Genomic DNA, 55,692 nt, shown 5'->3' with positions numbered 1-55,692 from the left:
GCGCCGCCGTGCGGGCAGATGCGCCAGGAACAGCTTGCCGCTGGCCGAACAGTGCAACGGCACGCGCGTGCCGGGCCGCAACTCGATGCGCAGCGGGAAGGCGCTTTCGACCCGATCCAGGTACACCACTTCCGCGCCGCTCAGCGCGGTGAGGTTGCAGCTCTCGCCGATGTCCGCCGCCAGCTGGCGCAGCACCGCATGGCGCACGCCCAGCTGGCTGCTGGTGGAGAGCGCCGCTTCCGCCAGGCCCAGGGTGCGCGCGGTGAGCGAATAGCGGCGCCCGTCCGGCTGGCGCGCGAGCCAGCCGCCGGCTTCCAGCTGGCCGAGCATGCGGTGCACCGTGGGCTTGGCCCAGCCCGTCGCCGCAACGGCATCGGCGAGGCTGAACGCGCGCGTCTGCTGCGCCAGGGTCTCCAGCAGTTCCAGCAAGCGCAGGCCGGGCGCGGTAGCGTCGGAAGTCATCGAAATCTCGGAAAACGAGACGGGAGCGTAGAAATTTCCGGGATTATCGGACCGCGCGGCTAAGCTGCGGCGCGGCTTTCCCACCCATGACTTCGAACCATTACGGCAACGCCATCGTCACCGGCGCCTGCGGCGGCCTCGGCCAAACGCTCGCCGCCCGGCTGATCGCGGGCGGCGCTCGCGTGGCGCTGGTGGGGCTGCAGCGGCCGGTGCTCGATCAGCTGGCGGCGCAGGCCCCTGACCGCTGCGCGGTCTACACGCCCGATGTCTCGGACGCGCAGGCGATGCGCGCCATGGCGGCCGACTGGATGGCCCGGCACGGCACGCCCGATCTGGTGCTGGCCAACGCCGGCGTGGCCGGCGGCTTCGACACCGCGCAGGCCGATGACCTGGCCGTGCTGCGCCGCATGCTGGAGATCAACCTGCTGGGCGTAGCCACCACCTTCCATCCGTTCCTGGCGCCGATGAAGGCCGCGGGCCGCGGCAGCCTGGTGGGCGTGGCCAGCATCGCCGGCTGGCGCGGCATGCCGGGCAACGGCGCCTACTGCGCCAGCAAAGGCGGCCTGATCCGCTACCTGGAAAGCCTGCGAGCGGAGCTGCGCGGCACCGGCGTGCACGTCTGCACGGTGAGCCCGGGCTACATCCGCACGCAGCTCACGGCCGCCAACCAGTTTGCGATGCCGGGCCTGCTCGATGCGCAAGAGGCGGCTCGCATGCTGCTCGCGCGTGCGGCGCGCGGCGAGGAGCATGTGGTGCTGCCGCGGCGCATCGGCTGGCTGTCGCGTACCCTCGCGCTGCTGCCCGCGCCGCTGCACGACCGCATCCTCAACCGGCAACCCCGCAAGGCGCGCCCCGGCGAGCCGGGCAGCACCGCGATCCCCGGCCTCGGCCGCGACGACTGAGAACAAGAAAGCAAGAGGAGACGAATGACGACGCAGACCCCGCGCACGATCGCCCTGATCGGCGCCGGCCCCAGCGGGCTGGCCGCTGCACGCAACCTGCAGAAGGCCGGTCTGCCCTTCCAGGGGTTCGAAGCCCACTCGGACGTGGGCGGCCTGTGGGACATCGCCAACCCGCGCAGCACGGTCTACCACTCCGCGCACCTGATCTCCAGCAAGCGCACCACGGAATTCGCCGAATTCCCGATGGGCGACGAGGTGGCGGACTACCCCAGCCACCGCGAGCTGCGCGAGTACTTCTCCGCGTTCGCCGACCGTTTCGACCTGCGACGGCACTTCCGCTTCGGCGTGCGGGTACAGAAAGCCGAACCGCTGGACGGCAGCGAATCGCCGCCCTGGCGCCTGACATGGACCGCGGCCGACGGCAACTCGCACAGCGAGGTGTTCGCCGGCCTGGTCGTCGCCAACGGCACGCTGGCCGAGCCCAGCCTGCCGCGCTTCGAAGGCCGGTTCGACGGCGAGCTGCTGCACACCGCCGCCTACAAGCACCCTTCCCTCTTCGCCGGCAAGCGCGTGCTGGTGGTGGGCGCGGGCAATTCGGGCTGCGACATCGCGGTGGATGCGGTGCACTACGCGAGCAGCGTGGACCTCTCGGTGCGCCGCGGTTACTACTTCGTGCCCAAGTACGTGTTCGGCAAGCCGGCCGACACGCTGGGCGGCAAGGTGAAGCTGCCGGCGTGGCTGAAGCAGAAGATCGATTCGACCATCCTGAAGTGGTTCACTGGCGACCCGGTGCGTTTCGGTTTCCCGAAGCCCGAGTACCGCATGTACGAGTCGCACCCGGTGGTGAACTCGCTGGTGCTGCACCACATCGGGCACGGCGACATCGCGGTGAGGCCCGACATCGCGCGCTTCGACGGGCACACCGTGCACTTCAAGGACGGCAGCGCGCGCGACTACGACCTGGTGCTGTGCGCCACCGGCTACAAGCTGCACTACCCGTTCCTGGACCCTTCGCTCCTGAACTGGGACGGCATGGCGCCGCGGCTGTACCTGAACATCTTCGCGCCGCGGTTCGACAACCTCGCCGTGGTCGGCATGATCGAAGCCAGCGGCATCGGCTGGCAGGGCCGCTACGAGCAGGGCGAGCTGGTGGCGCGCTTCTTCAAGGCGCGGGCGGAAGGCTCGCCGAAGGCGCAGGCGCTGCGCCACGCGAAAGCGGGACCGCCGCCCGACCTGAGCGGCGGGTACCGGTACCTGAAGCTGGAGCGCATGGCTTACTACGTCCACAAGGACACCTACCGCGCAGCCGTGCGGCAGGCGTCCGCGGCGCTCGCTTAGGAGGAGCACCCATGGTCCCCGTCGACGAGATCCGGCTGCACTTCGACCCCGCTTCGCTGGTGGTGCTGAACGTCGTGCTCGGCTTCCTGATGTTCGGTATCGCGCTGGACACGCGGGTCGCCGACTTCAGGCGCGTGCTGCGCATGCCGGGCGCCATGGCCGCGGGCATCGCGGCGCAGTTCCTGGTGCTGCCCGCCGTGACCTTCGTGCTGACGCTGGTGCTGCAGCCCGCGCCCAGCATCGCGCTGGGCATGCTGCTGGTGGCCTGCTGCCCGCCGGGCAACATCAGCCAGATCCTCACGCACCAGGCCAAGGGCAACGTGGCGCTGTCGGTGTCCATGACGGCGCTGTCGAACGCGCTGTCCATCGTGCTGATGCCCATCAACTTCGCGTTCTGGGGCGCGATGCACCCGACGGCGGCGCCCCTGCTGCGCCGCATCGCGCTGGACCCGGTGGACATCGGCGGCCACATCCTGGCCATCATCGCGGTGCCCTTCGTGCTGGGCATCCTTTGCGCGGAGAAGCTGCCGCGGCTCGCGCAGCGCATCCGCAAGCCCGCGCGCATCCTCAGTTTCCTGGCGTTGGTGGCCTTCATCCTGGGCGCGGTGGCGGGCAACTGGAAGTACTTCATTGACTACGTCGGCCTGGTGCTGCTGGCGGTGGCGCTGCACGACGCACTGGCCTTCGCCACCGGCTACGCGTGCGCGCGGCTCACGGGCCTGCCCGACCACGATCGCCGCGCGGTCACCATCGAAGTGGGCATCCGCAATTCCGGTCTCGGCCTGGTGCTGATCTTCAGCTTTTTCGGCGGGCTGGGCGGCATGGCGGTGGTCGCCGGCGTGTGGGGCTTCTGGGACATCATCGCGGGCCTGGCGCTGGCGCGGTGGTGGGCGCGGCGGCCGGCGCAGGGCGCCCCGGCGGTGGCGTCGAAGCCCGCATGACCGCGGCCTCCCCCGCACGGCGGGTGCTGGTCACCGGCGCCGACGGCTTCATCGGCCGCGGCCTGGTCGCCGCGTTGGTCGGCGAGCCCGGCGTCGAACGCATCGTCGCCACCGACGTGCGCGACGTGCCGCAGGAGCGCCGCCTGCCGGACGTACGCTACCTGCGCCTGGACGTGCGCGATCCTTCGCTGGCCGCCACGCTGCGCGAACACGCCATCGACGCGGTCGTGCACCTGGCCTCCATCGTCACGCCCGACCCGCGCATGGGCCGCGAGATCGCGTACCAGGTGGACGTGCTGGGCACGCGCAACGTCGTCGATGCCTGCGTCGCCGCGGGCGTGGCGCAACTGGTGGTCAGCTCCAGCGGCGCGGCGTACGGCTACCACGCCGACAACCCGGCCTGGCTGCGCGAAACCGCCCCGCTGCGCGGCAACGAGGCCTTCGCGTACTCGCACCACAAGCGGCTGGTGGAGGAGATGCTGGCGCAGGAACGCGAAAGCCATCCGCAGCTGGCGCAGACCGTGCTGCGCATCGGCACCATCCTGGGCGAACGGGTGGACAACCAGATCACGGCGCTGTTCGAGAAGCCGCGCCTGCTGGCGGTGCGCGGCAGCGACAGCCCGTTCGTCTTCGTCTGGGACGAGGACGTGGCCGGCGCCATCCTGCACGCGCTGCGCACGCGGCGCGCCGGCTGTTTCAACCTGGCGGGCGACGGCGCGCTGACGCTGCCGCAGATCGCCGCGCGGCTGGGCAAGCCGCTGCTGGCGCTGCCGGCGGGCCTGCTGCGCGCGGGGCTGGCCGCCGGCAAGGTGCTGCGGGCCACCCGCTACGGGCCGGAGCAGCTGGACTTCCTGCGCTACCGGCCCGTGCTGCTGAACACCGCCTTGAAGGAAGACTTCGGCTACGTGCCGGGGAAGACCAGCGCGCAGGCTTTCGATGCCTTCGTGGCCGCCCGGGCCGCGCAAGGCCGGCCGGTCAGCCGCCTGGAATGAAAACGGCGCCCTGTGGGCGCCGTCGTTTTCAGGCCGTGAGGCTCAGGCCGCGCTGGGTGCCGGGTTGTCCGCGCCGACCGCGCTGCCGCCGGAACCGCCGCCGCCGGTGGGCGAACGCGGCGTGAAGTCCTTGGGCGGACGCGGGTCCTTGCCGGCCATGATGTCGTCCAGCTGCTCGGCATCGATGGTTTCCCACTCGAGCAGGGCCTTGGCCATGGCGTGCATCTTGTCGCTGTGCTCCTCGATCAGCCGGCGCGCCAGGGCGTACTGGTCGTCGATGATGCGGCGCACCTCCAGGTCGACCTTCTGCATGGTCTGCTCGGAGATGTTGGTGGTCTTGGTGACCGAGCGGCCCAGGAACACCTCGCCTTCGTTCTCGGCGTACACCATCGGGCCCAGCGCGTCGGACATGCCGTAGCGCATGACCATGTCGCGGGCCAGGTGGGTGGCGCGCTCGAAGTCGTTGCTGGCGCCGGTGGTCATCTGGTTCATGAACACCTCTTCCGCGATGCGGCCGCCGAACAGCATGCTGATCTGGTTGAGCATGTACTCGCGATCGTAGCTGTAGCGGTCCTGCGAGGGCAGGCTCATGGTCACGCCCAGCGCGCGGCCGCGCGGGATGATGGTGACCTTGTGCACCGGGTCGCACTTGGGCAGCAGCTTGCCGATGAGCGCGTGGCCGGACTCGTGGTAGGCCGTGTTGCGGCGCTCTTCCTCCGGCATGACCATGCTCTTGCGCTCGGGGCCCATCAGGATCTTGTCCTTGGCCTTCTCGAAGTCCTGCATCTCGACCACGCGCGCGTTGCGGCGCGCGGCCATGAGGGCGGCTTCGTTGCACAGGTTGGCCAGGTCGGCGCCCGACATGCCGGGCGTGCCGCGGGCGATGATCTCGGCCTTCACGTCCTGGCCGATCGGCACCTTGCGCATGTGCACGTTCAGGATCTGCTCGCGGCCGCGGATGTCCGGCAGCTGCACGTAGACCTGGCGGTCGAAGCGGCCCGGGCGCAGCAGCGCGGCGTCCAGGATGTCCGGCCGGTTGGTGGCGGCGATGACGATGACGCCCAGGTTGGTCTCGAAGCCGTCCATCTCCACCAGCATCTGGTTGAGGGTTTGCTCGCGCTCGTCGTTGCCGCCGCCCAGGCCGGCGCCACGCTGGCGGCCCACCGCATCGATTTCGTCGATGAAGATGATGCAGGGCGCGTTCTTCTTGGCGTTCTCGAACATGTCGCGCACGCGGGCCGCGCCCACGCCGACGAACATCTCCACGAAGTCGGAGCCGGAGATCGAGAAGAACGGCACCTTGGCCTCGCCGGCGATGCCCTTGGCGAGCAGCGTCTTGCCGGTGCCGGGGGGGCCGACCAGCAGCAGGCCGCGCGGGATGCGCCCGCCCAGCTTCTGGAACTTCTGCGGGTCCTTGAGGAAGTCGACGACTTCCTTCACCTCTTCCTTGGCCTCGTCGCAGCCCGCAACGTCGGCGAAGGTGACCTGGTTGTTGTTCTCGTCGAGCATGCGCGCCTTGCTCTTGCCGAACGAGAACGCGCCGCCCTTGCCGCCGCCCTGCATCTGCCGCATGAAGTAGATCCACACGCCGATCAGCAGCAGCATCGGGCCCCAGCTGACCAGCAGGGTCATGAGCAGGGAGCCCTCTTCGCGCGGCTTGACGTCGAACTTGACGTTGTTGTTGATGAGGTCACCGACCAGGCCGCGGTCGAGGTAGGTGGCGGTGGTGCGCACCTTGCGGTCGTCGGTGGTGATGGCGACGATCTCCGTGCCGCCCTGGCCTTCCTGGATCACCGCGTTCTTGATGCGCTTGGCCCGCACTTCCTCCAGGAAGTCCGAGTAGCCCATGACGCTGGCGCCGGCGGCGCCGCGCGTGTCGAACTGCTTGAACACCGTGAACAGCACGAGCGCGATGACGAGCCAGACGGCGATTTTCGAGAACCACTGATTGTTCAACTCAGACTCCGGGGAAACCGGACCGCACGCAGGCGGTCACCTGATCCAATTGCGCCCCATTCTAGGGGTTTCAAGTCGTGGAATGATGCAAAAAGGCTACGGAAACCATAGGCAAAGGGTGACGACCCGTAGCCGGTGAAAAGCCCGCGGGGGCGCGGGGAAAAAGCCTGCGGCGGTGAGAGGAGAAACCCCTTCAGGCCGGCTTCTTCAGGCCGATGCCCACCAGGAAAGTTTCCGAGGAGCGGTCACGAGAGGCCTTGGGCTTGTGAGCCTTCACGACGCGAAAGGTTTCCTTGAAAAGTTTGGCCAGCTGGCTGTAGCCGCTGCCATGGAAGACCTTCACCACCAGCGCGCCGTCGGGTTTCAGGTGGGCGCGGGAGAAATCCACCGCCAGTTCGACCAGGTGGCTGATGCGGGCGGCGTCCGCCGACTCGATGCCCGACAGGTTGGGCGCCATGTCCGACACCACCGTGTCGGCCTTGCGGCCCGCCACCGCCTCCGCCAGCCGCGCCAGCACCGCGTCTTCGCGGAAATCGCCTTGCAGGAAGGTGACGCCTTCCACCGGCTCCATCGGCAGGATGTCCAGCGCCACGATGGTGCCGTCCAGCTCGCCGACGGCCGCGCCCTGCGGTGACAGCTTGCGGCGCACGTACTGGCTCCAGGCCCCCGGCGCCGACCCCAGGTCCACCACCAGCTGGCCCGGCTTGATCAGCCCGAAGGTCTCGTCGATCTCCTTGAGCTTGTAGGCGGCGCGGGCGCGAAAGCCCTCCTTCTGGGCGAGCTTCACCCACGGGTCGTTGACATGGTCGTTCAGCCATGCCTTGTTCACCTTCTTGCTCTTGGTCTTGACCTTCACGGGTTCCTTCCTGCGGGCGGGGATAATACGCGCCCCATGCCTGCCCTGATCCTCACCATCGCCGAACGAAAGGCGCATCGCGCCGAAGCCCACCACCTCGATCCGGTGGTGATGATCGGCAACGACGGCCTGACGCCGGCCATCGTCAAGGAAACCGACGCGGCGCTGAACGCGCACGGCCTGATCAAGGTACGGGTCCTGGGCGACGACCGCGAAGCGCGCCAGGCCATGTACGAGCAGCTGGCCGACCAGCTGGGCGCCGCGCCCATCCAGCACATCGGCAAGCTGCTGGTGCTGTGGCGGCCCAAGCCCAAGAAGGACAAGGCGGTCGACGAAGACCGCAAGCCCGGCCCGCGCGACTTCAAGGTGCTGAAGTACAGCAAGCGCGGCGGCCAGCGGCCGGAAGTGAAGACCCTGCGCGTGCTGGGCAACCAGCGCCTCACGCCCGGCGGGCAGGTGAAGCGGGCCAAGCCCAAGCAGAAATCGGTGAAGAAGGGCCGGCTGGACTAATCCGCCGGGCGGCCGGCGGCGCCCACCGCCTTCCACAGCGCCACCAGCGCGCAGACCCACTGCAGCCCGAACAGCGCGCTGCCCACGCCGTGCCACAGCCGAAGGTTCTCGCGCGCCACGATGCGCGGCGCGACGGCGAACTCCGACAGCAGGGCCAGCAGCATGCCGGCCAGCACGAACACCAGCGCGCCACGGGCCCAGTCCATGCGCGGCGCCTCGCCCCTCTCGCGCGAAGCCACCAGCATCACCAGCCCGCAGCCGAGGCCGATCCAGGTCAGCGCCGAAAACAGCCGGGCCGCCACCTGTCCCGCCTGTGCGGGTGTGGGCAGCGTGGCGAAAAGCAGGGGAACGGCAATGCCGCCGATGGCGGTGAGGCCGCCCCACCACAGGGCCGCCGCGAGCACCGGAAGGCGCTGTCGCCAGGCCATGGGCTTCAGAGGTAGTGGACGGCGACGATTTCGTAGCGCTTGAGGCCGCCGGGCGCCTGCACCTCGGCGGTGTCGCCCTCCTCCTTGCCGATCAGCGCGCGGGCGATCGGGCTGGAGATGTTGATCAGGCCGTCCTTCAGGTCGGCTTCGTCCTCGCCGACGATCTGGTACTTCACCTTCTCGCCGGAGTCCTCTTCCTCCAGCTCGACCGTGGCGCCGAACACCACCTTGCCGCCGGCGTCCAGCCGCGACGGGTCGATGACCTGCGCGGCCGCCAGCTTGCCTTCCAGCTCGCGGATGCGGCCTTCGATGAAGCCCTGGCGGTCCTTGGCGGCGTCGTACTCGGCGTTCTCCGAGAGGTCACCCTGCGCCCGCGCCTCGGCGATGGCATTGATCACCCAGGGCCGCTGCACGGTCTTCAGCTCGTGCAGCTCGGCCTTCAGCTTCTCGGCGCCGCGCTTGGTGATGGGGATGGTGGCCATGTCTCTGTTCGTCCTCAAAAGCAAAAGCAAAACCGCCGGACGTTGCCGACCGGCGGTGTTTCAGGGGCAATGATACCGAACTGCGCCCGGCGGCGAAGTCTCAGGCCCGCACGGGCAGTGGCGCGCCCTTCAGCGGCCGGCCGGCCAGGCGCGTGAGGATGGCGAGCGGGCTGGCGGCCGGGTCGTACTGCGCCGCCACGGGCAGGTGGAACGTCTGCTCCAGCATGTACTGGCCCGACATGGCGGCATGCAGGGTGTGGTCGGAGAAGCAGACCCAGGTGGCGCCGGCGGCGAATTGCACGGTGGCCTGCGGCGCTTCGCGCTGGTAGCGCTCGTCGGCCTTCATGCGGTCGTGCAGTTGCAGCATCAGGTGGTCGTACTCGCTGCGCAGCGATTTCGTGACCTTCAACCGGTTCAGCAGCGCCGCCTGCCACGGCCGGTACGCCGGCAGCTGCGGCAGGTAATGGCGCGCCAGGTCCTCGAACGGCTCGCCGACCCGCCACACGCGCGGCTGCCCGTCCGGGTTGATGTTGGTGAACACGCGCAGGATGCGCTCGCCGCGATTGGGACGGCTGGGGAACGCATCGACGTGCAGGCGGCGGTCGTCCGCGCGCACCGACTGCTCGCGCGTCGCCACTTCCGCCGGACGCAGGCTGGTCGGCGCCGCGCGCAGCGCGGGGTCATAGGCGGGAAAAAGGCCGCGCACGAGCGACCGCGCGTCCTGCGCGAAACGCCGCAGCATGCCCTTGACCTTCGTCTCGACTTCGGGGCCGCCGGCCGCTCCCTTGAGCTGCCCGGCCGCATCCAGGCTGATGTTGCGCACGCCCTGCGCGAGCAATTGCGGCGCCAGCAGCTGCCGCTCGCCGGCGCCGAGCTCGAACGCGAGCCGGGGGAAGTACAGCACCCGCCCGGCTTCGACCGCCGCCGCCCAGCCGGCCTCGTGCACGGCACCTGCCCATTCACACAGCTGCAGCACGAGGACGGGGTCGGTCATTGGCGTCAGGCGAGTTGTGCGTGAAGCTCCTGGACCGAATACACATCCAGGTGGTCCATGTACTTCATGCCTTCCACGGCCGCTTCGGCGCCCGCGATGGTGGTGAAGGTGGTCACGCGGGCCAGCAGTGCCGAGGTGCGGATGGCGCGCGAGTCGGCGATGGCGTTGCGGCGCTCCTCGACCGTGTTGATCACCATGCAGATCTCGTTGTTCTTGATCATGTCCACCACGTGCGGGCGGCCTTCGGCGACCTTGTTCACGGTCTGGCAGGCGATGCCCGCCGCGGCGATGGCCGCGGCCGTGCCCTTGGTGGCGACCAGCTCGAAGCCCATGCCGGCCAGCTGGCGGGCGATGTCCACCGCTCGCGGCTTGTCGCTGTTCTTCACCGTGAGGAACACCTTTTTCGAAGCGTCGCTGGGGCGCGGCAGGCGCGTGCCGGCGCCCAGCTGGCTCTTCACGAATGCCTCGCCGAAGGTCTTGCCCACGCCCATCACCTCTCCGGTGGACTTCATCTCGGGGCCGAGGATGGTGTCCACGCCGGGGAACTTCACGAACGGGAACACCGCTTCCTTCACGCTGAAGTAAGGCGGCGTCACTTCCTCGCGGATGCCCTGCGATTCCAGTGACTGGCCGACCATGCAGCGCGCGGCCACCTTGGCCAGCTGGATGCCGGTGGCCTTGCTGACGTAAGGCACGGTGCGCGACGCGCGCGGGTTCACCTCGAGCACGAAGATGACGTCCTGCCCGTCCTTTTCCTGGATGGCGAACTGCACGTTCATCAGGCCGACCACGTTCAGCGCCTTGGCCATGGCGGCCGTCTGGCGCTTGAGTTCGTCAACCGTCGCCTTGGACAGCGAGTACGGCGGCAGCGAACACGCAGAGTCGCCAGAGTGCACGCCGGCCTGCTCGATGTGCTCCATCACGCCGCCGATGAAGGTGCGCTGGCCGTCGGACAGGCAGTCGACGTCGCACTCGATGGCGTCGTTGAGGAAGCGGTCCAGCAGCACGGGCGAGTCGTTGGAGACTTTCACCGCCTCGCGCATGTAGCGCTCGAGGTCGCGCTGCTCGTGCACGATCTCCATCGCGCGGCCGCCCAGCACGTAGCTGGGACGCACCACCAGCGGATAGCCCAGCGCCTGGGCTTTCTCCAGCGCGTCGGCTTCGGTACGGGCCGTCGCGTTGGGCGGCTGGCGCAGGCCCAGTTCGTGCAGCAGCTTCTGGAAGCGCTCGCGGTCTTCCGCCGCGTCGATCATGTCGGGGCTGGTGCCGACGATGGGCACGCCTTCGCGCTCCAGGCCCAGCGCCAGCTTCAGCGGCGTCTGGCCGCCGTACTGCACGATGACGCCGGTGGGCTTTTCCTTGTCGACGATCTCCAGCACGTCTTCCAGCGTCAGCGGCTCGAAATACAGGCGGTCGGAGGTGTCGTAGTCGGTGGAGACGGTTTCCGGGTTGCAGTTGACCATGATGGTCTCGTACCCGTCCTCGCGCAACGCCAGCGCGGCGTGCACGCAGCAGTAGTCGAACTCGATGCCCTGGCCGATGCGGTTGGGCCCGCCACCCAGCACCATGATCTTCTTCTTGTTGGTCGGCTCCGCTTCGCACTCGTCCTCGTAGGTCGAGTACATGTAGGCGGTGTTGGTGGCGAACTCGGCGGCGCAGGTGTCCACGCGCTTGTAGACCGGGCGCACGCCCAGCTTCTTGCGCAGCTCGCGCACGGCCTTGTCGGTGGTCTTCAGCAGCTTGGCCAGGCGGCGGTCGGAGAAGCCCTTGCGCTTGAGCAGGCGCAGCGTGTCCTTGTCCAGAGACGCCAGTGCGCCCTCGCCCTTGCTTTCGGCGATCTTGTCCAGCTCGAGTTCGATCTTCACGATCTCCTCGATCTGCACCAGGAACCACTTGTCGATCTTCGTCAGGTCGTGAACCTCGTCCACGCTCCAGCCGGCCGCGAAGGCATCGCCCACGTACCAGATGCGTTCGGGGCCCGGCTCGCCCAGTTCCTTTTCCAGCACCTCGCGGTCCTGCGTCTTCTCGTTCATGCCGTCGACGCCGACTTCCAGCCCGCGCAGCGCCTTCTGGAACGATTCCTGGAAGGTGCGGCCCATGGCCATCACCTCGCCCACCGACTTCATCTGCGTGGTGAGGCGGCTGTCGGCGGCCGGGAACTTCTCGAACGCGAAGCGCGGGATCTTGGTGACGACGTAGTCGATGGAAGGCTCGAACGAAGCCGGCGTGGCGCCGCCGGTGATCTCGTTGCGCAGCTCGTCCAGCGTGTAGCCCACGGCCAGCTTGGCCGCGACCTTGGCGATGGGGAAGCCCGTGGCCTTGGACGCCAGCGCCGAGGACCGCGACACGCGCGGGTTCATCTCGATGACGATCATGCGGCCGTCCTTCGGGTTGACCGAGAACTGCACGTTGGAGCCGCCCGTGTCCACGCCGATCTCGCGCAGCACCGCCAGCGAGGCGTTGCGCATGATCTGGTATTCCTTGTCGGTGAGCGTCTGCGCCGGCGCGACGGTGATGGAGTCGCCGGTGTGCACGCCCATCGGATCCAGGTTCTCGATGGAGCAGACGATGATGCAGTTGTCCGCCTTGTCGCGGACCACTTCCATCTCGTACTCCTTCCAGCCGAGCAGCGATTCCTCGATCAGCAGCTCGTTGGTGGGCGAAGCTTCCAGGCCGCGCTTGCAGATGACCTCGAATTCCTCGGGGTTGTAGGCGATGCCGCCGCCGGTGCCGCCCAGCGTGAAGCTGGGGCGGATGACGGTGGGGAAGCCCACGCTCTTCTGCACCGCCCAGGCCTCGTCCATGGAATGCGCGATGCCCGAGCGGGCGGAACCGAGACCGATCTTGGTCATCGCCTCCTTGAACTTCTGGCGGTCCTCGGCCTTGTCGATGGCGTGCGGGGTGGCGCCGATCAGTTCGACCTTGTGCTTCTCCAGCACACCGTTGCGCCACAGGTCCAGCGCGCAGTTCAGCGCGGTCTGGCCGCCCATGGTGGGCAGGATGGCGTCGGGCTTTTCCTTGGCGATGATCTTCTCGACCGTCTGCCAGGTGATGGGCTCGATGTAGGTGACGTCGGCCGTGGCCGGGTCGGTCATGATCGTCGCGGGGTTGCTGTTGATCAGGATGACCTTGAAGCCCTCCTCGCGCAGCGCCTTGCAGGCCTGCACGCCGGAGTAGTCGAACTCGCACGCCTGGCCGATGATGATCGGGCCGGCGCCGATGATGAGGATGCTCTTGATGTCTTGGCGCTTGGGCATGGCTTACTTCTTCTGGTCCATCAGGCCGGTGAACTTGTCGAACAGGTAGCCGATGTCGTGCGGGCCGGGCGAAGCTTCCGGGTGGCCCTGGAAGCAGAACGCGGGCTTGTCGGTGCGCTCCAGGCCCTGCAGCGTGCCGTCGAACAGGCTGACGTGCGTGGCGCGCATGTTCGCGGGCAGCGTCTTCTCGTCCACCGCGAAGCCGTGGTTCTGGCTGGTGATCGAAACGCGGCCGTTGTCCAGGTCCTTCACCGGGTGATTGGCGCCGTGGTGGCCGAACTTCATCTTGAAGGTCTTCGCACCCGAAGCCAGCGCCATGATCTGGTGGCCCAGGCAGATGCCGAACGTCGGGTAGCCGTCCTCGATCAGTTCCTTCGTCGCCGCGATGGCGTAGTCGCAAGGCTCCGGATCGCCGGGGCCGTTGGAGAGGAACACGCCGTCGGGCTTGAGCTTCTTCACTTCGGCCGCGGGCGTCTGCGCCGGCACCACGGTGACCTTGCAGCCGCGCTCGGCCAGCATGCGCAGGATGTTCTTCTTCACGCCGTAGTCGAACGCCACGACGTGGTACTTCGGCTGGTCGAGATGGCCGTAGCCGGCGCCCAGCTGCCACTCGGTCTGGTCCCAGCCGTAGTCCTTGTCGACCGACACGACCTTGGCCAGGTCCAGCCCGTTCATCGCGGGCGCCTTGCGGGCTTCGGCGACGGCGCGCTCGATCAGCCCGGGCGCGATCTCCTCGCCGGGCTTCAGGCCGACGAGGCAGCCGCTCTGCGCGCCCTTGGTGCGCAGGATGCGCGTGAGCTTGCGCGTGTCGATGTCGGCGATGCCGACCGTGTTCTCGCGCTGCAGGTACTCGGTCAGCGTGAGGTGGCTGCGGAAGTTGGAAGCGACCAGCGGCAGGTCGCGGATGATGAGGCCGGCCGCGTAGACCTTGGCCGCCTCGACGTCCTCTTCGTTGACGCCATAGTTGCCGATGTGCGGATACGTCAGCGTGACGATCTGCTGCGCGTAGCTGGGGTCGGTGAGGATTTCCTGGTAGCCGGTGATCGCGGTGTTGAACACGACCTCGCCGGTCGTGGTGCCTGCGGCGCCGATCGAAGTGCCAGGAAAGACCGTGCCGTCTGCGAGCGCCAGGAGGGCGGGAGGGAGGGCTCGCTGCTGGGACAAAAGCACTGGGTTCTCCGGTAGGTGCGGGTACGCCCAAACCACAGCCGGACAAACTACCGTCCGGTGTTGCTTTTGTTCAGGGGAGGAGCTGGGGCTGCGCTAGGCGTACGGGTTTGCGGGAAAGCCTCTGATTATAGCCCGCCACCGAAGCGTTCCCGCCGCCGCGGGGGCAATCAGCCCGCGCGCGCGGCGGCGCTGGCGTGCAGGCAGATGGCGGCGGCGGCGGCCACGTTCAGCGACTCCTCGCCGCCGGGCTGCGCGATGCGCACCGACATCGCCGCGCGTGCCGCCACGTCCGGCGACACGCCCTGCCCTTCATGGCCCAGCAGCCACGCGCAGGGCCAGGGCAGCGCGGCGCGATGGAGCAGATCGCCGGCATGCGAGCTGGTGGCCAGCAGCGGCACCTTCAGCGAATCCAGCGCCTCGGGCAGGGCCGCGTCGTGCAGCGCCAGCGCGAAGTGCGCCCCCATGCCGGCGCGCACGACCTTGGGCGACCACAGCGAAGCCGAGCCCTTGAGCGCGACCACCTGCGTGAAACCGAAGGCGGCCGCGCTGCGCAGGATGGCGCCCACGTTGCCGGCGTCCTGCACGCGGTCCAGCACCACGGTGGGCGCATGCGCGTCGACGGCGCGCGGCTCGGGCACCGGGATGACGAACGCCATGGCGGCCGGCGACTCCAGGCCGCTGAGCGCGCGAAACAGCGGATCGGCCAGCACCAGCACGCGTGCCGGCGAGTCCAGCCTTTCGCGGCACGACTCGGCGTACACCGCCAGCAGCGGCCGCACGCCGCGCGCCAGCGCCGCGCGCGCGAGGTGGTCGCCTTCCAGCCACACGCGGCCCTGCTTGCGCCAGGCGGTGTTGTCCTGCGCCAGCAAGCGCAGCGAGCGGAACTGCGGGTTGTCGGTGGAGCGGATGACCGCGGGCGCGGCTTCCGTCACTGCACGGTGACCTGGATCGTCACGGCCGGCTGCGCGCCGGCGGGCGTGAACGTCGCCGCGACCGGCGCGAAGAACTTGCGGTGGTGCACGCAGGCACCGTGCGCGCGCAGCGCCGCCAGATGCTCGGGCGTGCTGTAGCCCTTGTGCGAGGCGAAACCGTACTGCGGGTATTCGTCGTGCAGCTTCGCCAGCAGGCGGTCGCGGTGCACCTTGGCCAGGATGGAGGCCGCGGAGATGGACTTCACCTTGGCGTCGCCGCCGACGATGGCTTCGGCGAGCACCTCGATGCGGGGGAGCGCGTTGCCGTCCACCAGCACCTTGACCGGCTTCAGGCGAAGGCCCTCCACGGCGCGCTTCATCGCCAGCATGGTGGCGTGGTAGATGTTCAGCTCGTCGATCTCGGCGACGCTGGCCTCGGCGACCGAGCAGCACAGCGCCTTGTCCATGATCTGGTCGTACAGGCGCTCGCGCGTCAGCGCCGTCAGCACCTTGGAATCGGCCAGGCCGCGGATGCGCTTGCCGTCGTCCAGGATGACGGCGGCGGCCACCACCGGCCCCGCCAGCGGGCCGCGGCCCGCCTCGTCCACGCCCGCCATCAGGCCGGCCGGGTCCCATGCCAGGCGAGCCTGCTCGCCCTTCGTCAATTTCTTAGCTCGCATTCGCGATGACTTTTCCGATCGCGTCCGTCGCCAGGGCCGCCGTGTCGCGCCGCAGCCGGTGGTGCAGCACGGTGAACCTCTCCCGGACCGCCTGCATTCTGTCAGGCGAAGCGAGCCATTCCAACAGGGAGGTGGCCAGCGCTTGCGGGGTCGCGTCGTGCTGCAGCAACTCGGGCACCACAAACTCCTCGGCCAGGATGTTGGGCAGCCCCACCCAGGGCTGCAGCTGCTTTCGCCGCGTGATGCGCCAGCTCAGTTCGTTCATGCGGTAGGCGATGACCATCGGCCGCTTGAACAGCGCCGCTTCCAGCGTGGCCGTGCCGCTGGCGATGAGCGTCAGGTCGCAGGCGGCCAGCGCCTCGTGCGAACGGCCGTCCAGCACCAGCAGCTCCTCGCCCAGCCCGGCCTGCCGTGCCGCCGCCAGGATGGCGGGCTTGAGCGCCGGCAGCGCGGGCACCACGAAGCGGATGCCGGGGCGCTGGCCGCGCAGCAGCCGCGCCGCTTCGAAAAACGGCCGCGCCAGGTGCTGGACCTCGGCGCGCCGGCTGCCCGGCAGGATGGCGACGACCTCCGCTTCCGCCGGCAAGCCGATGGCCACGCGTGCCGCCAGGCGGTCGGGCTCCAGCGGGATGACGGCGGCCAGCGGATGGCCGACGTAGGTGGCGTGCACGCCCGAGCGCGCCAGCAGTTCGGGCTCGAACGGGAAGATGCACAGCACGTGGTCGCAGGCACGGCGGATCTTGTCGATGCGCTCGGGCCGCCAGGCCCAGATGGCCGGGCAGACGAAGTGCACGGTGCGGATGCCCGCGGCGCGCAGGCCGGCTTCGAGGTCGAGGTTGAAGTCCGGCGCATCCACGCCGATGAACAGCTGCGGCCTCTCGCGCAGCAGCCTTTCCTTCAGCTTGCGGCGGATGCCGACGATCTCGGGGTAGTGCCGCAGCACCTCGACGTAGCCGCGCACCGCGAGCTTCTCGTACGGCCACCAGGCCTGGAAGCCGTGCGCGGCCATCTGCGGCCCGCCGATGCCGAAGGAAGAAAGGTCCGGCCAGCGCCGGCGCATGCCCGACAGCAGCAGCCCCGCCAACAGGTCGCCGGACGCCTCACCCGCGGCCAGCGCTACCCGGGGATCCATGGGTCAGCGGACGATGCCGCGCTGCGGCGAGACGCGGGCGAGGAACTCCGCCATCAGCTGCACATCGGGCGCGGCTTCGGGCGTTTCCGCCGCCAGCGCGTGGATGCGCTGGGTGGCTTGCTCCAGCGTCAGGCCTTCGCGGTACAGCGCCTTGTGCATGGTTTTCACCGCCGCCACGCGCGCGGCCGAGAAGCCGCGGCGGCGCAGGCCTTCGTAGTTCATCGAGCGCGCCTGCGCCGGGTTGCCTTCGCTCATGACGAAAGGCGGCTGCTCGGCCAGCAGCACCGAACCCATCGCCGTCATGCCGTGCGCGCCGATACGCACGAACTGGTGCACGCAGGTGTACGCGCCCAGGATCACGAAGTCGCCCACCTCGACGTGGCCGGCGATCTGCGCGTTGTTGGCGAAGATGGTGTTGTCGCCCACCAGGCAGTCGTGCGCCAGGTGGGTGTAGGCCATCATCCAGTTGTCGTTGCCCAGCCGCGTGACGCCGCCGCCCTGCACCGTGCCCACCTGGTAAGTGCTGTATTCGCGGATGACGTTGCGGTCGCCGATGACCAGCTCCGTCGGTTCGCCGCGGTACTTCTTGTCCTGGTTGGCCGAGCCCAGCGAGACGAACTGGAAGATGCGGTTGTCGTGGCCGATGGTGGTACGGCCTTCGATCACCGTGTGCGGGCCCACCGTGGTGCCGGCGCCGATCTTCACGTCGGGGCCGACGATGCTGAACGGGCCGATCGTGACGCCGGCGTCGATCTGCGCCTTGGGATCGACGATGGCGGCCGGGTGGATGCCCGCCATCAGGCGACGGTCCTCATCGTGCACATCAGTTCCGCTTCGCAGGCGATGTCCTCGCCCACGCGCGTGACGCCCTTGAACTTGTAGATGCCGGCCTTGGCGCGCTCGAGCTGCACGTCCATGACCAGCTGGTCGCCCGGCTCCACGGGCCGCTTGAAGCGGGCCGCGTCGATGCCGGCAAAGTAGTACACGGTCTTGTCGTCGGGCGTGACGCCCTGGGTGGCAAAGGACAGCAGCGCGGCCGACTGGGCCATGGCTTCCAGCATCAGCACGCCCGGCATCACCGGGCGGTGCGGGAAGTGGCCGGTGAAGAACGGCTCGTTGATCGTCACGTTCTTGATCGCGCGGATGCTCTTGCCCAGCTGGATGTCCAGCACGCGGTCCACCAGCAGGATGGGGTAGCGGTGCGGCAACTGCTTGAGGATCTGGTGGATGTCCATCGTCATGATTTTTTCTCGAGGGCTCTCACGCGGTCGCGCAGCGCATGCAGTTGCTTCAGCGACGCGGCGTTCTTCTCCCAGGCCGCATTCTCGTCGATGGGAAACACGCCGGTGTAATGGCCGGGCTTGAGGATGGACCGCGTGACCAGCGAGAACGACGACACGTGCACGCGGTCGGCCAGCGTCAGGTGCCCCAGGATGCCCGCGCTGCCGCCGATGGTGCAGTAGGCGCCGATGCTGGCGCTGCCCGCGATGCCCGCGCAGCCCGCGATGGCCGTGTGGCGGCCGATGCGCACGTTGTGCCCGACCTGCACCAGGTTGTCGATCTTCACGCCGTCCTCGACGAGGGTGTCGGCCAGCGCACCGCGGTCGATGCAGGTGTTGGCGCCGATCTCCACGTCGTCGCCGATGCGCACCGCGCCCAGCTGCTCGATCTTTTCCCACTCCCCCTGGCGGGGCGCGAAGCCGAAGCCGTCGGCGCCGATGACCACGCCCGGGTGCAGCAGGCAGCGGGCGCCGATGATGCAGTCCTCGGCCACGGTGACGCGCGACTTGAGCACGGTGCCGGCGCCGATGCGCGCACCGCGCTCGACGACGCACAGCGGCCCTATGGTGGCGGTGGGGTCGACGTGGGCCGCCGGGTCCACCACCGCGCTGGCATGGATGCCGCCGGCGCCTGCCGGCGCCCGGCGCGCCTTCCACAGCTGCGTGACGCGCGCGTAGTAGAGGTAAGGGTCGTCCGCCACGATGGCCGCGCCGCGGGCGAGCGCGGCTTCCTGCAGGGCCGGGGAGACGATGACGCAGCCGGCGCGCGAGGCGGCCAGCTGCTGCTGGTAGCGGGGGTTGCTCAGGAAGCTGAGCTGGGAAGGACCGGCCGATTCGAGCGGCGCCAGCCCTTCGATGGCGGCGCCGCGGTCGCCATGAAGCTGCCCACCGAGCGAGTCCACGATGTCGCCCAGGCGGAGCATGGAAGCCTCACTTGGCGGCGTTGAGCGCCTTGATCACCTTGTCGGTGATGTCGTGCTTGGGGTTGATGTAGACCGCTTCCTGGATGATGAGGTCGTACTTCTCCTGCTCGGCCACCTGCTTGACGACGCGGTTGGCGCGCTCGAGGACCTGCTGCAGTTCCTCGTTGCGGCGGGCGGTCAGGTCTTCCTGGTACTCGCGGCGCTTGCGCTGGAATTCGCGGTCCTGGTCGACCAGCTGCTTCTGGCGCTGCTGGCGCTGGCTTTCGGACAGCGTGGGGGCTTCGCGCTCGAACTTGTCGGAGGCGTTCTTGAGCGAATTGCCCATGTCGCCCAGTTCCTTTTCGCGGCGCGAGAACTCCTGCTCCAGCTTGGCCTGGGCAGACTTGGCGGAATTGGCTTCGCGGAAGATGCGGTCGGTATTGACGAACCCGACGCGGAAGGCTTCCTGCGCCAGCGCGGGCATCGACAGCGCCAGCGCGCCGACCAGGGTCCAAAGCTTGAGACGGCTCAGGTACTTCATCAGAAAGAGGTTCCGATCTGGAATTGCAGACGCTGGATTCTATCCCCGGCGAATTTCCGCACCGGCTGGGCAATGGCGAGGCGCAGGGGACCGATGGGCGAAATCCAGGACACGCCCACGCCCGTGGCGACACGCATCAGGCTGAAGTCGATCTTTTCGTTGTCGCCGTACACGTTGCCCGCGTCGACGAAGCCGAAGAGGCGCAGCGTGCGGTCGTTGCCCGCGCCGGGGAACGGCACGAACAGCTCGGCGTTCAGGGTGATCTTCTTCGTGCCGCCGATGGACGCGCCGGTGACGTCGCGCGGGCCCAGCGTGCCCTGCTCGAAGCCGCGCACCGAACCCAGGCCACCGGAGTAGAAGTTCTTGAAAACCGGGTAGAGGTGTCCGCCGATGGCCTTGCCCAACCCCAGTTCGCCGTTGATGGCCAGCGTGTACTGCTTGTTCAGCGGGATGTACTGCTGGTACTGGTACGACGCACGGCCGTAGCGCGCGTCGGCGATCAGGCCCAGTTCGCCGGACACGCGCTGCAGGCGGCCGGTGGTGGGCGCGATGGCGCTGTCGCGGTCGTCGCGCGTCCAGCCCACCGTCAGCGGCACGCCGTAGCTGGTGTAGCCGACCGATTCGGCGTAGGCCAGGTACGCCGCCGGGATGTTGGTGCCGGGCTTGAGCTGGGTGCGCTCCACGGTCGCGCCGAAGTACACCGTGTCCAGCTCGCTGAACGGCACGCCGAAGCGCAGGCCCAGGCCGGTGGTGGCCAGCTCGTAGTTGCCGCCCTGCTGCTCGTACGGCTTGGAGCTGCGGTGGTAGATGTCGATCGTGCGCGAGACCCCGTCCTGCGTGAAGTACGGGTCGACCGAGGTGAGCGCGATCGTGCGGTTGTACTTGCTGGTGTTGACCTCGGCGCTCAGGTACTGGCCGGAGCCGAACGCGTTCTCCTGCTTGATGCCGAAGCCCAGGCCGAGCTTCTCGGCGCTGGAGAAGCCGGCCGACAGCGTCAGGCTGCCGGTGGGCTTCTCGGCCACCGTGACGTTCAGGTCCACCTGGTCGGGCGCGCCGGGCACGTCCGCCGTCTCGATGTTGATGTCCTTGAAGAAGCCCAGGCGGTCGATGCGGTCGCGCGAGAGCTTGATCTTGTCGCCGTCGTACCAGCTGGATTCGAACTGGCGGAACTCGCGGCGGACCACTTCGTCGCGCGTGCGGTTGTTGCCGGCGATGTTCACGCGGCGCACGTAGGCGCGGCGCGACGGGTCGGCCACGAGCGTGAACGCCACCAGGTTGCGCGAGCGGTCGATCTCGGGGCGGGCCTCCACGTTGGCGAAGGCGTAGCCGAAGCTGCCGAAATAGTCGGTGAAGGCCTTGGTGGTCTCGGTCACCTGCTCGGCGTTGTACGACTCGCCCGGCCGGATCTTCACCAGCGTCTTGAAGTCGTCTTCCTTGCCGAGGTAGTTGCCTTCCAGCTTCACGCCGCTGACGACGAAGCGCTCGCCTTCGGTGACGTTCACCGTGATGGTGATGTCCTGCTTGTTCGGCGAGATGGCCACCTGGGTGGAATCGATGCGGAATTCCAGGTAGCCGCGGTTCAGGTAGTACGAACGCAGGCTCTCCAGGTCGGCATTGAGCTTGGAGCGCGAGTAGCGGTCGGACTTGGTGTACCAGGACAGCCAGCCGCCGGTGTCCAGGTCGAACAGGCCCTTGAGGGTGCCCTCGCTGAAGGCGTGGTTGCCCACGATACGGATGTCGCGGATGCGCGCCGGCTCGCCTTCGGTGATCGTGAAGGTGAGGTTGACGCGGTTGCGCTCCATGGGCGTGACGGTGGTGACCACCTCGGCGCCGTACAGGCTGCGGTTGATGTACTGGCGGCGCAGTTCCTGCTCGGCGCGGTCGGCCAGCGCCTGGTCGTAGGGGCGGCCCTCGGCGATGCCCGAATCGCGCAGGGCCTTGCGCAGGGTGTCCTTGTCGAACTCGCGCGCGCCGGCGAAGTCGACGTCGGCCACCGTCGGGCGTTCCTCGACGATGACCACCAGCACGTCGCCGGAGACTTCCAGCCGCACGTCCTTGAACAGGCCCAGGCCGAACAGCGCGCGGATGGCGGCGGAGCCCTTTTCGTCGTTGTACTGGTCACCGACGCGGAATGGCAGCGAGGCGAAGACCGTGCCCGGTTCCACGCGCTGCAAGCCCTCGACGCGGATGTCGCGGACGGTGAAGGGATCCACGGCCCAGGCGTTGACCGCGAAAGCGGCCGCGATCATGCCCGAGACGGTGCGCGCGCGAATGCGCTTGAATTGGTTCTTCATCGAGTCCTGGGTGCCCCGCCGTCCCGGGGCTGGCCGCTAGGGGCCTTGTTGTTCTCAACCGAAGAGACGCGTGACGTCGTTGAACAGCGCGATGGTCATCATGACCAGAAGCACCGCGACGCCGCCCCGCTGCAGCCTCTCCATCCACGCGTCCGGGACGCTTCGCCCCGTGACCGCCTCCCACAGATAATACATGAGGTGCCCGCCATCGAGCACCGGCAAAGGCAGCAGATTCAGCACGCCGAGGCTGACGCTGATCATCGCCAGGAACACCAGGTACTGCACCAGCCCCAGGCTAGCGGACTTGCCCGCGTAGTCGGCGATCGTCAGCGGCCCGCTCAGGTTCCTGAGCGACGCCTGTCCCACCACCATGCGCCCCATCATCTTCAGCGTGAGCAGCGAAACCTCGCCGGTCTTCGCCGCGCCGCGCCACAGGCCTTCCAGCGGGCCCGAACGCACTTCCACCATCTGCGGCGGCAGGCCGACGTAGGCGCCGATGCGCGCGATGCGCTTGCCGGCGTCCTGCACCACTTCCGGCGTGACGTCCAGTTGAACTTCGCGGCCGTCGCGGCGCACGGTCCATGGCGCGGCAGCCGGGGTGCCGGACGCGCCCTGGGCGCGGATCCATTCGCGCAGCTGGATGGCGTCGACCACGGCCAGGCCGCCGGCGCGCAGCACCTCGTCGCCCTGCCGCAGGCCGGCACGCTCGGCCGCGCTGCCCTTCATGATTTCGCCGATCACCGGCGCGGTGTAGGGGCCGAGCAGGCCGATGCGGCGGAACAGCTGCGCGTCAACGTCGGGCGCCTGCAGCTGGCTGAGGGGCAGCGCCACCTCGCGTTCGCCGCGGCGGCCCGGCTCCGTCACGGCCAGGCGCACGTCGCGCGCGTCGAGCGCCCCGCGCGTGAGCAGCCAGCGCACGTCCTCGAATGACCGCACCGGCGCAGCCGGTTCGCCATCGAAGCCCGCGCGCGTGACCGTCTCGCCGCCGTGCAGGCCGGCCTGCTGCGCCACCGAACCCGCCACGGGCGACGCGAGGATCGCCTGCGGTTCCATCGTGCCCCACCAGGCGACGACCGCGTAAAGAAACACGGCCAGCAGCAGGTTGGCCGCGGGACCGGCCGCGACGATCAGGGCTCGCGAGCGCAGCGGCTGCGTGTTGAACGCCAGGTGCCTTTCCCCGGGCGCGACCGGCGCTTCGCGTTCGTCCAGCATGCGCACGTAGCCGCCCAGCGGGAAGGCGCCGATGACGAATTCCGTGTCCTGATTGGGGCGCTGCTTCTTCGGCTTCCAGCGGTACAGCGTCGTGCCGAAACCGACCGAGAAGCGCAGCACCTTCACGCCGCACGCCACCGCCACGCGGTAGTGGCCCCATTCGTGAACCGCCACGAGCAGGCCCAGGGCGACGATGAAAGCGACGATGGTGAGCATGGGATGAGTCCTCGCGGGAACTCAGCCGGCGACCGCGATGGCGTCCCGCGCGGCCTGCCGCGCCCGCGCGTCCAGCGCCAGCAGGTCGGCGAGCTCCCGCGGCTTGGAGGGCGAAACGCGCTCCAAAGTTGCAAGGTTCACGCCATGGATCTGGTCGAAGCGGATGCGGCGGTCCAGGAACGCGGCCACCGCTTCCTCGTTGGCCGCGTTCAGCACGGCCGTGGTGCCTGCCGGGCCGCGCAGCGCATCCCAGGCCAGTTGCAGGCCGGGGAAACGCTCGCGGTGGCCATGGCTGTCCAGCGACTCGAACGTCATGTCCGCCAGCCGCGTGAAGTCCAGCGGCTCTGCGCCGGAGGCGATGCGCCCCGGCCAGGCCAAGCCGTACGCGATGGGCACGCGCATGTCCGGCGTGCCCAGCTGCGCCACCACCGAGTGGTCGCGGTACTGCACCATCGAGTGGATGACGCTCTGCGGGTGGATCACCACCTCCAGCCTCTCGGGCGGCAGGCCGAAGAGGTAGCGCGCCTCGATGACTTCCAGCGCCTTGTTCATCATGGTGGCCGAGTCCACCGAGATCTTGCGGCCCATCACCCAGTTGGGATGGGCGACCGCCTGGTCCGGCGTGACGTCGCGCAGCGTGGCGGGCTCGCGCCGGCGGAACGGGCCGCCCGACGCCGTGAGGATGATCTTGTCCACCCTGTCCTGCCAGGTGGCCGCGTCTTCCGGCAGCGACTGGAAGATGGCCGAATGCTCGCTGTCGATGGGCAGCAGGGTGGCGCCGCCGGCGCGCACCGCTTCCATGAACAGGTCGCCGCCGACGACGAGCGCTTCCTTGTTGGCCAGCAGCAGCCGCTTGCCCGCGCGCGCGGCGGCCAGGCACGAAGCCAGGCCGGCCGCGCCGACGATGGCGGCCATGACGGTGTCCACGTCGTCGCGCACCACCACCTTCTCAAGCGCGCCCTCGCCGCTCAGGACGGTGACGGGCAGGCGCTCGGCTTCCACGCGGCGGGCCAGTTCGCGCGCCGCGGCGGCATCGGTCATCACCGCGAACCGCGGCTTGAATTTCGCGCATTGCGCGAGCAGCGGTTCCACGCGCGTCGCGGCGCTGAGCGCCACGACCTCATAGCGATCCGGGTGGCGCTCGATGACGTCGAGCGTGTTCACGCCGATGGAGCCGGTGGCCCCCAGGATGGCGACACGTTGGCGGTTCATCGCACCGCCTGCGCGGACAGCATCATCGCCAGCGGCAGCGTGGGCAGCAGCGCGTCGACGCGATCCAGCACGCCGCCGTGGCCAGGAAGCAGCCCACTGGAATCCTTGGCGCCGGCGCTGCGCTTCATCAGCGACTCGACCAGGTCGCCGACCACGCTCATCGCGGCGAGGAACACCACGCCCAGCACCACCAGCCACCAGCCGGCCTGCGCCAGGCGGCTGTAGAAGCTGGGCACGGCGGCCTGCCAGTGCGCATCGGCGGCGATCCATCCGATGGCCAGCACCAGCACGCCCAGCATGCCGCCCCACACGCCTTCCCAGCTCTTGCCCGGGCTGATGGAAGGCGCCAGCTTGTTCTTCGTGAACTTCAGGCCGAAGGTGCGGCCGGCGAAATACGCGGCGATGTCCGCCACCCAGACCAGCACCAGGATCGACAGCAGGAAGTTGATGCCTTGCACGCGCGCCTGCGCGACCGCCAGCCATGCGAGCCAGAGCGCGCCCAGCCCGCCCGCCAGGCGCGCCAGGCGCGGGATGCCGGGCCAGCCGCGCACACCGGCGCGCAGCAGCAGCCCGCCGGCCAGCACCCATGCGGCACCGCCGGCGGTCCACAGCAGCGGCAGCGGCTTGTCCAGCCAGCCCGCGCCCCACGCAGCCACGCAAAGCGCGACGCACAACAGGCCCATGGAGACCGACGCGGCGTCGCTGCAGCCGTTCAGGCGCCCGAACTCCCAGGCGCCCGCGGCGATGAGCACCAGCGCGATGGCGGCGAACGGGATCGGGGTGGGCCAGAACAGGGCCGGCAGCAGGATGGCCAGCAGGACGATGGCCGTGATGACGCGTTGCTTGAGCATGTTCCTGGACTTGTCTTGGGGCGGGCCTGAACCGAGCCTGCCGGACGGTCAGGCCGCCTTCTTCGCCGTGGCCGGCTGCAGCTGCTCGGAGGTGCGGCCGAAGCGCCTCTCGCGGCGCGCGAAATCGGCGATGGCTTCGTCCAGCGCCGCGGCGTCGAAGTCGGGCCACAGCTTGTCGCTGAAGTAGAGCTCGCTGTAGGCCGCCTGCCAGAGCAGGAAATTGCTGATGCGCTGCTCGCCGCCGGTGCGGATGACCAGGTCGGGGTCGGGCACGTGCGACAGCGACATCGCCGCGTCCAGGCTGCGCTCGGTGATGGGTTCGCCGCGTTCGGCCAGCCGCGCCGCCGCCTGGGCGATGTCCCAGCGGCCGCCGTAGTTGAAGCAGATGTTGAACAACAGGTGCGTGTTGCCGGCGGTGGCGGCCTCGGCCTGCAGCAGGCCCGCGCGCACCTTTTCCGACAGCGCGGACCGGTCGCCCACGAAATGGATGCGCACGCCTTCGGCCTTGAGATGCGGCACCTCGCGCGACAGCGCGACGGCCAGCAGTTCCATCAGGCCGGACACCTCCTCGGGCGGGCGGCTCCAGTTTTCGGACGAGAACGCGAACACCGTGAGCACCTTCACGCCGCGCTCGCCGCATTGGCGGACGCAGGCGCGCAGGGAATCGACGCCCTTCTTGTGGCCCGCCACGCGCGGCAGGAAACGCTTGGTCGCCCAGCGGCCGTTGCCGTCCATGACGATGGCGATGTGGTGGGGAACGGTCGTCACGTTGGGCGTCGAGCGTTGAGCGGGGGGACGGCTGGATTCACGCTGGACGCAGAAACGTCCAGCGCCGAACCTCTTCAGACCGCCATGATCTCCTGCTCCTTGGCCTCGACCATCTTGTCGATCTCGGCGATGTGACGGTCGGTCACCTTCTGGATGTCGCCTTCGGCGCGCTTCTGGTCGTCTTCCGAGGCGGCCTTGTCCTTCACCAGCTTCTTGACCGCGTCGTTGGCGTCGCGGCGCAGGTTGCGCACGGCGATCTTGGCGGCCTCGCCTTCGTGGCGGACGAGCTTGGTCATCTCCTTGCGGCGCTCCTCGCTCATCGGCGGCATAGGCACGCGGATGAGTTCGCCCATGGAGGCGGGGTTCAGGCCCAGGTCGCTGTCGCGGATGGCCTTCTCGATCTTGGGACCCATGCCCTTTTCCCAGGGCTGCACGCTCAGCGTGCGGGCGTCCAGCACCGACACGTTGGCCACCTGGCCGATGGGCACCATGGAGCCGTAGTAGTCGACCTGCACGCTGTCGAGCAGGCCGGGGCTGGCGCGGCCGGTGCGGATCTTGGCGAGGTTGTTCTTGAAGGCGGCGATGGACTGGTCCATCTTGCCCTCGGTGGATTTCTTGGTCTCGGCGATGGTGGCCATCTCGCTCTCCTTCCTCTTGTCTTGTGCGTCAGGCGTAGACCAGGGTGCCCTCGTCCTCGCCCATCACCACGCGCTTGAGGGCGCCGTGCTTGAAGATGGAGAAGACCTTGATCGGCAGCTTCTGGTCACGGCACAGCGCGAACGCCGTGGCGTCCATGATCCCCAGGTTCTGCGCCATCGCGTCGTCGAACGTGATCTTGCTGTAGCGCCTGGCGGACGGGTCCTTCTTCGGGTCGGCCGAATACACGCCGTCCACCTTGGTCGCCTTGAGCACCAGCTCGGCGCCGATCTCGGCGCCGCGCAGCGCCGCGGCGGTGTCGGTGGTGAAGAAGGGGTTGCCCGTGCCGGCGGCGAAGATCACCACCTTGCCTTCTTCCAGGTACTGCAGCGCCTTGGGCCGCACGTACGGCTCCACGACCTGCTCGATGGCGATGGCGGACATCACGCGGGCGGTGAGGCCCGACTTGTCCATGGTGTCGGCCAGGGCCAGCGCGTTCATCACGGTGGCCAGCATGCCCATGTAGTCGGCCGTGGCGCGGTCCATGCCGACCGAGCCGCCGGCCACGCCGCGGAAGATGTTGCCGCCGCCGATGACCACCGCGACCTGCACGCCGCTGTTCACGACCTCGGCCACCTCCTCGACCATGCGCACGATGGTCGCGCGGTTGATGCCGAAGGCGTCGTCCCCCATCAGCGCTTCACCCGAAAGCTTCAGCAGGATGCGCTTGTGGGCGGGCGACGATGGCATGGATGGGTTCCCTTGGTGTGTTCGAGCAATGACGAATGACTTTGCGGCCTCGCCGCTCAATGACGCAATGACTGGGCCGCGCCCGCCATTTTGTCATCGATGCCGGCAGGCGAGGTCATGCGGCGCGGCCGCGTCATTCGTCATTCGGGCGTCAGGCGCCCTTGGCGGCGGCGACCTGGGCGGCGACTTCGGCGGCGAAGTCGTCCACCTTCTTCTCGATGCCCTCGCCCACCACGTACAGGGTGAAGCCCTTCACGGTGGTGTTCGCGGCCTTGAGCATCTGCTCCACGGTCTGCTTGTCGTTCTTGACGAACGGCTGGTTGAACAGGGACACCTCCTTGAGGTACTTCTGCACCGAGCCTTCGATCATCTTGGCGGCGATGTCCGCCGGCTTGCCGGATTCGGCGGCCTTGGCGGTGGCGACGCTGCGCTCCTTCTCGATGAGCTCGGCGGGCACGTCGGCCGACTGCAGCGCCACCGGCTTCATCGCGGCCACGTGCATGGCCACGTCCTTGGCGGCCGTGTCGTCGCCCGTGTACTCAACCACCACGCCGATGCGGGTGCCATGCAGGTACGAGGCCAGCTTGCTGCCGCCTTCGAAGCGCTTGAAGCGGCGGAAGTTCATGTTCTCGCCGATCTTGCCCACCAGGCCCTTGCGCACGTCTTCCAGCGTGGGGCCGAACCCGTCCTGGCTGTACGGCAGCGCCACCAGCGCCGCCACGTCGGCCGGGTTGTTCTTCACGATCAGCTGCGCGGCGGCATTGGCCATGGCCAGGAAGCTGTCGTTCTTGGTGACGAAGTCGGTCTGGCAATTGACTTCCAGCAGGGCCCCGGTGGTGCCTTCGATGCTGGCCGTCACCACGCCTTCGGCGGTGATGCGGTCCGCGGCCTTGCTGGCCTTGTTGCCGAGCTTGACGCGCAGCAGCTCCTCGGCCTTGTCCATGTTGCCTTCGGCCTCGGTGAGCGCCTTCTTGCACTCCATCATCGGGGCGTCGGTCTTGGCGCGCAGTTCGGCGACCATGCTTGCGGTGATTGCTGCCATTTGAATTTTCCTTCTGCTGTTCAGTGGTCCGGACGGTAAAAAGGGGCCCGAGAGCCCCTTCCTGGATGCGGGGGCGCGCGCTCAGGCGCCGGCGCCTTCCTCGACCTCGACGAACTCGTCGCCGCCCTCGGAGACGGCGCGAACCACGTCGTTGACGGCGCTGGAGCGGCCTTCCAGCACGGCGTCGGCGATGCCGCGGGCGTACAAGGCGACGGCCTTGGCCGAGTCATCGTTGCCGGGGATCACGTAGTCGATGCCTTCGGGCGAGTGGTTGGAGTCCACCACGCCGACCAGCGGGATGCCCAGCTTCTTGGCTTCGGACACGGCGATCTTGTGGAAGCCCACGTCGATCACGAAGATGGCGTCCGGCAGGGTGTTCATGTCCTGGATGCCGCCGATGTCCTTCTCGAGCTTTTCCATCTCGCGCTGGAACATCAGCTGTTCCTTCTTGCTCATCGACTCGAGGCCGGCTTCCTGCTGGGCCTTCATGTCCTTCAGGCGCTTGATGGAGGTCTTGACCGTCTTGAAGTTGGTCAGCATGCCGCCCAGCCAGCGCTGGTCGACGAAGGGCACGCCGGCGCGCTTGGCTTCCTGGGCCACGATCTCGCGGGCCTGGCGCTTGGTGCCCACCATCAGGATGGTGCCGCGATTGGCGGCCAGCTGCTTCACGAACTTGGAAGCTTCCTGGAACATCGGAAGCGACTTTTCCAGGTTGATGATGTGGATCTTGTTGCGGGAGCCGAAGATGAACGGGGCCATCTTCGGGTTCCAGAAGCGGGTCTGGTGGCCGAAATGGACACCGGCTTCCAGCATTTCGCGCATGGAGACTGCCATGATTGGTTTCCTAGGTTGGGTCTAGAATCCGCCCCGCAATCGAGGGGGCCGTGCGGCCCTCGCGACACCTGGTAGGAACGGATTCGGGATTTGTTCCGCCGGTCTCGCGGCGCCGCACCATGCAGCCACCACCCGGCAAAACCACAGGATTCTAACACACCCCTCCCCTCGCGCCTTCCCATGGACGACCTCATCGCCACCCGTGTGCAGCTCGGCCGCGGCCAGGGCAGCGCCGCGGAGGCTTTCTCCGCCGCGCTGGCCATGACCCAGTCGCCCGCCTGCCGCCACGCCTTCCTGCGCACCCTGCCCGAAGAGGCGCAGGCCGCTTCCCGGGACCAGGCACGCCAACTGCCGCTGGCCGGCCTGCCCGTGTCCATCAAGGACCTGTTCGACATCGAAGGCCAGCCCACCGCGGCCGGCTCCACCGTGCTGGCCGACGCGCCGCCGGCTCGCGCCGACAGCGCAGCCGTGGCGCGCCTGCGCGCGGCGGGCGCCAGCCTGGTCGGCCGCACCAACATGACCGAGTTCGCCTTCTCGGGCGTGGGCGTCAACCCGCACCACGGTACGCCGGCCAATCCCGCCGACACCGCCGTGCCGCGCATCCCGGGCGGCTCGTCGTCCGGCGCGGCCGTGTCGGTCGCCACCGGCGCGGCCTTCATCGGCCTGGGCTCGGACACCGGCGGCTCCATCCGCATCCCGGCCGCGCTGTGCGGCATCGTCGGCTTCAAGAACACCGCCCGTCTCACGCCCCTGGAAGGCGCGCTGCCGCTGTCCACCACGCTGGACACCGTGTGCGCGATGACGCGTTCGGTGCGCGACGCGGTGCTGGCGCATGAAGTCCTCGCCAACCGCCGCGTGGTGCTCGAGAACAAGCCGCTGGCGCAGCGCCGCTTCGCCGTCGTGCGCACGCAGCTGCTCGACGGCATGGACTCGGCGGTGGCGCAAGCCTTCGAAGCGGCCCTTCGCACCTTGCGCGGCGCCGGCGCGAGCATCGAAGAGATCGAGCTCGAAGCCATCCGCGACCTGGGCACCCTCCAGTCCATGGGCGGCTTCACCGCGGCCGAAAGCTACGCGTGGCACCGCCAGCTGCTGGCCCGCGCCGGCGAAGGCTACGACCCGCGCGTGCGCGCACGCATCGAGCGCGGCGTGGCGATGAAAGCCTGGGAATACGTGGACCTGGTGCGGGCACGCGCCGGCTGGATCGCCAAAGTCGAAGGCGCCCTGCGCGGTTACGACGCCGTGCTGACACCCACCGTGCCCATCACCGCCCCGGCCATCGCCGACGTGGCGCCGGGCGCGGAACGCGACGAAGCCTTCTTCCGCGTGAACGCCCTGCTCCTGCGCAACACCAGCGTGGTGAACATGCTCGACGGCTGCGCGCTGTCGCTGCCCTGCCACGCGCCCGGCAGCCTGCCGGTGGGCCTGTCGCTGTGGCACGGCGCGATGCACGACGACACGGTGCTGGACGCCGGCCTGGCGGTGGAAGCCGCCCTGCAGCCGCGGCACTGAAGGGACCGAAGTACCCGTGAAAGTCGCCGTCATCGGCGCCGGCATCATCGGCGTCACCACTGCGTACGAACTCGCGGCCGATGGCCACGACGTCACCGTCTTCGAACGCCGCGGCGCGGTCGCGGAAGAAACCAGCTTCGCCAATGCCGGCATGGTCGCGCCCGGCTATGTCACACCCTGGGCCGCGCCCGGCATGCCGGGCAAGGTGCTGCGCTACCTGTTCAGCCGGCACGCGCCGGTGAAGCTGGTGCCGCCGGTGTCGGCCGCCGAGCTGGGCTGGATGTGGCAGTGGTGGCGCCACTGCAAGCTGGACACCTACCTGGCCAACCGCGCGCGCATGCAGCGCCTGGCCTTCTTCAGCCGCGAGCGGCTGCACTGGCTGACCGATTCGCTGCAGCTGGAATACGACCACAGTCCCGGCTACATGGTGATGCTGCGGTCCGAGAAGGACCAGCGCCTGGTGCAGCCCAGCCTGCAGGTGCTGCGCGACGCGGGCGTCGCCTTCCACGAGATCGACGCGGCCACCGCGCGCGCCGTGGAACCCGCGCTCAACCCCGACACCGAATTCCTCGGCGCCGTGCACCTGCCCGACGACGAGGCGGGCAACTGCCGCCAGTTCGCGCTGCTGCTCAAGGACGTCGCGCGCGGGCTGGGCGTGAAGTTCGAGTTCAACACCGCGGTGCAGCCGCTGGACCGCGCTTCGCCCACCACGCTGGTGGTGCAGGCGGACGGGCAGGCGCCGCGCCAGCAGACTTTCAATGCCGTCGTGGTGTGCGGTGGGTTGTCTTCCGCCGCGCTGCTGCGCCCCGTCGGCCTGCGCATCCCGCTGGCAGCGGTGTACGGCTACTCCGTCAGCGCGCCCATCCGCGAGCCGCTCAACGCGCCGCGCGGCGCGGTGATGGACGAGCGCTACAAGGTCGCCATCACGCGCCTGGGCCAGCGCGTGCGCGTGGCGGGCAGCGCGGAGATCGGCGGCGGTCCCACGCACAAGCGGCCGCAGGCGCTGCAGACGCTCTACAAGGTGCTGCACGACTGGTTCCCAGGCGCGGCGCAGCTGTCGAACACCGGCGCCGCGGTGCAGGAATGGAAAGGCGCGCGGCCCATGCTGCCGGACGGCCCGCCCGTGCTGGGCGCTTCCGGCATCCCCGGCGTGTGGCTGAACCTGGGCCACGGCTCCACCGGCTGGGCCATGTCCTGCGGCAGCGCGCGCGTGGTCGCCGACCTGATGGGCGGCAACGCGCCGCTGCTGGACCTGGAAGGCCTGGGCGTCGAGCGTCTCACGGGCTGATCGCGGCGCGCACAATGCGCGCCATGCTGAAGGTCACCTTCGACCGCCCCTGGCCGCTGCACGGCACCGCGGCCACGCGCCGCATCGAGCAGGAAGCGGCGGCCTCGCTGCCGGCGCATGCGTTGATGGAACGCGCGGGCCTGGCCGTTGCACGCCTGGCGCTGGCCATCGCGCCGCACGCGCACCGCGTGTGGGTGGCCTGCGGGCCCGGCAACAACGGTGGCGACGGCCTGGAAGCCGCGGTGCACCTGCATCGCTGGGGCAAGGCCGTGACCGTCACGCTCGCCGGCTCACCCGACAAGCTGCCGCCCGATGCCGCGAACGCGTGGCGCAAGTGCCGCGAGGCCGGCGTGCCGGTCGCGGACGCGTTGCCCAGCGCGTGGGATCTCGGCATCGATGCGTTGCTGGGACTGGGGAGCAGCCGGCCGTTGGAAGACGCGTTGGCCGCCGCGGCCGGGCGAATGAGCGCTTCGGCCTCGCCCGTGCTGGCGATCGACCTGCCGAGCGGGCTGAACGCCGACACGGGCAATGGCCAGTCGGTTCGCGCGGCTCACACGGTGTCGCTGCTCACGCTGAAGCCCGGACTGTTCACCGGCGCGGGCCGGGATGCCGCCGGCGAGCTGTGGTTCGACGATCTCGGCGTGCAAGCGGCGGAAGCACCCACCGCGCAGCTCGCCGGTCCCGCGCCCGTCCGTGTGCGTGCGCATGCGAGCCACAAGGGCTTGAACGGCGACGTTGCCGTCATCGGCGGCGCGCCAGGCATGGCCGGCGCGGCGGTGCTCGCGGCGACGTCGGCCCTCTGCGGCGGCGCGGGCCGTGTGTTCCTCGCGCCGCTGGACACCGGCTTCGGCGCGGCCGTGCCGGGCTGGCCGGAGCTGATGGTGCGTGCCTGGGATGCGTTGCCGCTCGAATCGATCTCCGTCGCGTGCGGCTGCGGCGGCGGCGACGCCGTGGCGGCCATGTTGCCCGCCGTGCTGTCGCGCGCGAAGTGGCTGGTGCTCGATGCGGACGCGCTGAACGCGATCGCGGCCGATGCCTCGCTGCAAGAGACACTGCGGCGCCGCGGCAGACCCACGGTCCTCACGCCCCACCCGCTGGAGGCCGCGCGGCTGCTGGGCACCAGCACCGCGCAAGTGCAAGGCGACCGCCTGCGCGCCGCGCAGGAACTGGGCGAACGCTCGAAAGCCGTCGTCGTGCTCAAGGGTTCCGGCACGGTGATCGCGGCGCCGGGCACCACGCCTTCGATCAACCCCACCGGCAACGGCAGGCTCGCCACCGGCGGCACGGGCGACGTGCTCGCCGGCCTGGTGGCCGCTGCGTTGCCGGTGTCTTCCGATGCGCTGCAGGCCGCCGCGCATGCCGTGTACCGCCACGGCAAGGCCGCGGACGACTGGCCTGCCGGCGAACCGCTGACGGCGGGCGCGCTGGCCCGCCGACTTCACCTGGACTGAGAGGGTTTCAGCCGCGGCCCACGAAGGGCATCTTGGTGGCCATCACCGTGTGGAACAGCACGTTGGCTTCCAGCGGCAGGTTGGCCATGTAGAGGATGGACTGGCCGACGATGGAAACGTCCATCAGCGGTTCCACCGCGATCTCGCCGTTGGCCTGCGGCACGCCCTTGGCCATGCGCGCGGCCAGGTCGGTGAGCGCGTTGCCGATGTCGATCTGGCCCACCGCGATGTCGTGCTTGCGGCCGTCGAGCGAAGCGGTCTTGGTCAGGCCCGTCACGGCGTGCTTGGTGGCCGTGTAGGCGATGGACCCCGGCCGCGGCGCGTGCGCCGAGATCGAGCCGTTGTTGATGATGCGGCCGCCCTTGGGCGACTGCGACTTCATCACGCGGAAGGCCTCGCGGATGCAATAGAACATGCCGTTGAGGTTGGTGTCGACCACGCGCTTCCAGTCCTCGATGGCGATGTCTTCCAGCGCCGCGCCGCCCAGGCCCATGCCGGCGTTGTTGAACACGAGGTCCACGCGGCCGAACTTCTTCACCGTCGTGGCGAACAGCGCCTCGACCGCCGCCGGGTCCGTGACGTCGGTGGGCACGCCCAGCGCGCGATCGCCCGCGTTCGCTTCGGCCGCCGCCGCGTCCAGCGCGTCCTGCCGGCGGCCCGCCAGCGCCACGTGCCAGCCATCCGCCAGCAGCGCCAGCGCCGCGGCCTTGCCGATGCCGCTGCCGCCGCCCGTCACGATGGCCACGCGGCCCTTGCCCTTGCTGTCCATGGCCTCGATCTCCTGCTTATCGCCGCCCTTTGCGGCCGTTCTTGCCCTTGGAAGCCACCGCCTTCTTGACCGCGGCTTTCAGGTTCTGCTCCGGCGCGCGAGTGGCGCGGCCCGTCTTGCGCGCCGGCTTGGCCGCCGCGCCCTTGCGCGGTGCGCCCGCGGCGACGCCCTTGTCGCGCATGGCACGCGATTCAAGTTCCTCACCTTCGCGCACCAGCCGGAAGTCGATCTTGCGACCATCCAGGTCGACGCGGCTGACCTGCACCCGCACCCGCGAGCCGATGGCGTAGCGAATGCCGGTGCGCTCGCCGCGAAGTTCCTGGCGCGCCTCGTCGAACTTGAAGTACTCGCCGCCCAGCTCGGTGATGTGCACCAGGCCTTCGACGTACAGCTGGTCCAGCGTGACGAAGATGCCGAACGTGGTGGCCGCGCTGACCACGCCGCCGTATTCCTCGCCCAGGTGTTCGCGCATGTACTTGCACTTGAGCCAGGCTTCCACGTCGCGGCTGGCTTCGTCGGCGCGGCGCTCGTTGGCGCTGCAATGCAGGCCCGCGGCTTCCCAGGCCTGCGTTTCCTTCGGGTTGGCCATCGCCGGCTTCTTCTTCGGCGCGGCGACGCGCGAAGCCAGCCGGCGGGCCAGCTTCTCGTGCGCCTCGCCCGGCGTGGGCAGCGCGGGCAGCGTGTAGTGCCCGTTGCCCAGGATGGCCTTGATCACGCGGTGCACCAGCAGGTCCGGGTAGCGCCGGATCGGGCTGGTGAAGTGCGTGTAGGCGTCGTAGGCCAGGCCGAAGTGGCCACTGTTGATCGGCGTGTAGATCGCCTGCTGCATGGACCGCAGCAGCATGGTGTGGATCTGCTGCGCGTCAGGGCGGTCCTTCACCGCGGCGGCGATGCGCTGGAACTCCATCGGCATCGGTTCGTCGCTGACCGACAGGCCCACGCCCATCGCCTTCAGGTAGTTGCGCAGGATCTCCTTCTTCTCCGGCGTCGGGCCTTCGTGCACGCGGTACAGGCCCGGGTGCTTGGACTGCTGGATGAAGTCGGCCGAGCAGACGTTGGCGGCCAGCATGGCTTCCTCGATCAGCCGGTGCGCGTCGTTGCGGGTGCGCGGCACGATCTTCTCGATGCGGCCGCTCTCGTCGCAGACGATCTGCGTTTCCACCGTATCGAAGTCCATCGCGCCGCGGGCCTCGCGCGCCTTCAGCAGCGCGCGGTACACGTCGTGCAGGTTGATCAGGTCGCCCACCAGGTCCTTGCGCCGCTGCGCTTCGGGCCCGCGCGTGTTGGCCAGGATGGCCGCCACCTCGGTGTACGTGAAGCGAGCGTGGCTCCACATCACCGCCGGGTAGAACTGGTAGGCCTGGATCTCGCCGGTGGCCGTGATCAGCATGTCGCAGACCATGCACAGCCGGTCGACTTCGGGGTTGAGCGAGCACAGGCCGTTGGACAGCTTCTCCGGCAGCATCGGGATGACACGGCGCGGGAAGTACACGCTGGTGGCGCGCTCGTACGCGTCGACGTCGATCGGCTCGCCCGTCTGCACGTAGTGGCTGACGTCGGCGATGGCCACCAGCAGGCGCCAGCCCTTGCCGCGGCCCACCTTCGCGGGCTCGCAGTACACGGCGTCGTCGAAGTCGCGCGCGTCCTCGCCGTCGATGGTGACCAGCGGCACGTCGGTGAGGTCGACGCGGTGCTTGCGGTCGGCGGGCCGCACCTTGTCGGGCAGCAGCCGCGACTGCGCGATGCAGGCGTCGGAGAACTCGTGCGGCACGCCGTACTTGCGCACCGCGATCTCGATCTCCATGCCGGGGTCGTCGATCTCGCCCAGCACTTCCTTCACGCGGCCCACGGGCTGGCCGTACAGGCTGGGCGGCTCGGTGAGTTCCACCACGACCACCTGGCCGGGCTTGGCCGTGCCGGTGGCGCCCTTGGGGATCAGGACGTCCTGGCCGTAGCGCTTGTCTTCCGGCGCGACCAGCCAGACGCCGCTTTCGTGCAGCAGGCGGCCGATGATCGGCTGCGGCGGCCGCTCGACGATCTCGACCACGCGCCCCTCAGGGCGGCCCTTGCGGTCGTGCCGCACGATGCGCACGCGCACGCGGTCCTTGTGCAGGACCGCGCGCATCTCATTGGGCGGCAGGTAGATGTCGGTCTCGCCGTCGTCCCTGGCGACATAGCCGTGGCCATCGCGATGGCCCTGGATCGTTCCCTCGACTTCATCCAAAAGTCCGGTCGAGTGTTGAGGTCCGATGTTTTTGATATAGAATCCTTTTCTTTCCTGAAATGCCCAGGTGGCGGAATTGGTAGACGCACTAGTTTCAGGTACTAGCGAGTAACATCGTGGGGGTTCGAGTCCCTTCCTGGGCACCAAGTCAAATGATAAAGCCGGCGCGAGCCGGCTTTATTTATTTCTGCCCTCAGATCGGCATCCCGACGAGGTCGTGGCCTTCGGTGGCCACGATGCGGGCGCGAGTGAACTCGCCCACCTTCAGTTGCTTGCTCAGCTTTTCCGGCGGCAGCAGGCGCACGGTGCCGTCGATCTCCGGCGCATCCGCGTAGCTGCGTCCCACCCCGCCCTTGCGGCCCAGGCCCGGCGCCGAATCCACCAGCACCTGCATCGTCGCGCCGACGCGGCGGTGCAACCTTTCGGCTGACACCTGTTCGGCCACTTCCATGAAGCGAGCGCGGCGCTCCTCGCGAACCTCGGCCGGCAGCATGCCGGGGAGGTCGTTGGCGGCCGCGCCTTCCACGGGGCTGTACGCGAAGCAGCCCGCGCGGTCGATCTGCGCCTCGCGCACGAAATCCAGCAGGTCCTGGAATTCGGCCTCGGTCTCACCGGGGAAGCCGGCGATGAAGGTGCTGCGCACCACCAGTTCCGGACAGGCTTCGCGCCAGGCGCGAATGCGCTCCAGGTTCTTCTCGCCGCTGGCCGGGCGCTTCATCCGCCGCAGCACGTCGGGATGGCTGTGCTGCAGCGGCACGTCCAGGTACGGCAGCACCGCGCCCGTGGCCATCAGCGGAACCACTTCATCCACCGACGGGTACGGATAGACGTAGTGCAGGCGCACCCAGGCGCCGTACGGGCGCGCCAGTTCGCCGAGTTCGCGCACCAGGTCCAGCATGCGAGTCTTCACGGGCCGGCCATCGAAGAAACCGGTGCGGTACTTCGTGTCGACACCGTACGCGGAGGTGTCCTGGCTCACCACCAGCAACTCCTTCACGCCGGACTCGAACAGCGCGCGTGCTTCCTTCAGCACGTCGCCCACCGGCCGGCTCACCAGGTCGCCGCGCATGGAAGGGATGATGCAGAACGTGCAGCGGTGGTTGCAGCCCTCGCTGATCTTCAGGTACGCGTAGTGGCGCGGCGTGAGCTTGATGCCCGCGGCCGGCACCAGGTCGACGAAGGGATCGTGCGGCTTGGGCAGGTGCGCATGCACCGCGTCCATCACCTCCTGCGTGGCGTGCGGGCCGGTGACGGCCAGCACCGACGGGTGCATCTGGCGCACCAGGTTGCCGCCGCCCTCGCCTTCGCGCGCGCCCAGGCAGCCGGTGACGATGACCCGGCCGTTGGCCGACAGCGCCTCGCCGATGGAATCCAGGCTTTCCTTTACCGCATCGTCGATGAAGCCGCAGGTGTTGACGATCACCAGGTCGGCGCCTTCGAAGGTCTTGGACGTGGTGTAGCCCTCGGCGGACAGCTGGGTGAGGATCAGTTCCGAATCGGTCAGGGCCTTGGGGCAGCCGAGACTGACGAACCCCACTTTCGGGGCCGCCTCGGCGGTCGTGTTTTCGCTCATGGCCTGCATTGTCCCAGAGCGACGGTGGGCCCGTTCGGCACAGGCCCATCAGGGCGCAAGGAGGAACCTCAGCGCTTGCCGAGGAAGGCGCCGAGCATCTGCTCGGTCTGCTTCTGCATCTGTTCCTGCATCTTGTCGAACATGCTCTTGGACTGCTCGACGTAGCTGCCCATCATCCCCTGCATCAGCGGGTTCTGCATGTTCATGAACTGCGCCCACATCTCGGGCGTCAGCGTCTTGGACTGCTCGGCCAGCTTGGCCTGGATGTCGGTGAACGCCTGGACGTTCTTCTCCAGGTAGCTGCCCATGAAGCCCTGCGCCGCGTGGCCGTAGAAGCGGATGATGTTGGCCAGCGCCGCCTCGCTGAACATCGGCGCGCCGCCCGTCTCTTCCTCCAGGATGATCTGCAACAGGATGCTGCGAGTGAGGTCCTCGTTGGACTTGGCGTCGCGCACGGTGAACGGCTCGCTGTCCATCACCAGCTGCTTCACTTCCGCCAGCGTGATGTACGAGGACGTGTCCGTGTCGTACAGCCGCCGGTTGGGGTACTTCTTGATCACGCGCTGCGCGGGTTGCGCGTTCGGTGCGGCTTTCTTGCTGGTCACGGACGGGACTCCTGGTAGCGGGGCGGCACTGTTGCGTTGCAGCAGATTCTAGGGAGCGTGCTGCACCTCGTGCCACGGGTCAACCCTTACCGACGCGCGCACTGCACGCCTGCGCGTCACATCCCCAGGTACGCCTGCTGCACAGCCGGATCATCGACCAGGTCCTTCGCGCTGCCACTGAGCACCACGCGACCGGTTTCGATCACGTAGCCGCGGTCCGCGCCGGACAACGCGATCTGCACGTCCTGCTCCACCAGCAGCACGGTGACGCCATCGCGGCGGATCTGCGCAAGCACCTCCATGAGCTGGTCGACCACCACCGGCGCGAGGCCCAGGCTCATCTCGTCGACCATCATCAGCACCGGCGCCGCCATCAGGGCGCGCGCCATCGCGCACATCTGCTGCTCGCCGCCGGACATGCTGCCGGCCAGTTGACGACGCCGCTCGCCCAGCCGCGGGAACAGCGCGTACATGCGATCCAGATCGCGCGACAGCGCCGCCTTGTCGCCGCGCCGGTAGCCGCCCATCAGCAGGTTGTCCTGCACCGTCATGCGCCCGAACAGCTGGCGGCCCTCGGGCACCTGCACCAGGCCCAGGCCGAACACCTGGTCCGGCGTCAGGGTCCGCAGCTCCCGGCCCGCGAGCGCGATGCTGCCGGTGCATGGCAACAGGCGCGAGAGCGCGCGCAGCAGCGTGGTCTTGCCGGCGCCGTTGCCGCCGACCAGGGCAACCATCTCGGCCTTGTTCACCTCGATCGAAATCTCGTGCAGCACCGGCATGCCGCCATAGCCGGCGGACAAGCCCTCGACCTTCAGCAACGGCGTGCCGTCATGCGCGGGGTCGCTCATGCGCGCCTCTTGCCGAGGTAGGCCTGCACCACGGCCGGATCCGACAGCACCGCGTCGGGCGCGCCGTCGGCGATCTTCTCGCCGTGGTGCAGCACCAGCAGCCGGTCCGACAGGCTCTTGATCGCCTTGATCACGTGCTCGATCACCAGCACGCTGATGCCCTGGTCCCGCACCTTGCGGATCACGCCGATCACCTCGTCGATCTCGACGTGGTTCAGGCCCGCCATCACCTCGTCGCACAGCAGCAGCTTCGGTTTCATCGCCAGCGCCTTGGCCAGCTCCAGCCGCTTGCGGCCGGGGCCGCCGAGCTCGTCGGCGCGCTGGCCGGCGAACCGGCCCAGGCCGACGAAGTCCAGGCACTCGCGCGCCTGCTCCCGCGCCTTCGCCAGTTCCGATTCGCCGCCGCCCTGGCCGAACAGCGCGCCGACCGCCACGTTGTCCTGCACCGACAGGCCGGGGAACGGCTGCATGATCTGGAACGTCCGGCCGATGCCCAGCCGCGCGCGGCGGAAAGCCGGCAGGCGATTGATCGGATGGCCCTGGAACAGCACCTCGCCCTCGCTGGGCGGGATGGTGCCGCTGACCAGGCTGATCAGCGTGGTCTTGCCGGCGCCGTTCGGGCCGATCACGCCGAGGATCTCGTCCTGGGCCAGCGTGAAACTCACGTCGCGCACCGCCACCAGCCCGGCGAACCGCCGGGTCACGTGCCGGACTTCGAGCCGCGCGTTCACAGCCAGTTCGCCCGCACGTTCTCCGCGAAGTAGCGCCAGCCCGCCTGGCGCACCCGCCGCGCCAGGTCGGCCAGGCCGCGCGGCATCAGCACGACCGCGGCGACGATGACCAGCCCGAAGAACAGGCCGGCGATGCTGGTCACCTCGCTCGACAGCACCTCGGAGATCGCCGACAGCGACAACGCGCCGACGATGGGCCCGAACACGGTGCCCGCGCCGCCGAACACCGTCATGATGATCATCCTGACGTTCAGGCTGATGTCGAAGGCGCTCTCCGGGTCGAGGAAGGTGATCCAGTAGGCGTGGATGCCGCCGGCCAGCGCGGAGAACACGCCCGACAGCGCGAAGGCCAGCACCTTGTACAGCGTGGTGTTGACGCCCATCACCGCCGCGCCTTCCTCGTTCTCGCGGATCGCGATCAGGCCGAAGCCGAAGCGGCTGCGCGTGAGCCAGTACACCACCACCGTCGCGATCACCAGCAGCGCCAGCGACAGGCCGTAGAACAGGCGGTCGTTGTTCAGCGGCGGCAGCACCAGGCCGATGTTCTGGCCGGCGAGCGGGACGTTGGAGACGATCGCGGCCATCACCTGCGCCAGGGCCAGCGTCGCGATCGCGAAATAGTGGCCGCGCAGCCGCAGCACCGGCAGGCCGAGCAGGAAGGCGAACACCAGCGCCATCGCCACGCCGAAGGCCATCCCGCCCCAGAAGGGCTGGTGCCACTGCAGCATCGCGATCCCCACGCCGTAGCCACCCAGGCCGTAGAAAACGGAGTTGCCGAACGATGCGTAGCCGGTGTAGCCGCCGATGATGTTCCAACCCTGCGCCAGCACGGCCAGCAGCAGCGCGTTGATGCCGAACTGCAGCAGCACGTCCGAGCCATACCAGGGCACGCCGGCCAGCACCAGCAGCGCGACCACCACCAGCGCGCGCTGCCAGGCCTTCATGCGGTCTTCCCCAGCAGGCCCGTGGGCCGCACGATCAGCACCAGCACCAGGATGCCGAAGCTCGCGACATCGGCGAAGGTCGGGCCGATGTACAGCGTGGTCAAGGATTCGACGATGCCCAGGAAGAGGCCGCCGACCAGCACGCCCAGCGGGTTGTCGAGCCCGCCGATGATCGAGATCGCGAACGACTTGGCGGTCAGCGTCGCGCCGATGTACGGGTTGATCTGCGACACCACGCCGTACAGCCCGCCCGCAGCACCGGCCAGCGCGATGCCGATCGCGAACGTCGTCGCGTACAGGTGCCGCGGCTCCACGCCATACAGGCGCGCGGCGACCAGGTTCTGGGCGGTCGCGCGGATGGCGCGCCCCAGCCGGGTGTGCAGCAGGAACAGCCACATGCCGAAGGTCAGCACCAGCGCGCCGGCGAACGCGCCGAGCCGCGCCACCGGCAGCACCACCGGCCCCCATTGCAGCTGCTCGCCGGCATACGGCGGGTTGATCGTGCGGAAGTCCGCCGAGAACGCGAGCTGCGCGAGGTAGGTCAGCACCACCTCCAGCCCGAAGGTGAGCAGCAGCGTGTTGAACATCGGCGCGCGGACGATCAGGTTCAGCAGGCCGCGCTGCAGCAGGTAGCCCACCGCGTACATCACGGCCGCGGTGATCGGCAGCCCCAGGAACGGGTCGACGTGCAGGTAGCGGAACAAGTGCCAGGAGCAATAGGCGCCCAGCATGATGAAGGCGCCGTGCGCCAGGTTGACGATGTTGAGCACGCCCCAGACCAGCGCGAGGCCCAGCGCCATGATCGCGTACAGCCCGCCCAGCAGGATGCCGTTGACGAGGACTTGCGCGAGCAGATCCACGGCGTGTTCCGTGGCGGCGGGCGTTCAGCGGGCGTTCCAGGCCGGCATGGGGAACTTGGGCTGGGTCACGAAGGCCTTGCCGTCGAACACCTCGGCCAGTTGGCCGCCCTGCACCTGGACCACCACCTGCGGCAGGTTGATCTGGCCGTTGGCGCCGAACGCCACCGGGCCGTACAGGCTGTCGAACTTGATCCTGGCCAGCGCGTCGCGCACCTTCTGCGGCTCGAGGCTGCCCGCATCTTCCATCGCCTGTGCCAGCGCGGCGACGTCGGCAGCGCCGGATGCGGCGTGGTAGTCGGGGTCGTAGCCGTACTTGGCCTTGTATTCCTTGGCGAACTGGTCGGCGTCACCGAACCAGCGGTCTTTCAGCGCCGGATGCGGCAGCCACGCCGTCATGCCGAACGCATAGTCGGCGTCCTTGCCCAGCGCCTTGCGGAAGTCCTCGCTCGGCACGCCGACGGTGAACGAATACAGCTTGGGCGCGACCGCCAGGCTCTTGGCCTGGCGCACGAAGTTCAGGATCTCGGTCTCGTGTCCGGCCACCAGCACCGCGTCGACGTTCTTGGCCTTGATCTGCGACAGAAGCGAGCTGAAGTCGCTGGTGTTGCTGCTGTAGCGCTCGTCCATGGCGGGGGTGAGCCCGGCGTTCTTCAACAGCGGCCGCGTGCCCTTCGCCACGGAAACGTCGAACGAATCGTCGGCGTAGAGCAGCGCGACGGATTTCGGCGGCGGCTTCAGCGCCTTCATCATCTCGACGGTGCTGCCGAAGTAGTCGCTGGCCGGCGCCAGCGTGCCGAAAACGTACTTGAACCCACGCGAAAAGATCTCGTCCGACGCACCGCCGCCCTGCACCATCGGGATCTTGTACTTCTCGGACACCGCCGAGTCCGCCAGCGCGAAATTGCTGGCGAAGGGGCCGAGCAGCAGGTTCACCTTGTCCTGCGACACCAGCTGGGTGTACTGGCGCACCGACAGGTTCACGTCGGACTGGTTGTCGTAGATCTTGAGCGCCAGCTTGTGCGGCTGGCCGCCGACCTTCACGCCGCCCGCCGCGTTGATGCGATCGACCGCGAGCTGGTAGGCGTCGCGGTAGTAGCGGCCGGTGTTGGCGAGGGGGCCGGTCAGCTGAACCGAAGCGCCGAGCAGCACGTCCTGCGCGAGGGCCGGAGCGGCCGGCGCGGCGAACACGGCCGCTGCGAACAAGGCTGGGAGAAGGTGGAAACGATCGAACTGCATGATCATTCTTCCTTGTTGTTGCATGCCGGAGCGCAGCCCGCAGCATTCCGGATAGCGTACGCCTGCGCGCGCAACTTGGGGGCGTTTTCCGGCGGCCGGGCACGGCGTTTGCAAGGCCGAGTTGATCGGCGCGCGGGGCGGACGGAAGGATGACGCAGCGCTGAGCGAGGCGCGCTCGTCAGGGCATCGGAGGGAAAAATTTTCCCGGCAGAGGTGCCGGGGTGCCATCTCCGGGAAAGGAGATGGTAGGCGCGATTGGACTCGAACCAACGACCCCCACCATGTCAAGGTGGTGCTCTAACCAGCTGAGCTACGCGCCTGGGGTGTTGAAGCCCAAAATTGTAGCAGAGGCTGAAGGCACTCCTTCGCGCACCACGATCCGGCCGCGCGAGATCACCAGTTCCCGCCGCGGACGGACCACCACCGCCTCAGGCACGTGCCGCGCATCCACCACCACCAGGTCGGCGATGCAGCCGGGTTGCAGGCCGTAGTCGCTGAAGCCGCAAGCGAGCGCACCTTGAGACGTCACCGCATCGAACGCGAAACCGAGCTCCTCGTCGCGGCGCAGGTTGTTGCGCCAGCCCACCAGCATCGCGCGCTCCAGCATGTCGGGCGAGCCGTAGGGCGTCCACGCATCGCGGATGCCATCGTTGCCGGCGGCCAGCACCACGCCCGCTTCGCGGCACTCCAGCAAAGACGGCACGCCGCGATACGGTGTGCCGACGGTCACCGCGGCAATCTGCAGCCGCGCCATGCGGTCGAGCAACGCGGCACGACGCGGCGCCTCGACCTCACCGATGCAGAAGCCGTGGCTGATCGCGACTCGTCCCTGCAAGCCAAGCGCCTGGACGCGATCGAGGATGGCATCGAGCGTGCGCGCACCGCCCTCGCCGGGTTCATGCAGGTGGATGTCGAGCCCGCAGCCGGCCTCGTCCGCGATACCGAACAGCAGGTCCAGCGAAGCCGCCGCATCGCCGTCGATGCCCTGCGGATCCAGCCCGCCGAGCACTTCGGCACCCTCGCGCATCGCGGCGCGCAGCAGGTCAGCGGTGCCGGGCCGCATCAGCAATCCGGACTGCGGGAACGCGACCACCTGCAGTTCCATCACGTCACGCAACCGCTGCCGCGCTTCGAGCACGCCTTGCAGGTGCCGCAAGCCGGCGCCGGTGTCGACGTCCACGTGCGTGCGGATGCGCGTCGTGCCGCGTTCCAGGAACGCCAGCGCCAGGGCCATCGCCTGCCGCCCCGCGTCGTGTCCGCTTTCCGCGCGGAACCGCCGCTCGTCCTCGATGCGGTTTTCCAGCCGGCCACCCGCCGCATGCGACCGCCAGGGCAGTCCCCACAAGGTCTTGTCCAGGTGGGCGTGCGATTCGACGAAGCCCGGCAGCAGCAAGCCGCCCTTGCCTTCGATCACCTCTTCGCCTTCGCGGGGCGCGAGATCCGGCGCAACGGCCGCGATGCGCTCGCCTTCCACGCGAACGTCCACTGCCGCGCCGTCCCGCGGCAAGCGCACATTGCGCAGCAGCAGCTCCGCCATCAGCGCCGCCGCGCCGCGCGCACGCCGGTCACTTCGCGCACCAGTCCCAGCACGCGCACCAGCCGCTGCGAATCGGTGGTCTCGACCGTGAATGTCATCCAGGCCGTGCCCTTGACGGACTGCGTCTGCACGCCGATGACGTTCATCTTCTCCTTGGCGAACACTTCCGAGATGTCGCGCAGCAGCCCCTGCCGGTCGGTCGCCTCCACGGACACATCGACCGGGTAGACCGCGGCGCCGTCCGCGCGCGGCCGGCCCCATTCCACTTCGATCACCCGTTCGCCGTTGCGCGCGGCCATCTCGCGGAAGTTGCTGCAATCGGTGCGGTGGATGCTGACGCCCTTGCCGCGCGTGACGAAGCCCGCGATGCGGTCCGGCGGCGCCGGCTTGCAGCAGCGCGCCAGCTGCGTCATCAGCGAATCGACGCCGACCACCAGCACGCCGCCCTTCGTCGCGCCCTTCTCGCCGCCCTTGGCCTTCTTCAGCAGCAGGTACTCGTCCGGCGGCAGCGGCGCTTCCGGCGGGTTCAGCAGGGTCTCGATGTTGCGCAGCGAGAACTCGTCCTTGCCCACCACGAAGAACAGGTCGTCGGCGGTCTTGAATCCGAGTTGCGCCGCCAGGTCGCCGTGCTTGAGCGCCGTGCGCCCTTCGCGCTGCAGCAGCTTTTCCACCAGCTCGCGCCCGCGTGCCACGGTCTCGTGCCGCAACTGCTCGTTGAACCAGGCGCGCACCTTGGCCTTGGCGCGGTGGCTGGCGAGGAACCCCAGTTCGGGGTTGAGCCAGTCGCGCGAAGGCCCGCCCTCTTTCGCGGCGACGATGACGACGGTCTGGCCGTTCTGCAGCGGCGTGTTCAGCGGCACCATCGCGCCGTCCACTCGCGCGCCCCGGCAGCGGTGGCCCAGGTTGGTGTGCAGCGTGTACGCGAAATCCACCGGCGTGGCGCCGCGCGGCAGGTCGACGATGGCGGCCTGGGGCGTCAGCACGTAGATGCGGTCCTCGAACAAGCCATCGCTGGCGCCGGCCAGGTCGCGTTCCCAGGCCAGCAGCTGGCGCAGCACCGCGATCTTGGCGTCGTACTCGCCCGCCGCCGCCACGCCCGAGTAGCCCTTGGCGCCCGCTTCCTTGTATGCCCAGTGCGCCGCCACGCCGTGCTCGGCGTGCTCGTGCATGGCCTGCGTTCGGATCTGGATCTCGATCGGCCGCCCCGCCGCATCGCGCACCACCGTGTGCAGCGACTGGTAGCCGTTGGGCTTGGGCTTGGCGATGTAGTCGTCGAACTCGGAAGTGATCGGCTCGAATTCCTGGTGCACCCAGGACAGCGCGGCGTAGCAGTCGCGCACCTCCGGCACGATGACCCGCAGCGCGCGCACGTCGAACACCTTGGCGAAGTCCAGCGACTTGCCGCGCATCTTCTTGACGATGCTGTAGATGTGCTTGGGCCGGCCCTGCACCTGCGCGGCGATGCCCTGCGCCTTCAGCTCGGCTTCCAGGCGCTGGCGCAGCTGCTCGACGAAGGCTTCGCGCTCAACGCGCTTTTCGTCCAGCAGGCGCGCCACTTCCTTGTACGTCTGCGGCTCCAGGAAGCGGAAGGCCAGGTCTTCCATCTCCCACTTCAGCTGCCAGATGCCCAGGCGGTTGGCCAGCGGCGCGAAAACGCTCAGCGCTTCGCGCGCCACGCTGGGCGGCGCCGCGCTCCTTTGCGCCGCATGGAAGCGCAGCGTCTGCAAGCGCGAAGCCAGCCGCAGCATCACCACGCGCAGGTCGCGCGAGAACGCCAGCAGCATCTTGCGCACGTTCTCGGTCTGCGCCTTGGGATCGTCGACGCGGGAAGCCTCTTCGGCGGTGCGCGCCTGGCGCTGCACGCGCACCAGCGCGGTGGTCTCCACCGCCAGCGCCGCGTAGCTTTCGCCGAAAGCCTTGGCGATGATCTCCTGTGGCTTGTTCAGGTGCTGGCACGCGTACACCAGGTAGCTGGCCGCCTGCATGGCTTCCGAGCCGCCCATGGATTTCAGGATGGCCGCCACCGCGTCGGCATGCGCCAGCGTGTTCTCGCCCGTGTCCAGCGTCTCGCCGGCGATGAAGGGTTCGGCGAAGCTGCGCGCCCGCGCCAGCGCGTTCGCCTGGTGGGGCAAGGCCTGCTCGGTCGCCGCGATCAGCTCGGGAACCGGGCCGCCCTGCGCGGGTTCGGCCAGTTCGCGCTTCATGGTTTCAGCAGGAAGTCCGCCGCGACGCGCACCTGGCCTTCGGCGACGAAGGTGGGCGCGTGGCCCACGCCTTCGAACTCGACGACCTCGGCCCGCGGGCCGCGGCGCGTCATCTCCTGCGCGGTCTCGCGAGAGAGCAGGTCCGATTGCGCGCCGCGGGTGATGAGCGTGCGCGCGGTGATGCGGTCATAGAGCGCCCACACTGCCGCCTGGCCTTGCGCGGCCTGCTCCTCGGTCAGCGCCTTGATCGGCTCGCCGATGGCGGGGTCGTAGTGCAGCGTGAAGCCGCCCTCGGGCAGCGGCCGCACCATGGGTTGCGACAGCGCCAGCCACTGCTGCGCCGTGTGCGGCCCGAAGCTGGTGGAGATGGTCCACATCGCCTGCGCCGCCTGCTCGGCCGAATCGAAGCGGCCGGTGTTGCCGATGTAACCGCTGATGCGGCGGATGGCTTCCCACTGCACGACCGGCCCCACGTCGTTGAGCAGCAGGCGCTTGACGGGCGAAGGCAGCGGCAGGTTCGGCGAGCCCGCCACCGCCATGCCGATCAGCCCGCCCATGCTGGTGCCGAACCACGACAGGTCCTGGATCGGCGACTGCGCGTGCAGCTGCCCCAGCATCGCCAGCATGTCGGCGGCATACGTGGGCACGCCATAGCCCATCGGGTCTTTCAGCCAGTCGCTCTTGCCGCGGCCGGCGACGTCGGGGCACACCACGCGGATGGGGCCGGGGCTGCGCTCCGCCAGCGCCTGCGCCAGCACGTCGAAGTCGCGACCCTGGCGCGAGAGCCCGTGCACGCACACGACCACGCGCGATGCATCCGCGTCGCCCCATGACCAATACGCCATGCGGTGCCCGCCCTGCGGGTCGGGGCACGGTACGTAATTCAGCGTAGGTGTGGCCATGGGGCAAATGTCCGATACTTCCGCGCGTCTCGAAGAGAGCGGCAGGCGCGACAGCGCCACCGCATCGTACAACCCTCCGCGGAGAAACGTCCCATGCTCAACGGCAAAACCGCCCTCGTCACCGGCTCGACCAGCGGCATCGGCCTCGGCATCGCCAAGGCCCTGGCGAAGCAAGGCGCGAACATCGTGCTCAACGGCTTCGGCGACGTCGAAGGCCCGAAGGCCGAGATCGCGAAGCTGGGCGTGAAGGTGGACTACCACGGCGCCGACATGAGCAAGCCCGCGGAGATCGAGGACATGATGAAGTACGCGGCCTCGAAGTTCGGCCGCGTGGACATCCTCGTCAACAACGCCGGCATCCAGCACGTGGCCAAGGTCGAGGACTTCCCGCCCGAGCGCTGGGACGCCGTCATCGCCATCAACCTGTCCAGCGCGTTCCATGCCACGCGCCTGGCGTTGCCCGCGATGAAGGCCGCCAACTGGGGCCGCGTCATCAACGTGGCTTCGGTGCACGGCCTGGTGGCTTCGGTCGAAAAGGTGGCCTATGTCGCCGCCAAGCACGGCATCGTCGGCATGACCAAGGTGACGGCGCTGGAAACCGCCACCACGGGCGTGACCTGCAACGCCATCTGCCCGGGCTGGGTGCTGACGCCGCTGGTGCAGAAGCAGGTGGACGCCAAGGCCAGCGCCAACGGCTGGACCAACGAGGAAGCCACCAGGCGCCTGCTGGGCGAGAAGGAGCCCTCGATGCAGTTCACCACGCCGGAAGAGCTGGGCGAGCTTGCGGTGTTCTTCTGTTCGCCGGCCGCGAACAACGTGCGCGGCGTGGCATGGAACATGGATGGCGGCTGGGCCGCGCAGTAACTCCCCACCATCCGTCATCCCCGCGAAAGGCGGGAATGACAGTTAGTCGGCAAGCGTCAGCTCGTGCTCGTGCGTGCGTTCGAAGTGCGCATCGGCCAGGTCGTAGTCCCACCGCTCCACCCTGCACTTGCGCGCCGCCCCCGGCGGCGGCGCCGACCACCTCACCACGTTCACCGAGTTCGGTGTGCCGTACCGCACGCGGTGCGACACCGCGGTGCCCGCCTGCAGGCAAAACAACGCGCGCGGCGTGCCACTCACTTTCGCGCGCACGTCCGCGATGTACGGCAGATGGATGTGGCCGCCCAGCACCAGGTCCGCGCCGGCGAGGGACCAGGCCCGCACCGCCCCGTGGCCGCCGCGCAGCCGGTCTTTCCCGTCTTCCTCTCGCACCACGCACGCGGGCTGGTGCGTGACCACGATGCGCAATTGCTCGCGCCGCGCCCCGCGCAGCCGGTCGCACACGCGCTCCACCTGCTCGCGCGACACCTCGCCGTGCTTGTGCCGCCGGGGCCGCGTGGTGTTCACGCAGCTCACCAGCAGGTCCGGCAATGCCAGCTGCGGTTCCAGCGCGCCGAACGCGGCGCGGTAGTGCCGGTAAGGATCGGCCACGCGCGTCACCAGGTCGAACAGCGGGATGTCGTGGTTGCCCGGCAGCGCGAGCAGATGGGGCACCGCGAGCGAATCGCAGAACGCGCGCGCCGCGGCGAACTGCGAAGGCCGCGCGCGTTGCGTGATGTCGCCGCTGAGCACCACCACCTGCGGCCGCAGCTGGAACGAAAGCCGCCGCAGCGCCTCCACCACGGGCGCCTGCTCCGTGCCGAAGTGCGTGTCGGAGATGTGCAGCAGCAGGCTCATTCCACGGGCACCAGGTCTTCCTCGCGCGGCAGCATCAGCTGCAGGGGACGCGACGCCACCGTGAAGCGCAGCGGCGGCGCCATCACGCCGACCTCGCCGTCCGCGGCGACCTTCAGCTTGCGCATGCCCAGCACACGCACGGTGAGCGTGCGGAACGCGAAGCTGTGCACCTGCTCGGCTTCACCCAGGCGGCCGAACGCGCCCTTGAGCATCAGCCACACCATGGTCCCGGTGCCGATCGGCTTGGCGATCAGCGCCGCCAGGCGGCCCTCGCCCACGCGCTCGGCAACGGCGGACTCCATGCCAATGCGCTCCAGCTGCAGCCGGTTGTTGCCCACGAACAGGGTCGGCGTGGTCAGCAACGTGGATTGCCCGTCCAGTTCGATCTCCAGCGCCAGCTGGCGCCGCCATTCGAACAGGGTGACCAGCCCCGAGAGGATGGCCACCCAGCGGTGGCGCCCGAACCGCCTCTTGAAAGCCTCGCGGTCCTGCAGCAGCTGCGGGTACAGCCCGAGGCTGGCGTTGACGAGGAAGATGCGCCCGTTCACCTCGCCCACCTGCACCGGCTCGGCCCGCGCGCGCAGCAGCGCACGTGCCGCGGTCTCCAGGTCCTGCGCGATGCCGTGCTCGCGGCCGAACAGGTTGAACGTGCCTTGCGGCAGCACGGCCATCGTGCAGCCCGCGTCCCAGGCCGCCTGCGCCACCGCGTTGGTGGTGCCGTCACCGCCGACCGAGACGACGACACCTCCGGCTTCGCGCGCGTAGCGCGCCCCGGCCTGCGCCACGGTCACCACCGAGCCCGGTCCGTCCGTGTCGACGAAATGGAACTCGCGGCCTGCTTCGCCGAACACGCGCGACAGGGTCTCGCGGGTCTGGCGCAGGTCGTGCTGCCCGGAGCCCGCGTTGGCCACGATGAAAAGAGGTGGGCCGCCAGCCGTGGTGTCTTGCCGCGCGGCATGGCCGGCCAGGTCGGTCGCCCCCATGGCCGGGCAGCTTAGAGGACGCCCCCGCCCTGTCTTGTGGGACTCCGGCTAGCGAAGCTGTACGGAACCCGACACGTTGACCAGGACGTTGGCCTTGCCCGCTTCCACCGGCACCGGCGCGTCGGCGGCGGCCTTCGCCTCCATGGCCATCATGCGCGGCCGCGGCACGTAGCCCGTGTCCTGCGCCTGCACCGACACTTCGCGCAGCGTGTACGTGTTGAAGCCGAAAGCCTTGGCCAGTTCGCCGGCCTTGGTGCGGAAGCCGGCGATGGCCTGCGACTGCGCCTGCCGTTCGGCCTGCTCGCGCTGCTCGCGGCTGAGCCGGAAGGACGCGCTGGCCACCGTCATGCCCTGCAGCCGGCCGGCCGCCTGGCTGAGCCGCGCGAAGTCCTTGCCTTCCAGCACCAGCTCGGCCGTGCCCACCCAGCCGCTGATCTTGCCGTTGCGGTCATAGCGCGGACCGACGTTGAAGCCGCCGGTGTGCACGTCCATGGCGCCGGGCTGGGCCGACTTCTTCGCTTCGGCCAGCGCCTGGTCCAGCACGGCCTTCAGCTGGTTTTGCACCTGGCCCGGGTCGGCGCCTTCGCGCGTGGCGGTGAGCGAAAACACCAGCACGTCCTGCGGCACTTCCACGGTCGAGGACGTGCTGAGCTGCACCACGTTTTCGGGCGGCGGGACCGTCTGGGCCCCGGCTCGGGCGGCGGGAAAAAGAAGTGCGGCGGCCAGGAAAGCCGGCACGGCGGAGCGGATGAAGTTTGGCATCATGACTACAGAACGCGGCAGTTGCCGAGCAGTTCACGGCTGGAAAGTGAATCCGTCCCAGCCGCCGCAACTTATGTAACAGTGTGTCAGGTGTCCGTGCAAACGCCGCACGCCCTGTGTTTCGGCCCTCAGAATCCGGCCTGTTACAAATACGTTTTGGAGCATCATGACACAAGCTGCAGCCCGCACCGACAAGATCCTGGTGGTCGACGACGACGCCCGGATCCGTGACCTGCTCCGGCGCTACCTGACGCAGGAAGGCTTCGAAGTCATCCTGGCCGAGGACGGCAAGGCGCTCAACCGGCTGATGCTGCGCGAGACCGCCGACCTCATCGTGCTGGACCTGATGATGCCCGGCGAGGACGGCCTCTCCATCTGCCGCCGCCTGCGCGCGGCCAACGACCGCACCCCGATCATCATGCTCACCGCCAAGGGCGAGGACGTGGACCGCATCGTGGGCCTGGAGGTCGGCGCCGACGACTACCTGGGCAAGCCCTTCAATCCGCGCGAACTGCTGGCCCGCGTGCACGCCGTGCTGCGCCGCCGCCCCGCGCAGGAAGCGCCCGGCGCCCCGTCGGCCGAGAACGAAGTGGTCACCTTCGGCCCTTTCGCCTTCGACCTGGGCGCGCGCACGCTGCGCAAGAACGGCGAGGAACTGCCGCTGACCACCGGCGAGTTCGCCATGCTGAAGGCGCTGGTGCGCCACCCGCGCCAGCCGCTGTCGCGCGAGAAGCTGGCCCAGCTGGCCCGCGGCCGCGAGTTCGAACCCTTCGACCGCAGCCTGGACGTGCAGGTGTCGCGTCTTCGCAAGCTCGTCGAGGCCGATCCCTCGGCCCCGCGCTATATTCAGACGGTCTGGGGCGTGGGCTACGTCTTCGTGCCGGACGGCGCGGGCTGATCCAACGTTCGCGAGCATGACCAGGGCGAGCGCCGCATCGACGAAGGCGCCGCCGCATCCTGAGGGGACCGGGTGATTCGAGGCGTGGCGACGAGCATGAACGTGACCGGGCCGGCACCGCTGGAGACAGCGCCGGCGCCGCTGGAAATGCGGCCCCGCGTCGGCCTGTCGCTCTTCTGGCGCACCTTCTTCCTGCTGTCGCTGCTGCTCATCGGCTCCATCGTCGCGTGGCTGCAGACCTTCCGCGCGCTGGAATTCGAGCCGCGCGCGGTGCAGACGGCGCAGCAGATCGCTTCGCTGGTCAACCTCAGCCGCGCCGCGCTGCGCTACTCCGACCCCATCACGCGCGTCTCGCTGATCAAGACACTGGCCGAGCAGGAAGGCGTGCGCATCCTGCCGTCCAAGCCCACCGACGTGTACGTGGTCTTCGACAACGCCTCGCTCGACGAGCGCGTGGCCGAAGAGCTGGTCACCCGCCTGGGCGCCGGCACCATCCTCGCTTCCGCGGTCAACACCGAAAAAGGCTTCTGGGTCGGCTTCAAGATCGACGCCGACGCCTACTGGCTGCTGATGGACCGCAACCGCTTCACGCGCGTGGGCGGCCGCACCTGGCTGATCTGGCTGATCACCGCGGCGGGCCTGTCGCTGGCGGGCGCCGCGCTCATCGCGCGGCTGATCAACCGCCCGCTCAAGCAGCTGTCGTTCGCCGCCAGCCGCGTGCGCGACGGCGACTTCGACGCCAGCCGCCTGGACGAGAAGGCCGTCACCAGCGAGATCCGCGAGGTGAACATCGGCTTCAACCGCATGGCGCAGCAGCTGGCCAAGATCGAGCAGGACCGCGCCGTGATGCTGGCCGGCATCTCGCACGACCTTCGCACGCCGCTGGCGCGCCTTCGCCTGGAAACCGAGATGAGCGTGGCCGACCAGGAGGCGCGCGAGCACATGGCGTCGGACATCGACCAGCTCGACGCCATCATCGACAAGTTCCTGGACTACGCCCGCCCCGACCATGCGGAGCTGAAGCCGGTGAACCTCAGCGAAGTGGTCGAAGCCTGCGTGTACGCGGTGCAGGACCACGGCGACATGCGCATCAACACCGACGTGCCCAAGAGCCTGTTCGTCCTGGCCGACGAGGTGGAACTGGCGCGCGTGGTGTCCAACCTGCTGGAAAACGCGCGCCGCTACGGCAAGACGCCCGAGACCGGCATCGCGGTGGTGGACATCGCGGCCAAGCAGCGCAACGAGTGGGTGCTGCTGAAGGTGCGCGACCATGGCATGGGCGTGGCGCCCGAGGCGCTGCCCAACCTGATCAAGCCCTTCTTCCGCGGCGACGCCGCGCGCACCGCGGCCACCGGCGCCGGCCTGGGCCTGGCCATCGTCGACAAGACGGTGCAGCGCATGGGCGGCATCTTCGCGCTGGCCAACACCACTTCGGGCGGCCTGGCGGCGCACATCAAGCTGCAGAAACCCAAGTCCACTCTTGGCGGCGAGGAAGCGGGCCAGCTGGCCCGCGCGGAAGCGGCTTAGCCGGCCCGCTGCGCCAGCAGCACCACGGCCCGGGCCTCGATGCTCTGGCCCTGCCCCACCGGGCCCAGCTTCTCAGCCGTCTTCGCCTTCACGTTCACCTGCGCGGGCTCCAGCCCCAGGCCCTTGGCGATGCGCGAGCGCATGGCGTCGATGTGCGTGGCGAGCCGCGGCGCCTGCGCCACCACGGTGCTGTCCACGTTGGCGACGGCCCAGCCTTGCGCGGCCACGCGGCGCGCGGCCTCTTCCAGCAGCAGCATGGAATCGGCGCCCTTGAACTTCGCGTCGGTGTCGGGGAAATGGCGGCCGATGTCGCCCAAACCCGCTGCGCCGAGCAACGCGTCGGTGATGGCGTGCAGCAGCACGTCAGCATCCGAGTGGCCCAGCAGGCCGCGGTCATAGGGCACCACCACGCCGCCGATCACCAGCGGCCGCCCCGGCACCAGCGCGTGCACGTCCCAACCCTCGCCGATCCGCATCGCCGTCGTCATCGCTTCCTGCTCTCCAGTACGGCCTGCGCCAAGGCGAAATCCTCGGGCCAGGTCACCTTGAAATTCTGCGCGCTGCCCGCGACCAGCCTGGGCCGCAGGCCCAACGCCTCGATGGCGGACGCTTCGTCGGTCACGCCCGCGCCCGCCTGCGCCAGCGCGCGCCGCAGCACGCCCAGGCGGAACATCTGCGGCGTCTGCGCCAGCCACTTGCCTTCGCGCGGCAGCGTCTGCGTGGCGCGGCCGTCCTGCGCGGCCTTCAGCGTATCGGCCAGCGGCACTGCCAGCAGGCCGCCCACTTCGTCGGCCAGGCACTCGTCGATCAATCGGTCCACCTGCGCGGGTGTCACCAGGCAGCGCGCGGCGTCGTGCACCAGCACCCAGTCGTCTTCGCCCGCGCCCCGCGCCTGCAGTTCGGCCAGGCCGTTGCCCACCGATGCGGCACGCGTGTCGCCGCCACAGGCGGCCACCTGCCAGCCTGCACCACGCGGCATGAGCGAATCGCCGGACGACACTACGACCAGGATGGACGCCAGCCGCGAGACACCTCCCAGCGCTTCCAGCGTGTGCAGCACCAGCGCGCGGCCCGCCAGGGGCTCGTACTGCTTGGGCTGCGCCGTGCCGGCGCGGCTGCCCGTGCCCGCCGCCGGGATCAGCGCGTGCAGTCTTGCGGGGGCATTCGGTGGATGAGCAGCCATGCGGAAGTGGGCCATTCTAGAATCCGTGCACACCCCTCCGCCGCGCCGTGAGGGGTGTTTGCATTTGCAAAAACGAGAATGGACCTTCCCAAGCTGTCCCCCGGCAAGCGCTTCGCGCTGCCCCGCCCGCCCGGCTCCGCCGATGCGCTGCTGCTCGCCCGGCTGGCCGAGCGCGAAAAAGCCGCGGGCCACCCCACCGCGATCGTCACCGCGTCAGCGTCCGACGCGCAGCGGCTGCTGGACGAGCTGGCCTTCTTCTGCCCCGACCTGCGCTGCTGCCTGTTCCCGGACTGGGAGACGCTGCCCTATGACACCTTCTCGCCGCACCAGGACCTGATCAGCGAGCGGCTGGCGACGCTGTGGCGCATCTCGCAGGGCGAGGCCGACGTG

The 55,692-nt window shown here is 69.1% G+C and carries 53 protein-coding genes and 2 tRNA genes (2 of these 55 cut by a window edge); 13 read left to right on the top strand and 42 right to left on the bottom strand.

The features are described 5' to 3' along the window. On the bottom strand, positions 1-462 hold the 5' portion of the coding sequence (locus EZ216_RS02385) for an IclR family transcriptional regulator (protein WP_135247972.1). It extends 303 nt beyond the left edge of the window; 462 of the gene's 765 nt are visible here — the first part of the coding sequence; its start codon is at positions 460-462; its stop codon lies off the left edge, out of view. Between the two features lie 86 nt (positions 463-548). On the opposite strand from EZ216_RS02385, the gene EZ216_RS02380 reads away from it, so the two are divergent. Genes EZ216_RS02380 through EZ216_RS02365 form a run of 4 tightly spaced genes read left to right on the top strand, consistent with a single transcriptional unit; the run spans position 549 to position 4,635 of the window. Further along, positions 549-1,364, top strand: coding sequence for an SDR family oxidoreductase (locus EZ216_RS02380; RefSeq protein WP_135247971.1), 816 nt, complete (start codon positions 549-551; stop codon positions 1,362-1,364). Positions 1,365-1,388: 24 nt separating this feature from the next. Beyond that, positions 1,389-2,702 (top strand): flavin-containing monooxygenase, encoded by a 1,314-nt coding sequence (locus EZ216_RS02375; RefSeq protein ID WP_135247970.1) that lies wholly within the window; start codon positions 1,389-1,391, stop codon positions 2,700-2,702. Positions 2,703-2,713: 11 nt separating this feature from the next. Beyond that, a complete protein-coding gene (locus tag EZ216_RS02370; protein ID WP_135247969.1) occupies positions 2,714-3,643 on the top strand; it encodes a bile acid:sodium symporter family protein in 930 nt (309 codons plus the stop codon). Further along, entirely contained in the window at positions 3,640-4,635 is a 996-nt protein-coding gene (locus EZ216_RS02365) for an SDR family oxidoreductase (RefSeq protein ID WP_135247968.1), read from the top strand. The genes EZ216_RS02370 and EZ216_RS02365 overlap by 4 nt, the downstream gene beginning before the upstream one ends. A gap of 42 nt (positions 4,636-4,677) precedes the next feature. Here the strand turns inward: EZ216_RS02365 and ftsH are convergent, their stop codons facing one another. Continuing rightward, positions 4,678-6,591, bottom strand: coding sequence for an ATP-dependent zinc metalloprotease FtsH (gene ftsH / locus EZ216_RS02360; RefSeq protein ID WP_135247967.1), 1,914 nt, complete (start codon positions 6,589-6,591; stop codon positions 4,678-4,680). Between the two features lie 193 nt (positions 6,592-6,784). Beyond that, on the bottom strand, positions 6,785-7,447 hold the full coding sequence (locus EZ216_RS02355) for an RlmE family RNA methyltransferase (RefSeq protein WP_135247966.1): 663 nt from the start codon (positions 7,445-7,447) through the stop codon (positions 6,785-6,787). A 36-nt stretch (positions 7,448-7,483) separates the two neighbouring features. Between EZ216_RS02355 and EZ216_RS02350 the strand changes: the two genes are divergently transcribed. After that, complete coding sequence (locus EZ216_RS02350; protein WP_135247965.1) at positions 7,484-7,957, top strand: YhbY family RNA-binding protein; 474 nt, start codon at positions 7,484-7,486, stop codon at positions 7,955-7,957. On the opposite strand, the gene EZ216_RS02345 is transcribed toward EZ216_RS02350, so the two are convergent. The 21 genes from EZ216_RS02345 to rpsB all read right to left on the bottom strand — a co-directional run bounded on the left by EZ216_RS02345 (position 7,954) and on the right by rpsB (position 29,549). Then, positions 7,954-8,385 carry a DUF4149 domain-containing protein gene (locus EZ216_RS02345; RefSeq protein WP_135247964.1) on the bottom strand — a complete coding sequence of 144 codons (432 nt, stop codon included), beginning with the start codon at positions 8,383-8,385 and terminating at the stop codon, positions 7,954-7,956. The genes EZ216_RS02350 and EZ216_RS02345 overlap by 4 nt on opposite strands. A 5-nt stretch (positions 8,386-8,390) precedes the next feature. After that, positions 8,391-8,867, bottom strand: a complete 477-nt coding sequence (gene greA / locus EZ216_RS02340) for a transcription elongation factor GreA (RefSeq protein WP_135247963.1) — start codon at positions 8,865-8,867, stop codon at positions 8,391-8,393. Positions 8,868-8,967: 100 nt separating this feature from the next. Further along, positions 8,968-9,861: a Kdo hydroxylase KdoO gene (gene kdoO, locus EZ216_RS02335; protein ID WP_135247962.1), complete on the bottom strand. Its 894-nt coding sequence runs from the start codon at positions 9,859-9,861 to the stop codon at positions 8,968-8,970. Positions 9,862-9,866: 5 nt separating this feature from the next. Then, a complete protein-coding gene (gene carB, locus EZ216_RS02330; protein WP_135247961.1) occupies positions 9,867-13,118 on the bottom strand; it encodes a carbamoyl-phosphate synthase large subunit in 3,252 nt (1,083 codons plus the stop codon). A gap of 3 nt (positions 13,119-13,121) precedes the next feature. Next, on the bottom strand, positions 13,122-14,288 hold the full coding sequence (gene carA, locus EZ216_RS02325) for a glutamine-hydrolyzing carbamoyl-phosphate synthase small subunit (protein WP_135247960.1): 1,167 nt from the start codon (positions 14,286-14,288) through the stop codon (positions 13,122-13,124). A gap of 167 nt (positions 14,289-14,455) precedes the next feature. Then, positions 14,456-15,220 carry a TrmH family RNA methyltransferase gene (locus tag EZ216_RS02320; RefSeq protein ID WP_135247959.1) on the bottom strand — a complete coding sequence of 255 codons (765 nt, stop codon included), beginning with the start codon at positions 15,218-15,220 and terminating at the stop codon, positions 14,456-14,458. Further along, entirely contained in the window at positions 15,217-15,879 is a 663-nt protein-coding gene (gene rnhB / locus EZ216_RS02315) for a ribonuclease HII (protein WP_135247958.1), read from the bottom strand. Before rnhB ends, EZ216_RS02320 begins: the two co-directional genes overlap by 4 nt. Continuing rightward, entirely contained in the window at positions 15,869-17,011 is a 1,143-nt protein-coding gene (gene lpxB, locus EZ216_RS02310) for a lipid-A-disaccharide synthase (protein WP_205959606.1), read from the bottom strand. Before lpxB ends, rnhB begins: the two co-directional genes overlap by 11 nt. A gap of 3 nt (positions 17,012-17,014) precedes the next feature. Continuing rightward, a complete protein-coding gene (gene lpxA / locus EZ216_RS02305) occupies positions 17,015-17,809 on the bottom strand; it encodes an acyl-ACP--UDP-N-acetylglucosamine O-acyltransferase (protein ID WP_135247957.1) in 795 nt (264 codons plus the stop codon). Next, on the bottom strand, positions 17,809-18,246 hold the full coding sequence (gene fabZ / locus EZ216_RS02300) for a 3-hydroxyacyl-ACP dehydratase FabZ (RefSeq protein WP_135247956.1): 438 nt from the start codon (positions 18,244-18,246) through the stop codon (positions 17,809-17,811). The genes lpxA and fabZ overlap by 1 nt, the downstream gene beginning before the upstream one ends. A gap of 2 nt (positions 18,247-18,248) precedes the next feature. Further along, complete coding sequence (lpxD, locus tag EZ216_RS02295) at positions 18,249-19,214, bottom strand: UDP-3-O-(3-hydroxymyristoyl)glucosamine N-acyltransferase (protein ID WP_135247955.1); 966 nt, start codon at positions 19,212-19,214, stop codon at positions 18,249-18,251. 7 nt (positions 19,215-19,221) lie between these two features. Next, positions 19,222-19,734, bottom strand: a complete 513-nt coding sequence (locus EZ216_RS02290) for an OmpH/Skp family outer membrane protein (protein ID WP_135247954.1) — start codon at positions 19,732-19,734, stop codon at positions 19,222-19,224. Next, positions 19,734-22,028, bottom strand: a complete 2,295-nt coding sequence (bamA, locus tag EZ216_RS02285; protein WP_135247953.1) for an outer membrane protein assembly factor BamA — start codon at positions 22,026-22,028, stop codon at positions 19,734-19,736. Before bamA ends, EZ216_RS02290 begins: the two co-directional genes overlap by 1 nt. A 54-nt stretch (positions 22,029-22,082) precedes the next feature. After that, positions 22,083-23,456 carry an RIP metalloprotease RseP gene (rseP, locus tag EZ216_RS02280; protein ID WP_135247952.1) on the bottom strand — a complete coding sequence of 458 codons (1,374 nt, stop codon included), beginning with the start codon at positions 23,454-23,456 and terminating at the stop codon, positions 22,083-22,085. A gap of 21 nt (positions 23,457-23,477) precedes the next feature. Next, positions 23,478-24,668: a 1-deoxy-D-xylulose-5-phosphate reductoisomerase gene (gene ispC / locus EZ216_RS02275; RefSeq protein WP_135247951.1), complete on the bottom strand. Its 1,191-nt coding sequence runs from the start codon at positions 24,666-24,668 to the stop codon at positions 23,478-23,480. After that, positions 24,665-25,519 carry a phosphatidate cytidylyltransferase gene (locus tag EZ216_RS02270; protein WP_135247950.1) on the bottom strand — a complete coding sequence of 285 codons (855 nt, stop codon included), beginning with the start codon at positions 25,517-25,519 and terminating at the stop codon, positions 24,665-24,667. Before EZ216_RS02270 ends, ispC begins: the two co-directional genes overlap by 4 nt. A gap of 48 nt (positions 25,520-25,567) precedes the next feature. Beyond that, entirely contained in the window at positions 25,568-26,254 is a 687-nt protein-coding gene (gene uppS, locus EZ216_RS02265) for a polyprenyl diphosphate synthase (protein WP_239024290.1), read from the bottom strand. Positions 26,255-26,361: 107 nt separating this feature from the next. Continuing rightward, entirely contained in the window at positions 26,362-26,925 is a 564-nt protein-coding gene (gene frr / locus EZ216_RS02260) for a ribosome recycling factor (RefSeq protein ID WP_135247948.1), read from the bottom strand. Between the two features lie 28 nt (positions 26,926-26,953). Further along, positions 26,954-27,673, bottom strand: coding sequence for a UMP kinase (gene pyrH, locus EZ216_RS02255; RefSeq protein WP_135247947.1), 720 nt, complete (start codon positions 27,671-27,673; stop codon positions 26,954-26,956). Between the two features lie 151 nt (positions 27,674-27,824). Next, on the bottom strand, positions 27,825-28,715 hold the full coding sequence (gene tsf / locus EZ216_RS02250; protein ID WP_135247946.1) for a translation elongation factor Ts: 891 nt from the start codon (positions 28,713-28,715) through the stop codon (positions 27,825-27,827). An 81-nt stretch (positions 28,716-28,796) separates the two neighbouring features. Continuing rightward, the gene (rpsB, locus tag EZ216_RS02245; RefSeq protein ID WP_135247945.1) at positions 28,797-29,549 is read right to left on the bottom strand and encodes a 30S ribosomal protein S2; all 753 of its coding nucleotides are present in this window, start codon (positions 29,547-29,549) and stop codon (positions 28,797-28,799) included. A 180-nt stretch (positions 29,550-29,729) separates the two neighbouring features. On the opposite strand from rpsB, the gene EZ216_RS02240 reads away from it, so the two are divergent. From EZ216_RS02240 to EZ216_RS02230, 3 genes are read left to right on the top strand one after another with little or no spacing between them, the layout of a single operon-like run. After that, entirely contained in the window at positions 29,730-31,058 is a 1,329-nt protein-coding gene (locus EZ216_RS02240) for an amidase (RefSeq protein WP_135247944.1), read from the top strand. 16 nt (positions 31,059-31,074) lie between these two features. Beyond that, positions 31,075-32,346 (top strand): D-amino acid dehydrogenase, encoded by a 1,272-nt coding sequence (locus EZ216_RS02235; protein WP_135247943.1) that lies wholly within the window; start codon positions 31,075-31,077, stop codon positions 32,344-32,346. Between the two features lie 23 nt (positions 32,347-32,369). Next, complete coding sequence (locus EZ216_RS02230; protein WP_135247942.1) at positions 32,370-33,797, top strand: NAD(P)H-hydrate dehydratase; 1,428 nt, start codon at positions 32,370-32,372, stop codon at positions 33,795-33,797. A 7-nt stretch (positions 33,798-33,804) separates the two neighbouring features. Here EZ216_RS02230 and EZ216_RS02225 read toward each other — a convergent pair whose 3' ends face one another. Together EZ216_RS02225 and rnr are read right to left on the bottom strand one after the other, a co-directional pair. Continuing rightward, the gene (locus EZ216_RS02225; RefSeq protein WP_135247941.1) at positions 33,805-34,566 is read right to left on the bottom strand and encodes an SDR family oxidoreductase; all 762 of its coding nucleotides are present in this window, start codon (positions 34,564-34,566) and stop codon (positions 33,805-33,807) included. Between the two features lie 16 nt (positions 34,567-34,582). Then, positions 34,583-36,790, bottom strand: a complete 2,208-nt coding sequence (gene rnr, locus EZ216_RS02220) for a ribonuclease R (RefSeq protein ID WP_239024254.1) — start codon at positions 36,788-36,790, stop codon at positions 34,583-34,585. 61 nt (positions 36,791-36,851) lie between these two features. Here rnr and EZ216_RS02215 point away from each other — a divergent pair. Beyond that, positions 36,852-36,936: transfer RNA gene (locus EZ216_RS02215), tRNA-Leu, on the top strand. 47 nt (positions 36,937-36,983) lie between these two features. Here EZ216_RS02215 and rimO read toward each other — a convergent pair. The 11 genes from rimO to EZ216_RS02160 all read right to left on the bottom strand — a co-directional run bounded on the left by rimO (position 36,984) and on the right by EZ216_RS02160 (position 48,230). Then, positions 36,984-38,363 carry a 30S ribosomal protein S12 methylthiotransferase RimO gene (gene rimO / locus EZ216_RS02210; protein ID WP_135247939.1) on the bottom strand — a complete coding sequence of 460 codons (1,380 nt, stop codon included), beginning with the start codon at positions 38,361-38,363 and terminating at the stop codon, positions 36,984-36,986. Positions 38,364-38,431: 68 nt separating this feature from the next. Continuing rightward, positions 38,432-38,968 (bottom strand): polyhydroxyalkanoate synthesis repressor PhaR, encoded by a 537-nt coding sequence (gene phaR / locus EZ216_RS02205; RefSeq protein ID WP_135247938.1) that lies wholly within the window; start codon positions 38,966-38,968, stop codon positions 38,432-38,434. Positions 38,969-39,084: 116 nt separating this feature from the next. Further along, positions 39,085-39,816 (bottom strand): ABC transporter ATP-binding protein, encoded by a 732-nt coding sequence (locus EZ216_RS02200; RefSeq protein WP_135247937.1) that lies wholly within the window; start codon positions 39,814-39,816, stop codon positions 39,085-39,087. Beyond that, entirely contained in the window at positions 39,813-40,547 is a 735-nt protein-coding gene (locus EZ216_RS02195) for an ABC transporter ATP-binding protein (protein WP_135247936.1), read from the bottom strand. The genes EZ216_RS02200 and EZ216_RS02195 overlap by 4 nt, the downstream gene beginning before the upstream one ends. After that, a complete protein-coding gene (locus tag EZ216_RS02190; protein ID WP_135247935.1) occupies positions 40,544-41,491 on the bottom strand; it encodes a branched-chain amino acid ABC transporter permease in 948 nt (315 codons plus the stop codon). Before EZ216_RS02190 ends, EZ216_RS02195 begins: the two co-directional genes overlap by 4 nt. After that, positions 41,488-42,351 carry a branched-chain amino acid ABC transporter permease gene (locus tag EZ216_RS02185; protein ID WP_135247934.1) on the bottom strand — a complete coding sequence of 288 codons (864 nt, stop codon included), beginning with the start codon at positions 42,349-42,351 and terminating at the stop codon, positions 41,488-41,490. The genes EZ216_RS02190 and EZ216_RS02185 overlap by 4 nt, the downstream gene beginning before the upstream one ends. Before the next feature lie 24 nt (positions 42,352-42,375). Beyond that, positions 42,376-43,587, bottom strand: coding sequence for an amino acid ABC transporter substrate-binding protein (locus EZ216_RS02180; protein ID WP_135247933.1), 1,212 nt, complete (start codon positions 43,585-43,587; stop codon positions 42,376-42,378). 243 nt (positions 43,588-43,830) lie between these two features. Next, a tRNA-Val gene (locus EZ216_RS02175) sits at positions 43,831-43,907 on the bottom strand. Then, complete coding sequence (locus EZ216_RS02170; RefSeq protein ID WP_135247932.1) at positions 43,898-45,124, bottom strand: amidohydrolase family protein; 1,227 nt, start codon at positions 45,122-45,124, stop codon at positions 43,898-43,900. The genes EZ216_RS02175 and EZ216_RS02170 overlap by 10 nt, the downstream gene beginning before the upstream one ends. Beyond that, positions 45,124-47,328, bottom strand: coding sequence for a RelA/SpoT family protein (locus EZ216_RS02165; RefSeq protein WP_135247931.1), 2,205 nt, complete (start codon positions 47,326-47,328; stop codon positions 45,124-45,126). The genes EZ216_RS02170 and EZ216_RS02165 overlap by 1 nt, the downstream gene beginning before the upstream one ends. Beyond that, entirely contained in the window at positions 47,325-48,230 is a 906-nt protein-coding gene (locus EZ216_RS02160) for an alpha/beta fold hydrolase (RefSeq protein WP_135247930.1), read from the bottom strand. The genes EZ216_RS02165 and EZ216_RS02160 overlap by 4 nt, the downstream gene beginning before the upstream one ends. Before the next feature lie 93 nt (positions 48,231-48,323). On the opposite strand from EZ216_RS02160, the gene EZ216_RS02155 reads away from it, so the two are divergent. Next, entirely contained in the window at positions 48,324-49,094 is a 771-nt protein-coding gene (locus EZ216_RS02155) for a 3-hydroxybutyrate dehydrogenase (protein WP_135247929.1), read from the top strand. A gap of 42 nt (positions 49,095-49,136) precedes the next feature. Here the strand turns inward: EZ216_RS02155 and EZ216_RS02150 are convergent, their stop codons facing one another. From EZ216_RS02150 to EZ216_RS02140, 3 genes are read right to left on the bottom strand one after another with little or no spacing between them, the layout of a single operon-like run. Next, positions 49,137-49,949: a metallophosphoesterase family protein gene (locus EZ216_RS02150; protein ID WP_135247928.1), complete on the bottom strand. Its 813-nt coding sequence runs from the start codon at positions 49,947-49,949 to the stop codon at positions 49,137-49,139. Then, positions 49,946-50,932, bottom strand: a complete 987-nt coding sequence (locus tag EZ216_RS02145; RefSeq protein ID WP_135247927.1) for a diacylglycerol/lipid kinase family protein — start codon at positions 50,930-50,932, stop codon at positions 49,946-49,948. The genes EZ216_RS02150 and EZ216_RS02145 overlap by 4 nt, the downstream gene beginning before the upstream one ends. Positions 50,933-50,980: 48 nt before the next feature. Beyond that, positions 50,981-51,694: an SIMPL domain-containing protein gene (locus tag EZ216_RS02140; protein ID WP_135247926.1), complete on the bottom strand. Its 714-nt coding sequence runs from the start codon at positions 51,692-51,694 to the stop codon at positions 50,981-50,983. A 166-nt stretch (positions 51,695-51,860) separates the two neighbouring features. Between EZ216_RS02140 and ompR the strand changes: the two genes are divergently transcribed. Then, positions 51,861-52,592, top strand: coding sequence for an osmolarity response regulator transcription factor OmpR (gene ompR / locus EZ216_RS02135; RefSeq protein ID WP_135247925.1), 732 nt, complete (start codon positions 51,861-51,863; stop codon positions 52,590-52,592). 96 nt (positions 52,593-52,688) lie between these two features. Further along, complete coding sequence (locus EZ216_RS02130; protein ID WP_135247924.1) at positions 52,689-54,119, top strand: sensor histidine kinase family protein; 1,431 nt, start codon at positions 52,689-52,691, stop codon at positions 54,117-54,119. Here the strand turns inward: EZ216_RS02130 and ispF are convergent. After that, a complete protein-coding gene (ispF, locus tag EZ216_RS02125) occupies positions 54,116-54,607 on the bottom strand; it encodes a 2-C-methyl-D-erythritol 2,4-cyclodiphosphate synthase (protein WP_135247923.1) in 492 nt (163 codons plus the stop codon). The two genes, EZ216_RS02130 and ispF, sit on opposite strands and share 4 nt — an antisense overlap. Continuing rightward, positions 54,604-55,302 (bottom strand): 2-C-methyl-D-erythritol 4-phosphate cytidylyltransferase, encoded by a 699-nt coding sequence (gene ispD, locus EZ216_RS02120; protein ID WP_239024252.1) that lies wholly within the window; start codon positions 55,300-55,302, stop codon positions 54,604-54,606. Before ispD ends, ispF begins: the two co-directional genes overlap by 4 nt. 78 nt (positions 55,303-55,380) lie before the next feature. On the opposite strand from ispD, the gene mfd reads away from it, so the two are divergent. Continuing rightward, on the top strand, positions 55,381-55,692 hold the beginning of the coding sequence (gene mfd, locus EZ216_RS02115; RefSeq protein ID WP_135247921.1) for a transcription-repair coupling factor. The gene runs 3,135 nt beyond the window's last position; 312 of the gene's 3,447 nt are visible here — the first part of the coding sequence; it begins with the start codon at positions 55,381-55,383; its stop codon lies beyond the right edge, outside the window.

The sequence above is a fragment of the Ramlibacter humi genome, assembly GCF_004681975.1.
Classification (GTDB): Bacteria; Pseudomonadota; Gammaproteobacteria; order Burkholderiales; family Burkholderiaceae_C; genus Ramlibacter; species Ramlibacter humi.
Note: the sequence above shows the minus strand (reverse complement) of the source record. Positions and strands in the feature narration are given on the sequence as shown.

Excerpts from the sequence above, each read along its gene's own strand:
- EZ216_RS02130 (WP_135247924.1), top strand. The coding sequence starts at position 52,689 with ATGAACGTGACCGGGCCGGCACCGCTGGAGACAGCGCCGGCGCCGCTG.
- EZ216_RS02170 (WP_135247932.1), bottom strand. The coding sequence starts at position 45,124 with ATGGCGGAGCTGCTGCTGCGCAATGTGCGCTTGCCGCGGGACGGCGCG.
- EZ216_RS02225 (WP_135247941.1), bottom strand. The coding sequence starts at position 34,566 with ATGGACAGCAAGGGCAAGGGCCGCGTGGCCATCGTGACGGGCGGCGGC.
- EZ216_RS02370 (WP_135247969.1), top strand. The coding sequence starts at position 2,714 with ATGGTCCCCGTCGACGAGATCCGGCTGCACTTCGACCCCGCTTCGCTG.
- EZ216_RS02240 (WP_135247944.1), top strand. The coding sequence starts at position 29,730 with ATGGACGACCTCATCGCCACCCGTGTGCAGCTCGGCCGCGGCCAGGGC.
- kdoO (WP_135247962.1), bottom strand. The coding sequence starts at position 9,861 with ATGACCGACCCCGTCCTCGTGCTGCAGCTGTGTGAATGGGCAGGTGCC.
- EZ216_RS02160 (WP_135247930.1), bottom strand. The coding sequence starts at position 48,230 with ATGGCCACACCTACGCTGAATTACGTACCGTGCCCCGACCCGCAGGGC.
- rimO (WP_135247939.1), bottom strand. The coding sequence starts at position 38,363 with ATGAGCGAAAACACGACCGCCGAGGCGGCCCCGAAAGTGGGGTTCGTC.
- EZ216_RS02165 (WP_135247931.1), bottom strand. The coding sequence starts at position 47,328 with ATGAAGCGCGAACTGGCCGAACCCGCGCAGGGCGGCCCGGTTCCCGAG.
- rnhB (WP_135247958.1), bottom strand. The coding sequence starts at position 15,879 with ATGCGAGCTAAGAAATTGACGAAGGGCGAGCAGGCTCGCCTGGCATGG.
- bamA (WP_135247953.1), bottom strand. The coding sequence starts at position 22,028 with ATGAAGAACCAATTCAAGCGCATTCGCGCGCGCACCGTCTCGGGCATG.
- rpsB (WP_135247945.1), bottom strand. The coding sequence starts at position 29,549 with ATGGCAGTCTCCATGCGCGAAATGCTGGAAGCCGGTGTCCATTTCGGC.
- EZ216_RS02150 (WP_135247928.1), bottom strand. The coding sequence starts at position 49,949 with ATGAGCCTGCTGCTGCACATCTCCGACACGCACTTCGGCACGGAGCAG.
- EZ216_RS02350 (WP_135247965.1), top strand. The coding sequence starts at position 7,484 with ATGCCTGCCCTGATCCTCACCATCGCCGAACGAAAGGCGCATCGCGCC.
- EZ216_RS02365 (WP_135247968.1), top strand. The coding sequence starts at position 3,640 with ATGACCGCGGCCTCCCCCGCACGGCGGGTGCTGGTCACCGGCGCCGAC.
- EZ216_RS02200 (WP_135247937.1), bottom strand. The coding sequence starts at position 39,816 with ATGAGCGACCCCGCGCATGACGGCACGCCGTTGCTGAAGGTCGAGGGC.
- ispC (WP_135247951.1), bottom strand. The coding sequence starts at position 24,668 with ATGAACCGCCAACGTGTCGCCATCCTGGGGGCCACCGGCTCCATCGGC.
- ispD (WP_239024252.1), bottom strand. The coding sequence starts at position 55,302 with ATGGCTGCTCATCCACCGAATGCCCCCGCAAGACTGCACGCGCTGATC.
- pyrH (WP_135247947.1), bottom strand. The coding sequence starts at position 27,673 with ATGCCATCGTCGCCCGCCCACAAGCGCATCCTGCTGAAGCTTTCGGGT.
- EZ216_RS02375 (WP_135247970.1), top strand. The coding sequence starts at position 1,389 with ATGACGACGCAGACCCCGCGCACGATCGCCCTGATCGGCGCCGGCCCC.
- lpxD (WP_135247955.1), bottom strand. The coding sequence starts at position 19,214 with ATGCTCCGCCTGGGCGACATCGTGGACTCGCTCGGTGGGCAGCTTCAT.
- carB (WP_135247961.1), bottom strand. The coding sequence starts at position 13,118 with ATGCCCAAGCGCCAAGACATCAAGAGCATCCTCATCATCGGCGCCGGC.
- greA (WP_135247963.1), bottom strand. The coding sequence starts at position 8,867 with ATGGCCACCATCCCCATCACCAAGCGCGGCGCCGAGAAGCTGAAGGCC.
- frr (WP_135247948.1), bottom strand. The coding sequence starts at position 26,925 with ATGGCCACCATCGCCGAGACCAAGAAATCCACCGAGGGCAAGATGGAC.
- EZ216_RS02230 (WP_135247942.1), top strand. The coding sequence starts at position 32,370 with ATGCTGAAGGTCACCTTCGACCGCCCCTGGCCGCTGCACGGCACCGCG.
- EZ216_RS02155 (WP_135247929.1), top strand. The coding sequence starts at position 48,324 with ATGCTCAACGGCAAAACCGCCCTCGTCACCGGCTCGACCAGCGGCATC.
- lpxA (WP_135247957.1), bottom strand. The coding sequence starts at position 17,809 with ATGGCGGGCATCCACCCGGCCGCCATCGTCGATCCCAAGGCGCAGATC.
- tsf (WP_135247946.1), bottom strand. The coding sequence starts at position 28,715 with ATGGCAGCAATCACCGCAAGCATGGTCGCCGAACTGCGCGCCAAGACC.
- EZ216_RS02190 (WP_135247935.1), bottom strand. The coding sequence starts at position 41,491 with ATGAAGGCCTGGCAGCGCGCGCTGGTGGTGGTCGCGCTGCTGGTGCTG.
- ompR (WP_135247925.1), top strand. The coding sequence starts at position 51,861 with ATGACACAAGCTGCAGCCCGCACCGACAAGATCCTGGTGGTCGACGAC.
- EZ216_RS02140 (WP_135247926.1), bottom strand. The coding sequence starts at position 51,694 with ATGCCAAACTTCATCCGCTCCGCCGTGCCGGCTTTCCTGGCCGCCGCA.
- EZ216_RS02290 (WP_135247954.1), bottom strand. The coding sequence starts at position 19,734 with ATGAAGTACCTGAGCCGTCTCAAGCTTTGGACCCTGGTCGGCGCGCTG.
- ispF (WP_135247923.1), bottom strand. The coding sequence starts at position 54,607 with ATGACGACGGCGATGCGGATCGGCGAGGGTTGGGACGTGCACGCGCTG.
- EZ216_RS02380 (WP_135247971.1), top strand. The coding sequence starts at position 549 with ATGACTTCGAACCATTACGGCAACGCCATCGTCACCGGCGCCTGCGGC.
- EZ216_RS02270 (WP_135247950.1), bottom strand. The coding sequence starts at position 25,519 with ATGCTCAAGCAACGCGTCATCACGGCCATCGTCCTGCTGGCCATCCTG.
- fabZ (WP_135247956.1), bottom strand. The coding sequence starts at position 18,246 with ATGGACATCCACCAGATCCTCAAGCAGTTGCCGCACCGCTACCCCATC.
- EZ216_RS02145 (WP_135247927.1), bottom strand. The coding sequence starts at position 50,932 with ATGGGGGCGACCGACCTGGCCGGCCATGCCGCGCGGCAAGACACCACG.
- uppS (WP_239024290.1), bottom strand. The coding sequence starts at position 26,254 with ATGGACGGCAACGGCCGCTGGGCGACCAAGCGTTTCCTGCCGCGCGTG.
- rseP (WP_135247952.1), bottom strand. The coding sequence starts at position 23,456 with ATGCTCACCATCGTCGCTTTCATCGTCGCCCTGGGCCTGCTCGTGGCG.
- lpxB (WP_205959606.1), bottom strand. The coding sequence starts at position 17,011 with ATGGATCCCCGGGTAGCGCTGGCCGCGGGTGAGGCGTCCGGCGACCTG.
- EZ216_RS02345 (WP_135247964.1), bottom strand. The coding sequence starts at position 8,385 with ATGGCCTGGCGACAGCGCCTTCCGGTGCTCGCGGCGGCCCTGTGGTGG.
- EZ216_RS02180 (WP_135247933.1), bottom strand. The coding sequence starts at position 43,587 with ATGCAGTTCGATCGTTTCCACCTTCTCCCAGCCTTGTTCGCAGCGGCC.